This window comes from Vibrio sp. 9-16B-A1 (genome assembly GCF_056726165.1).
On the sequence record NZ_JBSDZD010000003.1, the window covers coordinates 97151 to 154821 of the forward strand.

Consider the following 57671-nt stretch of genomic DNA (forward strand, 5'->3'; position numbering starts at 1 on the left):
ACAACGATTCCGCCACCATCCAGGGCATGACTGACGCCAGTGACCCGGTTATCCGTGAGTTCACCGTAAGCTCAGTCGACGGCACCGAGCACAAAGTCACTGTGACCATCAAAGGCACTGACGACGGCGCGAAAATTACCCCGCACACTGCCGATGCCGACAAAGGCCTGGTGAAAGAAGACGAGATCAAAGAGACCAGCGGCAAGCTGGATGTCACTGACCCGGACGCAGGTGAAGCACACTTCAACGCCTCTAGCATTGATGACGGCGAGTACGGCAAGTTCACCATGGACACCGACGGCAACTGGAAGTACGAGCTGAACAACGACTCCGCCACCATCCAGGGCATGACCGACGCCAGTGACCCGGTTATCCGTGAGTTCACCGTCAGCTCAGTCGACGGCACCGAGCACAAAGTCACCGTGACCATCAAAGGCACCGATGACGGCGCGAAGATCACTCCGCATACTCCTGATGCGGATAAAGGCAGCGTGACGGAAGACGTGACCCTGACCACCGGTGGGAAGCTGGATGTGACAGACGTGGATGCTGGTGAAGCGGTATTCCGACCTCAGACGGATGTGAAGGATGGCGACTGGGGCACATTCTCAATCGACGCTGACGGCAACTGGAGTTATAAGCTGAATAATAGCCACCCTGACGTTCAGGGACTGAGTGAAAACAGCACGCCGGTTGAGCGTACTATTGAAGTGCAGAGTGCCGATGGCACTAAGCACAACGTAGTAGTATCGATTTCCGGCACTAACGATGCACCAGAGTTCATCAGCGGCAGTAACGATGCCCACGGCCTGGATGCGCAGGGTAAAGCCGATGCAGACCGCTATCAGCTCAGTGTTGACGAGAACAGCACTCCGGGCGTGATTGGCACAGTGAAAGCTTTCGATGCAGATAACGACAGTACTCTGACTTACAAACTGTCGGGTCATACTGACCTGTTTGAAATCGACAGCAAAACCGGTGAGATCAGCGTCAAGCCAGGCGTAAGCTTTGATTATGAAAAGCTGAGCAGCTATGAACTTGATGTGGAAGTGACCGACCAGACCGGCGCTAAAGACACCGGCAAAGTGCAAGTATCGGTGAACGATATTAACGAAGCTCCGATCGCTGAAGATGACAAGGGTATTGAAAAAACGACCAGGACACTGGATCAGACTAACTGGGATGACAGTGCCGATATCAATGTCGATTACTATGTGATTGATACTGCGACAGGAAACAAGGTTGCTGACGCGTCGAAAGCCGATTATACCGGTGACGGAGACCACAAATATGGCGTCAGCTCTGCTCTGGATGGCGGCTCAGACCGGGTTCAGGACGGGCAAATAGGGTATAACGACGCAACCGGGAATAGTGAAGCTATGCGCTTCTCGTTTGCTAACGGTCAGGTTGCCGATCACGCTGAAGTAGAAGTGAAAAACCTATGGACAGACACTAAGCATGGTAGCTGGGAACCTGGCATCGAACGAGGTGTCTGGAAGGCATACTACAAAGGTGAAGTGGTTGCGAGTGGCGTATTCGAAGGTACCCGAGGTGGCACTCAGGTGGTAAACATAGATGCAGATGGCCGCTTCTTCGATAGTATCGAAATGTCCGCAATCAGCTACAAAGACGGTGTCGTTGATCCTAAAGGCTCAGAGTACTTTATTACCCAGGTATCAGCGGATCTGACGACCTTTGATGATGCCTACCAGACCAACGGTTCAGGCACACTGGAGCTGGATGTTCTTGCGAATGACAGCGACCCGGATGGTGATGACCTGACCATCATTGATTATCCGAAAGAAGATTTTCTGAGTCTTCAGGACGGTAAACTGGTCTTTGACGCGGCTAAGTATCTGGAATCTCTGCCTGCAGACAAGCGGACCCTTGAGACGGGTGAAGTTAAAGAGTACACCTTTGAATACACCATCCGTGATGAAGATGGCCTGACTGATAAAGCAGAAGTTACCGTAAGTGTCATGGGTGAGCCAATGTCACTCAATGATGCTCACGCTGCACTGAGCGATGATCAGGCAGGTACTGATGCTGGTTCACACGCCGAAGGCGACCTGGTTGCAGATACCGGTTCGGCAACAGACGGCGAATACCACTTCGATACCGATCAGCAGCTTGATGGTTTCACCAGCGATGGTAAGCCAGTGGTATTTGAGGTGAGTGCAGACCAGAGCACGCTGACAGGCTATACCGGTACTGGAGCAGACCGCGTTAAAGTGCTTGAAGCCACTATCGACAGCAAAACCGGCCATTACACTGCTGATCAACATGCGCCATTGGATCACAAAGAACAGGGTGCGGATACGCTGGATATCGCTGCTAAAATCCAGGTTGAGGCTGGCGGGCAAACGGAAAATGCAACGCTGCACCTTGATGTAACCGACTCACTGCCAACGGCAAGCTCTGCGCATCATGAAATCAATGATGTGGATCCGCAGAAGAACACTATTGTGATCGCTCTGGATGCTTCAGGCTCTATGGGCTGGGAAGTACCTGACGGGAAAGGCAACATGGTTACCCGCTGGCAACTGGCGCGGGAATCGGTTAAAGCCATGTTCGAAAAGTATCAGGAGATGGGTGAAGTACATCTGAAGATAGCGACCCACAGTGGTGTGCCATCTGGCCAGATCTCTGGCTGGCTTGAGTCGACCGGTGATATCGATCATTTCTTCTTCAGCGTTGAACCAAATGCCTGGACGCCATACAGTCAGGCGATCGATCAGGTACATGAAATCCTGACCGACCCGGCCAGTCAGGAACTGCTCAGCAGTACTAACAGTCAGCTTTACTTTATTTCAGATGGTATAACCACCGACTTTGATAACTGGACCAGTTCCGGCTCGTTTGAGGTGAAAGCCCGTGAAAGCCTCATGAAGTGGAGCAGCGAAGAAGACTTTTCAAGTCCGCAGCGTTACCAGCAGGTGCGTGATGGGTTGGCTGAACCAACGCCAGATGAAGAGAAGATGATTCTGGAAAACGCGATGGAGCAAAGCATCGCGACCAGTGGTCAGGAACTCGACAATATCTGGTCTCTCGGTATGGGCGCAGGTTCTGACCTGAAATACCTGGAGCCGATCGCGACAGACAAGGGCTCAGCCCTAGTGGTAACCGATGATTCCCAGATAACGGATCTTCTGATTAAAACTGTATCTGGCCAGCTTCAGAGCAACCTGCTGGATGACAGCAGCGGCGATGCTCAGTGGGTCGATCATATCACTGTCGATGGTGAGACATACCAGTACAACAAAGCAAACGGCAGTGTAACCACCAGCGACGGTACGAAGATCTCTGACCACTCTCTGGCGCAGATCGACACTGATCACGGTAAGCTGACCATCAACTTTGAAAATGGTCATTATGACTACAAGGCGACGAACGTTGCCGGTCACCAGCAGGAGAAGTTTGAGGTAACGGTAATCGACGCCGATGGGGATACCGCAAATGGCGAAGTGACAATCGATATCCGTGACCGCGCACCTGAGTTTATCAGTGCCGGCGACGCAGATCAGACTCACGGCACAGATGCTAATGGCATGGCTACCGCAGATACTGCGAGCTTTAACGTTGCGGAGCAGGAAGCTGGCGTGCTGGTTGGTCAGGTGAAAGCGTTTGATCCGGATGGCAGCGACACCATTAAGTACGAGCTGAGTGGTGGTGATGCTGATCTGTTCCGTGTGGACCCGAATAGTGGTGAGATTTGGCTGAAAGACGGTGTGAAGCTGGATCATTCAGCTCAGCAGACGTATCAGCTGGAAGTTACCGCGAACGATGGTACGGATAAAGATACCACTCAGGTTACCCTGAATGTAACAGAGAACCACGCACCGACTTCATCTCCGGTTCAGGGCTTTGCTCAGATGGAAGATCTGCCGATCAACAAAGTAACGGTAGTATTCGATCAGTCCAACAGTATGACCCGTACTTTTGACGGTCAGAACACGGTTGGCAGTGAAGCCACTGCCCCGAAAACGGAATCGAGGGTTTACAAAGCTGCTGAGGCACTGCATACCATGGTGGAAAATATGATTGCAGAAGGTGGTGAATCGAATACCTTTATCCGTTTGGTTCGCTTTGACGGTGATGCCGATGCTGCGGGCTGGTATACGCTCAGTGATATCGAAGCCATGACGCGCCCACCAGAACTTAATGGCCGTGACCCGGAAGACCTTAGTTACAAAAATGATGTTGCAGACTACATACGCGATTGGTGTGATGTGGACTACGGCACCAATACTGACTACAGCAAGGCGCTGGAAGAGGTGATGGATCCGGGAGAGGAGTATCACTTCAGTTATCCGTGGCAGGATGGCTTTGCTTATTTTGGTCCAGAGGAGCCGGTAGAAAGTAAGGACACCATCTTCTTTATCTCGGATGGTGAACCAAACCCGAAAGAGGGTGAGGCAGCAGCTCCTGATTTGGACCAGCGCTGGGAAGAGTACAAGCAGGCTCATGATGCAAAAGTATACGGTATTGGTATTGCCCTTTCTGATAACGCCAAAGCTGCAGAGGCTCTGGATGAGCTTAGCGATAAAGTGGTATTTATCGACTCAGGTGAAGACCTGGGCCAGTATCTGAATCATTTCTCTCCAGAGCCGATTGCGGGTGAGTTGCTGGCAGGAAGTCAGGATGCTGACGGCGACAGCATGACAGTGTCTCTGGCTGACGGTGACTTCACGCTGCTTGGTGCGGACCTTCATGGCATTACCGTAAATCAGCCGCTGGTTACTTCGACTAAGGAAGAAGACGGTAATCTGCATATCGAAACTGCATTCGGTACCCTGGAAGTGTCTTCAAACGGCAGTTACAGCTTTACTCAGAGTGATGACCTGACCCTGCAGGGTGACCAGCAGGCAGATCTGAACTTCCTGTTTAAAGTGTCAGACGGTAAAGGTGGCGTAAGCGACAATGTGTTTACTCTGACCCTGAGCGAGTCGGGCACTGATATCGCGGCAACTGAACGTCACGCTGTACTGGGCGATGATCAGGCAAACACCCTGACCGGTGGAGACGGTATCGATATTCTGCTGGGTCAGGGGGGTGCCGATACCCTGGATGGTGGTTCTGGCGATGATATTCTGGTTGGCGGTCTGGGTGACGATATCCTGACTGGCGGTCTGGGTAACGACATCCTGACCGGCGGTGCAGGCAGTGATACGTTCGTTTATAACAACGCTTCACTGAGCACGACGCCATCGCAGGATGTGATCAAAGACTTCCATCTGGGTGAAGACAAGCTGGATCTGACCGATATTATGGCGCCGACCGGCGATGACGCTAAGGACATGGATAACCTGTTGGATCACGTTCGGGCAGACTTTGATGCTACGAACGACATCCTGAATCTGACTATCACAGATGGTGACAAGTCCACCTCGGTGGCACTGGAGCACTTTGATATGTCAGGGCTTGAGCTGGGCGCTTCGGCGACTTCCCACGAGATTGTGGACCAGCTGTTCCAGCATCAGGCATTTAAGATGGATTAATACTTTCCTGATCCGGGAGAAAAGCGTTGTCAGAAGGAACTGACAACGCTTTTTTTTACTTTAAGCCAGCTGCTTAAAGTGCTTTTGTCGCCGCCTGAGCAGGGCTTCCAGTGTGCAGAGCAGCAGCCCCAGCCAGATACAGCTGAAACTGATGACTTTTACCTGTGACAGCGGCTCTCCAAAGAGCATCACCGCGAGTAAAAACTGGATACTGGGCTCAATATACTGAGCCAGGCCGACCATGATCAGACTTGTTCTCTCGACCGCCATGGCAAACAGAACCAGCGGGATCAGGGTGACCGGAGCGGCTCCGGCGTACCACAGAAGAGTGCTCCAGTCCTGTTGGTACAGGGCTGAATCCTGGTTATGCCAGCCTGTGCCAATCAAAACGGCTGCGAGGGGGAGCAGGGCAAGCAGTTCAATCAGCATGGCTGAGAGTGAATCCAGCGGGATAAACTTCTTGATCAGCCCGTACAGGGCAAATGCGCCCCCCATTACCAGTGACAGCCACGGCAGTTCGCCGTAGTAGAGTACCTGACATCCTATCCCCAACACCGACAGCACCACGGCTGCCCGCTGGGCCATCGTTAATCTGTCTTTTAAAAACAGCACCCCAAACACAACAGAAAACACGGGGTTAATAAAATAACCCAGGCTGGCAGCCAGCACCTGGCCATTGGTGAGCGCCCAGGTAAAGCTGTAAAGAGAAACGCAGTTAAACAACCCGGCCAGCAGGCAGAGCAGCCAGACTTTTTTACTTCGCAGGGCGGGTAAAAACTGCCGCCAGGAGGTGGGCACCACGCGAACCAGTATCCACATCAGGGGAATGGATACAATCAACCTGACAGCAAGCAGCTCAAAAACATCTGCCTGAGGAATAAACTGAAAATACAGGGGCAGCAGTCCCCACAGCACGAATGCCAACGCAGCGATCAGGCTGCCATTCGAAGATCTGGTCATCGTTCACCTCTTTTGGGATCCAACAAAATAAGCCGCCCCAAAAAAGGGACGACTTATTGCCGGTAACAGATTGGATTTACCCGGAATATCCGGGATTTTGGTATAAGGCCGGGATTACTTAGGCAGTTGCTGTTCCACCAGTGTCTGCCAGTACTTCACGCCTTTGTGCAGGATATTGTCGTTAAAGTCATAGAGCGGATTGTGCAGTGCGGTGCCACCACACTCGCCGGTACCGTTGCCAACCAGAATGTAGCAACCAGGGACTTCGCGGAGCATAAACGAAAAGTCTTCGCTGATGGTAAACGGTTCGCAGCTGCCGTTTACGTTCTCCTCGCCCACAACAGCTTTGGCTGCGCGAACTGCATGTCCGGTCTCTTCCGGGGTGTTGATAGTCGACAGGAAGCTGTTGTTAAAGCGGTACTGGTAATCAACTCCGGCAGACATACACTGGCCGGCAACAACCCGTTCGATGGCTTTTTCTATCTTATGCAGCGCCTGATCGGTAAAGCTGCGGGTATCGCCGGTAATAGTGACCTGAGAAGGGATCACGTTCACGGTCCCGTTGGTGACGAAATTGGTTACTGAGATAACGGCAGCTTCGTCAATTGCGCTCAGGTTACGTGAGACGATGGTTTGCAGAGCCGTTACCACCTGCGCGCCGACAACGATCGGGTCGGTGCCCATATGCGGCAGAGCGGCGTGACCACCGGTCGCGTTGATGACGATTTCAAAGCTGCTTTCACTGGCCATCAGTGAGGCTGGGCGGGTCAGGAAGTGACCTTCCGGGATCCCCGGCAGGTTATGCATGGCATAGACTGAATCGATCTTCCATTTGGTGAACAGGCCGTCTTCGATCATCGCTTTAGCGCCGACGCCGTGCTCTTCTCCCGGCTGGAAAATAAAATAGACAGTGCCATCAAAGTCGCGGTTTTTTGCCAGCTCATGGGCGGCGCCGAGCAGCATAGCGGTATGGCCGTCATGCCCACAGGCGTGCATAACCCCTTCGTTGACAGAGACGTGGGAGAAAGTGTTCTGCTCGTGAATATGCAGGGCATCCATATCAGCACGCAGGCCGATTGAGCGGTCACTGTCGCCACATTTCAGAATGCCGACCACGCCGGTACGGCCGATATTACGGTGAACCTCAATACCGAACTCTTCCAGTTTGTCCGCAACCATTTTTGAGGTCTGCACTTCTTCGAAGCCAAACTCAGGGTGCTTATGGATGTGGCGGCGCCACTCAATCACTTTCTGTTCAATAGACATCTTTTACATACTCCAGCCCGGCAGTGGGGGCTGCCGGGTGTTATCAGGTTAATAGTTATGCTTTTTGAGCGGTCAGCTCAGTTTCTTCTTTAGTCTCTGACTTGGTTTCGTACTTAGTGAACACGTAAAGAGCCACAACAATCAGAGAGACAACAATGGTTTTACCGAGAGCCATCTGCTCACCCAGAGTCAGAACAGCAACCAGGTAGCCAACCAGTGGCATCAGGTTCAGTGCCATGGTTGATTTTTCAACGCCGATGCGTTTGAAAGAGTAAAGCTGGATAAGGTAGCTGCCGCCGGAGATACCGGTACCCAGGAAGATCAGCAGTGCAATCAGCAGCGGGCTTGAGAAGATAATGCCAATTTGCGACAGGTCCAGGTCCATGCCGATCACGACAAACACACCCATTACTGCAACAGAGATGTACTGGTATAGCATAGAAACAACAGAGCCGTACTTTTCAGCCAGGCTGGCGCGAAGGTGAGCAGTCCAGGCAAGAGCCAGCATAGAACCAGTCACGTAGGCGTATCCCAGCAGCGGTGTGCCGCCTTCAATTTTGTTAGTCGGGCCGACGCTCATCGCGTAAATACATACTGCTGAAGCAATAAAGGCACCCCACTGGATTTTGTTCATGCGGAAGTTCATAAACATCATGCCAAAGAAAACGGTAGCGAATGGCTGCATACCCTGGATCACGCCGTTTTCTGTAGCACCAATATGAGCGAGGGAAAGGAAGTTAAACAGTGAAAATACCCCCTGGCCAACGATGCCACATAACGCGATACGGCCGATATCCTTGATATCGATTTTCAGTGAACCACCGAGATCTTCACTCAGACTTTTGCTGCGGGATGTGAAGAAGAAGATGATGGAAAGGCCGATCACCGCGGTTACATAGCGGAAGAAAACCAGCGTCATAGGGTCGACGGCCATAGAGAGAGGCTTGGAGACCACACCGGTCACCCCCCAGATAACGGCAACAGCGATCGCTGCTACCCAGCCGAAAAAGGTATCTTTGTTTGAAGTGTTCATTTGTTCATTCCTTGTATTATTTTTCTCCAGCTGAACCTGATGGAACAGCTGGTTTGCAGGGTCTTTTGAGGTTGTGTTGTTATCAGATGATGATCAGCTCAGGCTCAGCACGTTCACTCAGCCACTCGGCACCATCTTCGGTGATCACAATGTTCTCTTCGTGAACCATGGACTTGCCAGGTGCGTAAACCATGCCCGGCTCCAGGGTCATCACCATGCCAGGTTTCAGTACGGTATTGTCGGTTGCGGTATTCGACGGACGCTCGGTAAGCTCCATACCCAGGCCGTGGCCCAGGCGGCCCACGTCATTACCCAGTGCGCCGTTGGCTTCCAGTACTTTCCACATCGCGTTGTAGATGTCGGTTGTGGTCGCTCCCGGGCGGGCAGCTTCAAAACCTTTGGTGGTTGCTTCATAGGTGGCACGGTAGGCGGCTTTGGTTTCGTCGCTGGCGTAACCAAAGGCCCAGTTGCGGTCGAAGTCGGAGAAATAGCCATCGCGTACCGCGCCGGTATCGATGATCAGAACGTCGCCAGGTTCAATAATGCGGTTGGTCGGACCCATGATAATGCTGTCGTATCCGTCCGGGCCTGAGCCTGCGATGATGTAAGGACATTCATCAGCGCCTTCCAGCAGCATATCGATGCGGAACTGCTTACAGATTTCACGCTCTGTCATACCTGCGCGGGCGTATTCCGGGATCTTGTTAAAGCCGACATTAGTGATGCGGCAGATCTTGCGGGTCTTTTCGATCTCCGCCTGAGACTTGATTTGACGCAGTTCATGAACAGAAAGTGATACGTCAACAAACTCCTTTTTCACCAGTGTAGTTAACTTTAGGTAATTATTGACCGGCATACGCAGGTGCGACTCAATACCTAAAGTGGCACCCACACGACCATAGCGGCAAGGCAGTGAGTTCAGTGTGCTGGCCACCAGGCTGATGCCGTCATCTTCAGGGCGGGGTGACGGCCAGGTAATGATGTTGTCGACCCAGGTTCCTGCCATACCACTGGCACCAATTTCCGGAATAATTGCAATAGGTTTGCCCTCAGCCGGAACCACGACAAACCAAGGCCGTGTTGGGCTGTGCCAGAACTGGGTGTGAAAGCCAGTGAAGTAACGTACGTTCGGCTCAGTCGTAAAGATCATGGCGTCCAGTTTCAGGTCATGCATCATTTTCTGTGCGCGCATGGTCCTGTTTTCAAACTCTGACTGTTCAAAACCTCTGTTCAGGAAATTAGTCATGGGAACCTCTTGTTTTGTTTCTTGTTAAAGGGCTAAGACGTGGAGCGGGCTCAACCGTATAGTTAAAAATTGTTTACTTTACGGTGTGAATCTTACTGATATTTCAGTTAAATAATGTGACCTGGATCTTGCGGTTAACTATTGTGACCTGTAAGAGGCGTAAATCGCTCAAAAAAGTGACCTCTGTCAAATTTTAGTTCCATATATGTAACTTTGGGATTGTCTATTACCTCTGATTAGGGTTTTATAGTTACACAAAGTTAATTGGCGGCTTGCTTTTTAATCGCTGAGTAAAGACAATAGTCAACATTAGAGTTAACAGAAGTGGTCTGGAATGAACGCATCAGCATATAAGTCATTTAACGTAGAGTTCACTGATAAAGACAGAGAGCATTTAGAAACCAATTTCCGCCTGGCGGAAACCATCGCAGACTTTATTGGGCCGCATTGTGAGGTTGTTATTCACTCGTTTGAGAGCTTCGAGAAATCGGTAGTCAAAATCGTGAATGGTCACCACACCGGACGTAAAGTGGGTTCACCGATCACGGATATGGGTTTGAAGATGCTCAGCGTTTTTGAAAGTACTGGCGAGGTAACCCCAAAAAGTTACTTCACCACCAGTAAAGAGGGATCTCTGCTTAAATCGACAACGTGCGTTCTGGCGGGAGAGAACGGCAAACCAATCGGTTTGTTCTGTATCAATATGAATCTGTCTCACCCGTTCCCCGAGATCATTAAGACTCTGATGCCAGATGTCGCGCACGCTCCGGTAGGTGTGAATGAGAACTTCAGCTCTTCAGTGAACGAAGTTGTCGAGCAGGCGCTGGAACATGCGATCACAGAAGTTGAAAACGATGCCTCAGTTAACTTAAAAGGTCGGAATAAGGCCATTACCAGGATTTTGCTTGAGAATGGCATTTTCGAGTTAAAAGAGGCGACAGCACTTGTGGCTGAACACCTCGGGATTACTCGCCACGCTATATATAAGTACATACGCGAGTTTAGATCGTAGAAACAACACTAAAGAGAAAGACAATGAAGACAAAGATCCATACAGACCTGGCACCAGCAGCAATCGGCCCATACTCACAGGGACTGGCATTTAAAGATCTGGTATTTACTTCTGGTCAGCTGCCTCTGGACCCTCAAACCATGGCATTTGCCGAGGGCGGCATTAAAGAGCAGGCCCGTCAGTCACTGGAAAACCTGAAAGCCGTTCTGGAGCAGAGCGGTGCATCACTGGACACGGTACTTAAGACAACCTGTTTCCTGTCTGATATGGAAAACTTTGTTGCCTTTAACGAGGTTTACACCGAAGTATTTGGTACTGAAGACGCGCCTGCCCGCTCATGTGTCGAAGCCGCTCGTCTGCCAAAAGATGCATTGGTGGAAGTAGAAGCGATCGCTTATATCAAGTAATCCTTTCAGGGCTGCTGGTTACAGTAGCCCATTTCTGAATTCAGCCCGTATTGAAGTGTACCCTATGCTAAAACTGTCAAAAAACTCATTCTACACAGGAACCACGTGCGAACTGTTCACCGCTGTTCAGGCAGAGCAGGCCCGTGATTTTCACCGTCAGATAGACGGCTATCAACCAACTCCGCTGGTTTCCCTGCCTGCACTTGCCAGTAAGCTGGGTGTGAAAGCGATTCTGGTAAAAGACGAGTCCAAACGATTTGGTCTTAACGCATTTAAAGTGCTGGGCGGCTCCTATGCGCTCGGCCAGCAGCTTGCCAAACACCTTGGCATTGATATCTCAGAAATCAACCTGAAAACCGTTGCTTCCAAACTGGAAAAACCGCTGGTATTTACCACTGCGACCGCAGGCAACCACGGTACCGGTGTAGCCTGGGCTGCCCGTGAAATGGGACAGAAAGCGGTAGTGTACATGCCAAAAGGTTCAGCGCAGGCCAGCGTTAACCGTATTCAGGCATTAGGGGCTGAGTGTATCGTGACCGACGTGAACTACGATGACACGGTACGTCTTGCTAACAAGACCGCACAAGACAACGGATGGATGCTGGTCCAGGATACGGCGTGGGACGGCTACGAGGAAATCCCGACCTGGATTTCCCAGGGCTATATGACCATGGCCTGTGAAGCGGCAGAGCAGGCGGCTGAGCTTGAGTTTGGTATGCCGACTCATGTCTTCCTTCAGGCCGGTGTTGGTGCAATGGCCGGTGGTGTATTGGGCTATCTGGCTGACAAACTGGGTGCAGATAACTTTACAACCGTTATCGCCGAGCCTGCAGCAGCTGACTGTATCTTCCGTTCGGGTACCAGCGAAAACGGTGGCATGGTTAATGTGACTGGTGATCTGAACTCAATCATGGCAGGCCTGGCCTGTGGTGAGCCGAACCCGGTAACCTGGCCGATCCTGAAAGACTGCAGTAATTACTTCGTGTCTGCTGAAGATACGGTTACGGCAACCGGTATGCGCGTATTGGGTAATCCACTGGCTGGTGATCCGGCAGTAACCAGCGGAGAGTCCGGTGCGATTACTGCAGGCGTTCTGTACCAGCTGGCTCAGCAGAGCGATCCACAACTGTCGATGGAACAGCTGGGGCTGGACAAAGACTCGGTGGTGATGCTGTTCAGTACTGAAGGCGATACCAATCCGGATCGCTATCGTAAGATTGTCTGGGAAGGTCACCTTCCACAGTAAACTTCAGCAAAAAAGGCAGGTTTTTACCTGCCTTTTGTCTTTATTGCATCTCATTGTTTTTACAATCCCTTACTTGTATTCCTGTTTAGCATGGGCCAGATTAACAGCAGACCGGCCTGGTTTGTTTCCGGAACATCTGTCAGAAGAGAATACTCCTCATGCTTACCGCACTCTCAATTAATAACTACCGCTCAATACTCAATCTGACCCTGCCGCTCGGGCCGCTGAATATCATTACCGGTGAGAATGGAGTGGGGAAGTCTAACCTGTATAAAGCATTGCGGCTTCTGGCGGAAACCGCACAGGGAGGGGTGGTGCCTGCGCTGGCAGGCGAAGGCGGGCTTGAGTCCACTTTCTGGGCGGGGCCGGAGAAGATTTCTGGCGCGATGAAGCGCGGAGAGCAGCCGGTAGAATACACGGTCCGTCAGGAAGTGAAGCGGCTTAAACTCGGGTTCTCGACCGAAGAGTTCAGCTACGCGATTTCGCTCGGACTGCCCACTCCCTCGATGTCGATGTTTGGTCATGACCCGGAAGTAAAGCATGAGTGTATCTGGAACGGAGAAGTGTACCGCCCGGCAAGCGCTATGGTGGAGCGAAAAGGCAGTGTGATCCGTGCCAGAGAAGGGCGAAGCTGGCAGGTGGTTTCTCAGCATATCGCCACTTATCACAGCATGTTTGACCAGATTTCAGACCCGGTCGCGACACCGGAAGCGTTTGTGATGCGCGAGAAGATCCGCGGCTGGCGTTTCTATGACCATTTTCGCACCGACAGGGATGCACCGGCAAGACAGGCTCAGCTCGCCACCCGGACTCCGGTACTGCACCATGATGGCCGGGATCTGGCAGCGGCACTGCAGACGATTATCGAAGTGGGAGACAAAGAGACTCTGTTTAAAGCCATCGACTATGCGTTTCCCGGAGCCCGGGTCTCTGTGGTTCAGCACAGTGATGGCCGCTTTACCCTGGAGTTTGTCCAGCCGGGGCTTTTAAGGCCGCTGAGTGGTGCCGAGCTCTCTGACGGAACCCTGCGATTTCTGCTCTGGGTGGCCGCTCTGTTAACGCCGCGGCCACCAGGCTTAATGGTTCTGAACGAACCGGAAACCAGTCTGCACCCGGATCTTCTTCCTGCGCTGGCGCGGCTAATCCTGTACGCCGCTGAGCGCAGTCAGGTCTGGGTGGTTTCTCACTCTCCAAGGCTGATTGAAGCGCTGCGGGCACACCCTGAATGTAATGAACTCAGGCTGGAGAAACAGCTTGGCCAGACAGTGTTGCCTGGGCAGGATATCCTTTCGACCCCGGCCTGGCACTGGCCGGATAAGGGCCAGTGAGACAGGGGTGTTACCCCCGGAACATCCTGTCCTGGTCCAGCATCTCTGCCTTAACGGCCTGCCACGCTTTATGTTCAGGAGTGGTCAGGCGGATTGGTCCGAAACTCTTCTCTGCTGTGAGTTTGTCGCTCAGTTTTTCCACCTCCCGGGCGACAAAGCTGCTGAACCAGGCCTGATCAGGCATGCCAGGCCACTGCTCGCTGAGTTGCTGATACAGATTATCCAGCTCGTTCAGGCGGCCTTTGAACTCATTCAGTGCCTGGTGCTGAGGTTTAAACAGCAGCCGGTTAAATAAGCCTGATGAAGTCTGCTCCATACTTGTAACCCTGCCTTTTATTTCTGCCAGAGCCAGCCTTACAGGAAGTCTCGTAACCGGCAGTCCTCTTTCCGTGACTTCTGTGCGGGTCGGCAACTGCTCCAGGTTGAGCTCAAGTTCACCGGCGAGACCGCGGTTCTCTTCAGTTACCGCTTTAGCCATATCCCGCAGCTGTGCCAGTGATTCATTGCCGTGCAGCGGGGCACTGGTCATTCGGGTGGCCGGAATGGAGCGGAACTCCAGTTCCGGCCAGTTTGCCCTTGCGTGCACCTGAAGGTGACGGGCCAGTTTTACCCGCGTCATCAGGGCTGGCTGCTGATCCCGGGCAGCTTTGATCTCTTTGGTCAGCGCTGCCTTTTCTTTGTTTTCCAGCGCCAGGCGTTTTTGTTGCTCTGCCAGTTCGGCAGCTTTAATTGCTTCATCGTCTGGCGCTCGGGTGGTCAGCCGGTTGCTGCTTTCCCATTTCAGGTAGTGGTGCAGAGCACCGTTTTCACTCTGTACTGCTTTTTTCACCAGACTGACCAGGCTGCTCGTACCGACGGCAAAGCGGGTATCAAAGCCCCGGTGACCGCTGAGCAGGGCGTCGAGAAAATCTTTCAGCTCCTGACGGTCAGCAGGGCAGGTCAGTTTCATTTCGCCGTTTGCGACGTTCAGGAACCGGTTGAGTCCAGGGGCGCCGCCTTCCAGCTGAGTTTTCAGTTTCTGTTGGTGCGATGCGGCCTTTTTACCTGTAAGCAGATAGTCTGAGAGGATTTGGTTGAGTCCGTCAGAGATCATATTTCGTTCACCCCGGGTAAACCTGATTTCCGGTTTTGGTGTTTCCGGAGCCGCGGCCACGGGTTCACGGGCTGCTTCAGTTTTGGTTTCCTGAGGTGGTATTTGGCCTGTTTGCTCATTGGCTGTCACGGCCCCGGCAGGCGGTGTTTTGGCCGGTTTGACTGTGCCGTGAGAAAGGCGCAGATACGAGCCCAGAATATTATCCCCGCCATCGAGAGGCCGGGTTAAGGCTTTATACAAAGAGCCGAACCTTGAGTGGCCTTTCAGCAGCAGGTTAAACATGTCAGCCAGCTTTTGTGGTGAACGGGGCAGCCGGACTACCCGCACTTTGTCCTGGTCATCTATGGTGACCCGTCCCCTGAGCTCTTCCATCTCACAATAGCCGCGCATGTAGTCACCGTGCTTTTCCGGTTTATTGTCTACATATTGCTGCAGCGCGCTGGTAAAGGCTTTGGCAAGCGGTGTGAGATCTTCATCATGGATACGTGGTGCGCTCTGCAGGCCTGCGGGATTTTGTCTGAGCGGCTCACTCATGCTCTGCGCTGAGCCCGCAGCTCCTGGAAGTTCTGCTCTGGACTTTTCCAGTTTCGGAGCCTGTTTCGCGACGCTTTGTTGTACCTGAGAGACGCCTTTAAACAGGGTGTTGAGAAGTTTGGTTACCGGCATAGTGACTCCTTAACCTTTTAGCAGGTGTGCATCGCAAAACAGAGAGGGGGATTCTGCATGTGCTTCCAGTGGGGCCTGGAGCGCGTTTCTGGCATCTGTCGCTGTGGTAATGAAATTGCCGACCAGGTTTGCGAGCAGCTCAAGCTCCAGATCCTCAATCGGGTGCTGGTAGCGAAGAAGAACCTGATCTCCCTGAGGGCTCAGTGCATAGTGCGCCTGACGCAAAACGGGGCTGGTAAAGTTGTACTGCAGCAGCCGGGTCAGGTGCTGTTCCCGCTGGGCCTCAGGCAGTGCGCCCAGTTCAGCAATAAACTGAATGTGAGAGCTTCCTGCCGAAAGATCTATCGCCAGCTCTATGCCCTCTTCAGTCAGAAGCGCGCAGCGTCCTGAGCTGTCCAGCCCCAGGCAGTCCAGTTGCCAGGCGTTGCCCAGCCCGAGAAGAAGGTGGTTAAGAAAGGTTTGGTCGGCCGTCATCAGCGCCTCCTGATACAACAAGGGAAGTGTGTTCAGATTAGCGCCTGAGCCGGGCGATTTCTTTCACTGGTGGGCAGGGATTTTTAGGTTTTCTCTCCCCGGGATGACCGGGGAGAGTGGGAGTTATCGCGCCGCAGGGAGTCCGCAGGATTTTGGGGCAAGATCATTAAGGATCAGCAGCACACACGGCACCACAATGGAGGCCAGCAGGGTAGCACTGACCAGGCCAAAAGCGATGGCGGCGATCAGCGGGATCAGGAACTGCGCCTGGGTGCTGGTTTCGGTCAGCAGTGGCAGCAGACCGGCAAAGGTGGTCAGGGAGGTGATCATGATGGCGCGAAAGCGATCATGGACCGCCTGGCAGCAGGCCTGCACCAGTTCCTGCCCTTCAGCCACCTTCTCTTTGATAAAGGTGATCAGCAGAATATTGTCGTTGACCACGATACCCGCCAGGGTGGCAAATCCCACCAGACTTGGGATAGTGAGATCCAGTCCGAGCGCAAGGTGCCCCCAGATTACGCCTACTGCGCCCATCGGGATTGCGAGCAGAACGGCGATGGGTTGGGTAAAGCTCTGGAACAGGAAAGCCAGGATAAGGTAGACCCCAATCACCCCAAGGGTGAAGTAGTGGGCCAGTGAAGAGCCGGTATCGGCGCTCTCTTTATCCTGCCCCTGGGAGGCAAAGCGGATATCGGGGAATTTTTCCGCCATGTCAGGTACAAATACCTGGTAAAACTGCTGCATGATCTCCCGGGCATTGGCGACCTGGGTGTTGATGTTGCCCTGAACAGTGACAGTATTGGTACCATTGACCCGGTTAAGGCGTGAGAAAGCCTGCTGCTGGTGGAAATTGGCAACGGCAGAGAGCGGGATCAGCTCACCGTTACCGGCGGTGATGACCAGATCTCTCAGGCTCTGCAGAGAAGCGCCGGCAGTAAAGTCACTCTGGCGGATGCGGATATCGACGATTTCGCCCTGCTGGAATACGGTCAGTTCGTTATCGCCTTTTACTGCGCTGCGCAGGGTTTGTGCCACCTGAGCTGCAGTCACGCCCATCATGCCGGCCTGATCTTTGAGCGAAATCTGAATTTCACTGCGCCCATAACGCAGGTCGGAAGAGAGGTTGAACACGCCATCGAACTGTTTCAGCCATTTGGTCAGTATGCGGCTGACCTGGTAAAGCTGTTCCGGCTCGCCGCCCTGAATCCGGATATCAATACCGTTACCTGCCACGCCGCGTTCTTTGTCGGTAAATTTGAGTGACAGTACATCGGCGGTCGGGCCGGTTTTCTTCTTCCAGTTCTGGATCAGGTATTTGATGCTTTGCTCGCGGAACTGAGCGGCGAGCAGATCGGCACTCACGGTCGCAAGGTGCGGGCCAGACTCATTGGCATCCACATTGGTGTTATACATTACGGTGGTGCTGTGGATCAGAGGCTCGCCAAACTCTGCCTGATACTCCTTATCTATCTCATCAAGCGCACTGACGACTTTGCTGACCACCACATCCGTCTGAGACAACAGGCTTCCCTGGGGAAGCAGGACCCGGGCCTGCAGGGTGTCGCTTTCCAGTGATGGCATGGCGCGGAATTTCAGCCACCCGGCAGAAAACGTCGCCAGGGAGACCATCACCAGCATCAGCAGCAGGCCGAGGGTCAGATACGGCATTTTCATTGCGCGGCGGGTCAGCGGAACAAATCCGCGGTCACGCAGCGTTTCAAATCCCTGGATGATTTTGCCCCGGATGGGATTATGATCCGCGCTCAGACGGCTGTGCGCCAGGTGAGAAGGCAGGATAAGAAAGGCTTCCACCAGGCTGACCAGCAGGGTCAGCAGCAAAATGATGGGAATATAGCGCAGCACATCCCCGAGTTTTCCGGTCAGAAACATCAGTGGCCCTACCACCATCAGGGTCGTGGCAAAAGACGCCAGCACCCCGGGCAGTACCTGGCGGGTACCCTCAACGGCAGCCTGTACCGCAGGCATGCCCGCTTCACGTTTGGCGGCAATGTTTTCTGCGATGATCAGTGAGTCATCCATCAGCAGACCGATCGCGACAATCAGCCCGGTCATGGTCATCATGTTGATGGTGTAGCCCAGAGTGTGCATGACAAATACTGCGCCGAGAAAAGAGACCGGCAGCCCCATGGTCACCCAGAAGCTGAAACGCAGGTTGAAGAAAGCCCACAGGGCGAGAAAAGCCAGAGCTAAGCCCTGTACGCCATTGCTGCCAAGAATGCGCAGGCGCTCGCGAATATTGACGCTGACATCCTGGGTCAGGGTCAGCTCAACGCCGGCAGGGGCCAGTGCCTGCTCGTTTTTCAGCAGGCTTTCCACCGCTTCGCGCACTCTGAGCGTATCCTGGTGCTCGTTCTTGGATACCTGCAACAGGGCGGCCCGCTGGCCGTTGAACAGCAGTTTGTCTTCCTCAATGCTGAAACGCTGGTCAACGCTGGCAATGTCACCGAGGCGAAGCTGGGCTTCCCCGTTGATGACCAGATTTTTCAGCTGAGCGGCCCGGGTCGCCTGCTGATCAAACCGGACACTTTGCTGATCCAGATCGCCGGTGATAACACCTGCGGGTGTGGTGATGTTTTCCTGTTGAATACGATTAGCGAGGTCGGACACACTCAGCCCGTACTGACGCAGTTTCCAGCCAGAAACCAGCACTTCGATCTCCTGTTCTGAGAAACCACTGATGCCGACCTGGGCGATGAGCGGGCTGGCTTTCAGCTTCTGCTTCAGCTCTGTGGCGTAAAGATAGAGATCCTGATCGGACATCGGGCCGGTGACGGCAATACTGACCACTGAAGCCACCCGGTCCAGTTTGGTTACCACCGCCCGTTCCGCGCGGTCCGGAAAGTCGCTGATGGCATTGACCTGTTGCTGAATATCGCTGGTCAGAATATCGATGTTTTCTCCGTCCTGAATCTCGGCGTTGCCGATGGCGATGTTCTCTCTTGCGTCACAGGCAAACTCTTTAATCCCGCTCAGGCGGTCAATCGCATCTTCCAGCGGGACACAGATCTCCGCCGAGACTTCCGCCGGAGAGGCTCCCGGATAGCTGACCCGGACTTCCACGTTTTTGGTCGGGGTGAGCGGGAAGGTATCTTTTTGCAGCTGGGGCAGGGCAAACCCGCCCAGCAGCAAAATGGCGACCATCAGCACGTTGGCTGCGGTCTTATGCCGGGCAAAGTAGGTGATCATAGTTCACCTCCGGCTTGCTGTTTCAGCCACTGGCTCAGGGCTTTATCCGGCTGAGGCTTTAATGCCATGCCTTCGGCTGCAGGTTGCAGCTGGCTGACCACCACCAGGTCACCGGCGCTGATCCCTTTGCGGATCACCGCCGTCTGACCCTGAACAAAATCCACTTCCACCGGGGTGATGGCGAGTTTGCCATCTTTGACCAGGTAAACATTATCGCCATGCAGGGCATTCACTGGCAGCAGTAACTGTTTTTTAAGCGCCGGAGCTTTAAGCGTGACTTTGACAAAGGTATCGCGGATCAGCGGAGGCTTTTGGCCCGGAGAGGCTTTCTGATAAGGGTTGGGTACACTCACCACGATGGTCTGACTCTGGGTTTGCGCATTGATCTGGCCGCCACTGCGGTCAACGCTGCCCTGCCAGCGGATGATTTTGTCCCCGGCGTTCAGCTCAATCAGCGCAGTAAGGTTACTGTGCAGGTTCTGAGCCAGTGGCTGACTCTGGCTGTCCCGTCTGAGCGGGCGCATTTTTCCGAGCGGGAATTGAGCCAGCACTTCAACGGTGTCGATGCCATCGGCGGTCAGCAGCGTTTCGCCTTTGGAAACCCACGAAGCCAGGTCCACCTGTTTAGCGGTAATGCGGATATCAAACGGTGCTTCAATGCTGGTGTGGCGTAAATCGCGTTTTGCCATTTCCAGTTCGGTCTGAAGGACCCGCTGTTCGGCAAGATTGATCGCCTGCTCGTTTTTAAGGCTCTGGAGCTGTTGTTCGTTGGTCAGTAGTTCGCGCACCGCCTTATCCCGGTCGGTTTGCGAGACGTGGCCGGTTTTCACCAGCCGCTCGGTGCGTTCATATTCTTTTTTCTGGATCTGATAGTTTTTTGTAGCAATGGCCAGTGACTCGCCAAGGGTCTGATTTTTAAGCTTTGATACATCCAGGCTGGCAGTCAGTTTGGTGATGGCCAGTTGATAGGCTGAAGGATCCAGTTTCAGCAGGGGCTCTCCCCCGCGCAGGAGGTTACCTTCTTTGAGTCGATCTGAAATCCAGATGACCCGCCCTTCGACCTCTGCCTGAGCCTGCCACCCTCTGGCGGGCTGGGTGTGTCCGTACCCTGTCGCGGTTGGCTGAATATCCATGGGGGTCACTTTCAGTACCCTGACGACTTTTTTGCCAGCGCTGTCTGATGCTTTTGGCGGGTCGGCCTTCATTGCCGGAGCAATCGCAAGCAGAATGCCGCCAAGCAAAACAGGGGGGAGGATAAGCAGTCGTTTCTTCCAGCTGAATCTGGCCATCATAACGTCCTTTAACGATGAGAATTGTATATAAGCATAATCTAAATTAAATCTAACCCAAGGGGAGATAACGTAAATTTAGGTAAAGAATGCGAAATGAGCCACTTGCTGGCCGCAATAAAAGAGGTGATTTTATGTCAATGCACGTCAACCAAAGTAAAGCAACGTAAATTCACTTCTTATTCATTCCCCTCTCTTTATCATGGTTATCAATACTTCAGGGAGGCATTATGCTGAGACTTACTTTTTTCCTTACCCTGCTTTGGCTGCCGACCGCATTGTTCGGGCTGGTGGATGGCAGTGGTGACTTTTTCTATTGGCGGCACCAGTTCATTATGCTGACCGGGCTGCTGGCGCTGGGCTATATGGCATCAGCGGTGTTACTGGCCGGGCGTTTTCGCTGGCTGGAAGACAAGCTGGGCGGGCTGGATAAGGGCTACGCACTGCACAAACAGCTGGGGATCGCCTCTTTGCTGGCGCTGGTTTCTCACTGGCTGATGGTGAAAAGCGCCAGGTGGTTGATTGAAGCGGACCTTCTGGTTCGAAGCGGCGGAAAGCCTCACGGAACGGATGATGGTTTCAGCTGGGTTCATCTTGCCAAAGAACTGGGCGATCCCGCTTTCAAGCTGTTTGTTATTTTTGCGGTGATAAGCCTTGTACAGGCGATCAGCTATAAGAAATTCCGTTTCACCCATAAGCTGGGCGGCATCATTATGCTGGTCGGTGTGTTCCATACCCTGTTTCTGCTTGACTGGTCATGGGCTTCCCTGCCGATGAATAGTGCTGCGATTGCGATGTGTATCGCTGCGACCGCCTGTTCCCTGTTTTCGCTGTGTGGCCGTATTGGTCGCCGCAACAAAGTCAGCGGAGAGGTGAGTAATGTGGAACGTCATGTTGCTGAGGACACCAGGGTTGTACGTGTTACCGCAAAGCTGGACGGCGAGCTGGATTACCGGGAAGGTCAGTTCTGTTTTGTAAACTTCCATGATGGTGAAGCCCCGCATCCGTTCTCGGTGGTTGATTACCATCAGGGTGAAATTGTCTTTGGTATCAAGGCTCTGGGAGATTACACCTCTGAGCTGATCAGTAAGCTGGAGGCCGGACAGAAAGTGACGGTGGAAGGCGGTTATGGACGCTTCCAGGTTTCCGGTAATGACAGACAGGTATGGGTTGGCGCTGGCATCGGTATTGTGCCTTTCCTTTCGCGCCTGTACTGGCTGCAGCGCACCGCACCGGACAAACTGCCGAAAAAGCTCCATCTGTTTTACACTGTAAACCGGGCGAAGGAAGCCTTCTTCCATAAAGAGCTTCAGGCGCTGGTGGATAAGCTGCCAGGCACAGAGCTGCACCTGCTGGTGGCCGAAGAAGGGCAAGTCCTCAAAGCAGATGAGATCGAAGCGCTGATGAAGTCAGACCCGTACGAAGTCAGCTTCTGTGGTCCGGAAGGGTTCAGGGAAGCCCTGAAGAAAGGGCTTGGCCTGCCGAAGGATCGCTTTCATTATGAGTGTTTTAACATGCGCTGATACGCTGCAGACGAAAACATAACAACAGCCCCGGAAGTTCTCCGGGGCTGTTTCTTTATCACGAGAGGTTACTTCGCGCTGAGTATCATTCGGGCGTTAAGCTTTTGAACAGGGCGGTTGTTTGTGCCCATCGCTGTGTGCAGCTCCTCAGCCTGACTGTCGGTCAGAGTCTGTGGCTGCTTCAGCACAAACCAGCGAACCCCTTCGCTGCATGGCGGAGTAGTCAGAGAACCGTTGAAGCGGTAATAACCGGCATCTTCAGGCAGCATAGTGTTCATGGCAAACGTGTGGTTTAGCGCAACAGTCTGCTTCTCCTGTGGAAGGATTTCAGCCAGCGAAGCCAGCTGGGCGTTTTTCTCTCCCGGCTGATACATAATCGCGACCACAGCCAGGTTGCCATTTGCGTCGGCGTGGACCAGGTGGGCTTCAAGCGGGTACTGGCGGTTTTTGATCAGGTTCTCCGACGGCGTATGGAAATGGAACTGCTTCAGCTCAAAGACTTTCCCATCGACCGACAGGGTGTTTTTCCCCTCAATACCTGCCTGCAGCGTGTGACCATTGTTAGTCAGGCTGGTCACGGTGCCCTGGTAATCCAGCCTGGGTGCTTTCATTTCTGCTGACGTTGTCCGGGTGATGTTCACCGGACTCTGGTTTTGCCCCTTCGCACATTCGCCGGCGATCTTTCCCCAGTTATCAGGTCCGTTGTGTTCTCCGTATCCCCACTCTGATGCTACCGCGCCGCCAGCTACCAAAGCGCTTAAAGTCATTGCTATTGTTTGTTTTATCATACCCAGCTCCTTATGTTGTGTGCGGCTCAATGTATCTTCATGCGTCTCAATGAACAAACCTTTGACCGGGCTAAGCAATGGAAACTGAATGCATATATCATTTTTATGGGTCGAGGTGTGGTTATTGCGCGTAGTTGATTGAAGTTCTGTATGTGTGCTTTTTTATAAAATCTTATTGTTCCACTCAGATTTAGGGCCTCTTGTGGGGTAATCTTGCCAAAAAAAAAGGATTTCCCATGAAAGCACTCACCCGATTATTGTTACTTACCCTGCCGTTTTCCGCATCTGCGGCTGATGGCGACATTGACCTTAATGCGCTGTCTGCGGATAAACTGGGCAGCTATGTCAGCGCCTTTGAGCAGAAGCAGCAGGATCTGTGGATTGAGATTTCCCACCAGCGTTATCCGATCAGACTCGCGACCATCAAAGAAGGTGCACTGGTTGCAACTTATGAGAAAGGGGTGGTGCTGATAGCGTTTGATTTTGAAAGTGACAGCGGTCCCGGCAAAGAGGTGACAGTCGCAGAAGGCAAGTTTGAAGGAAACCTGGCCCGGCCGGACACTCTGGACCAGGCGGAGCGCATCTGGACTTCATCTGCAGTCGTAATTGACAGCAGAGGTGAAGAGTTCCGGTATAGCGGAACCCTTAACAGTGAAGGCAAACCGCACACCCCGTTTCAGCTAAATATCAACGATTCCCTCCTGAACAGTGGTACCAGTCAGTTAGTCTTTAACGGTAATGAGGCGGTATTGACCGGCCTGCTGGGCAGCAATACTTATGTTCAGTTGCGTGACATGGTTAAAGCTCACCCGGAGGTTGATACTGTTGTGATCAAAGCCGTCCGGGGCTCGCTGAATGATGATATCAACATGCATACCGGCAACCTGCTGCGCAATGCAGGCCTGAACACCAGGATCCCGGCAGATGGTTTTGCCTATTCTGGTGGCGTGGATCTGTTTACTGCAGGGGTAAAGCGTACTGTTGAGCCCGGTGGTAAGGTTGGTGTCCATTCATGGTGCTGCTCGGCTGATGGAAAAACGGCAGAACAGCTTCCTGAAGACAGCCCGGCTCACCATGACCAGCTCGTTTATTTCAGTAAAATGCTGGGCGCAAAAGACGGCCCTGAATTTTACTTTTACACCATCCATGCCGCGCCATTTAACGGCATGCATAAGATGACTGACAGTGAACTTGAACAGTATTCTGTAGTCACCAAATAGCAAAAAGCAGCGTCCGGTACGCTGCTTTTTTTAGTTCATTTTTTGGGGAGCGGTTAGCTGTTCGCTTTACTCAAAACAAACTTACTGTAAGTACTCACTTTGCCGTTGATGTACTCCACGCCGCAGTGGACGTTTTGTTTGGCGTTGCCGACGATCTGATACTCAACGATAAACTCACCGCTGATCACCTTGATAAACAGAAAGCCGTCGACCACTTTCCAGAGGCCCTGAAGGGTCTTTTCGCTGAACAGGTCCTGTTCGGTCAGGGTTCCGTTTGGCTTGAGGTTGAGAAGCGAAGAGAAACCATCGACGTTTACTTTTACCCATGGCTGCTGGTGGACTTCATAGCTGAGGATTTTACGCCGGCCTTTGGCCCACTCTTTCAGCTCTTTTTCCTGTGCCGGGGTGAGGGCCGGCAAATCTTCCATCTCAAGCAGAGTATGGTGTTTCTCGTACCAGAAGAGTTGCAGGTGAAGTAATTTCATTGGCGTCAGGGGCTTAAGCGGGTTCAAAAAAGAAGCACACTTTGCGTCACGGTGCCCGGGATGTCAAGGAAAGAGCGCAGTGCTCACGGGGGCGGAACACTGCGCTATCCCAATCAGGGGATAAAGACCTGCTATTGCAGGGTCGGAGCATGACAACACCGGTGCCCATTCTCGCCCGGCACCGGTGAGATCAGGTTTTCTATGCGGCAAATAGCCGGGGCAGCTGGGCGAAATCACACGCCTGGTTGAGGCGTTTCTGGGCGGTCAGGATATGCTCGCGCCAGTTGTCGTCCTGGGCCCACATCTCGATGACCAGCGGTACGACACAGTCAGTACGTTTGAGGGTTTCGAAGATGGCGTTGAAGTTCACTTCTCCGTCACCAATCACAAGATCACGGAACTGGCCTTTGTACTCCGGGGTAACCCGGTAAGTGTCTTTGAGGTGGATCTGGGTGATATGCGGACGGCTCAGTGCCAGCTCGGTGCAGACGTCGTAGTTCCAGCCGGAGATATTGCCTACATCCGGATAGGCGGTGAAGTACGGTGAGTCGACTTCCCGGTTTAAGATCTCAAACTTACTCAGTGAGTTGAGGTAGTCGGTATCCATGATTTCCACTGCCAGCATGACTCCGGCGCGCTCGGCCATTTTGGCGCTGGCCCGCATGCCTTCAATAAAGCGCTGGTGGGTTGCCGCGTTGGCTGGCTCGTAGTAAACGTCATAACCGGCAAGCTGGATGGTGCGAACGCCGAGCTTATAGGCGAGTGAAATGGCTTTTTGCATGTGCAGAACTGCCTGTTCACGGATCTCAGGATCAGCAGAGCCAAACGGGAACTTGCGGTGAGCGCTCAGACACATGGACTGAAGCGGGATCTGGTGCTGCTCGCACAGGCGGCGCAGGCCGTAGATGGTCTCATCATCCCAGTCCAGACGGCTGCGGCGCTCATCGGATTCATCGACCGAGATCTCCAGAAAATCAAAACCCAGCTCTTTGGTGGTACTCAGTTTCTCTTCCCAGCTCATCTCGTTGGGCAGGGCTTTCTCATACAGGCCGACCCGGTGGCGCTCCAGGTTCTGGTACATAGTGGTGTCCTCTAAAATTCGGGACTTACCCGGCCGGGGCCGGATATGTCGGGCAGGGGATAAGTGCTCTTCGGTAGCTTGTTGCTATTTCCAGTAGCGGTCGATCTGTGCGCGCAGCGCTTCTGCGGTTTCCTGACCTTTTTCACCCGCCAGTGCGCGGCCTGCGATAAAGGTTTTGGCTTTGATGCCTTCGAACAGGTAAAGGTCTTCAGGAACGATGCCGCCGGTGATCGAAAGCTCAAGGCCGATTTCAGAAAGCTGACGCATCTTATTGATGTCTTCGTCTGTCCAGCCCACACCGGCAAGCTCTGCGTCACGCGAGCGGTGGTAGATGGCCTGGGTGATCCCAAGGTTAACCCAGGCTTTGGCGTCTTCCATCGTCCAGTTGCCGTAGATCTCGATCTGGATCTCGCCGTTAAACTCATCGGCGACTTTCTTACACGCGCCTACGGTTGCGATATGCGCGGCGGCAGAAACCGTCAGCCAGTCTGCACCGGCTTCAAATGCCATCCGGGCCAGGATCGCGCCGCCGTCGGTGGTTTTCAGGTCACACACCAGGATATGGTCCGGGTGATTTTTACGCAGGGTGCTGACCGCATTCATGCCGTCTGCGAAGGCCAAAATGGTGCCAACTTCGATAACATCGACGAATTTCTCTACATTTTGGGCGACGTTAACCGCCGCGGCCAGACTGGTTTGGTCCAGCGCGATTTGAATCATAGGTTTGGTCATGGGAATTATCCTTGAATTTTGTCTCGTATCAGGCGGGCGAGGCCGCCCTGGTTGTTGTCTGTCGGGCAGACCATCCGGGCTGAGGATTTCACCGTGTCGTCGGCGTTGTGCATCGCGACGCCAAGACCGGCGTAGCTGAGCATGGAGATATCGTTATGGTTATCCCCCACGGCAATTACGTGGTTAGGGTGATAACCGAGTTCGCTGACGAACTCAGCCAGGCGCTTGCCCTTGTTGTTGCCTTTGGCGGCGAAATCAATGCGGTTGGACCAGGAGCGCTCACCGCTGAAGCGCTCGGCAACCCAGGTGTGGCTCTGCAGCCGTTCGACCGAACTTGGCTGGCCCTCTACCACAAACTTCCATACATAGTCAGTCTGCTCGGCTTCGGTGCGGAAGCTGTCCACCCTGTAGATCTTTGGCCGGTGCGCTTCGGGCGCCTGCTCGGCCCAGCTTTCCAGCGCCTGCATATAGTGGATTGGGTTGTGGTTGGAGTAGGTCATGGCGTCGGTCACATACATCACCATCTTGACCTGAAATTCCTTCGCCAGGTCGATAAAGGTCAGGGCGTCCTGTTTCTCTATCGAGTTGTGGATCACTACCTGGTTGTTTTGGTAGTCGTATACATAAGTGCCGTTGCAGCAGATGATTGGGGTGGTCAGCCCCAGCTCTTCGTAATATGGCCGCGCGGCGGTGTGGTGACGACCGGTGACGATCACCACATGACAATGTTCCCGTGCATCACGGATAGCCTGTTTTACTTCCGGATGAATGGTGTGATCGTCGCTCAGTACGGTTCCGTCCAAATCTAATGCCAGCACTTTATACATAGCGGTTACCTCTGGCCGTAGTAGGCGTTTTCGCCGTGTTTACGCAGGTAGTGTTTGTCTGACAGCTCCGGCTGGATCTTAATGCCGCTGTTGAGCGAGCGGGTTGCCAGCGCCATAGCGGAGATCTCTTCCAGTACCACCGAGTTGTGTACTGCATCATCGGCATCCTTACCCCAGGAGAAAGGCGCATGTCCGGCGACGATAACGCTCGGTACTGCCATCGGGTCTGTTTTGCGCTGAGCGAACTCTTCGACGATCACAAGGCCGGTGTTCTTTTCATACTCTCCGGCTATTTCATTCTGAGAGAGCTTGCGGGTACACGGAATATCGCCGTAGAAATAATCCGCATGAGTGGTGCCGAGCGCAGGAATATCGATACCGGCCTGGGCCCAGATAGTGGCGCTGCGCGAGTGGGTATGCACTACGCCGCCGATCTCCGGGAAAGCTTTATACAGCTCGATATGGGTATCAGTATCACTCGATGGATTCAGGCGGCCTTCGACCACATTGCCCTCCAGATCGACCACCACGATATCGTCGGCAGTCATGGCGTCGTACTCGACGCCGGAAGGTTTGATAGCCAGAACGCCAAGCTCACGGTCGATTTCCGATACGTTGCCCCAGGTAAAAGTCACCAGGCCGTATTTGGGCAGCTTGAGGTTAGCCTCAAGCACGCGCTGTTTCAGTTGTGAGTACATATTGGGTCTCCTAAGCTGCTTCTTGCGCCAGTGCTTCGTCGATCACTCGGTAGACGTCTTCTTTGCTCTGGCAGTTGCGAAGTTTGTCCAGATCCACGCCGGTTTCGCTCTCTTCGTCATCAAGAACCTGAGTGACTTCCATCAGGCCTTCCATGTGTTCGTCAGAAGAGCTGCCGGCCAGGGTGATCAGTACGTCTACCGGCTCATCTTCGCCTTCGAAGTAAACCGGGGTGTCCAGGGTGACCAGCGCGAATGCGGTTTTCAGCACACCGTCTTCCGGGCGGGCATGAGGCAGGGCCAGGTTTGGAGCAATCACGATATAAGGACCAAGTTTTTCAATGCTGCCGATGATGGCTTCGTGATAAGAAGGGGCGATAGCGCCGGACTCAATCAGCATATCGGTACCGATTTTGATAGCACTGCGCCAGTCAGCCGCGCTCTGGTGAAGCTTAATTGAGTTGTTATCGATCAGTGATTGTTTCAATCCCATGGCTTTTGTCTCCGTTATAGATTCTGTTTATCAGTTCTTCCTTCCGCCATTGGAGGGCATTGCTGCCGCTCCAATGGCTTCCGGTTATTTTTGTTTTTGCTTTTATTTTTGGGTGGCGAAGTTTTTGTCGATCAGGTCGAGCAGTTCATCGCCAAAGGAGTTCGGGTTGAGCATGTTTTGTACCCCCAGGACAAACTTGCCTTCACCCGGGTCCATCTCTGCAGAGAGATGTTTGGATGACACGATAATGTCTGTGCTGGCCAGCTTGGACTTGTAGTCCGACACCGCGCATGAGTCCATTACGTGTGGAATGCCTTTCTTCTCAAGATATTTACCTATCTTCATTTTCATCATCATTGATGAGCCCTGGCCGTTACCGCACACCGCAAGGATGCTTACCGGACGCACGCCGTCGCTCGCTTCAATCGCTTTTTCTACCGCTTCGATGACTTCAGGCTCTTCGGTAACCGATACCGCGCCCTGTGCATCTTCTTCAGCACGCAGCTGTTTGGAGGCGAAGTACATGTACACACCAGCCAGAGCAACCAGTACCCAGAAGAAAGCTTTCGACATAGAGATACCGGCAAAGATTGGCGGGAACACCAGTGCCCAGTCAGCCATACCCATCCAGCCGCTGAACTCAACGCCGTGGTTACTGATAAGCTGGATAGCCCATGCAGAGCCGACAACTTCGATGATGCCCATCACGAAACAGATCTTCATGACCGCTTTCCAGCCGCCGAAGTGGTTGGCAAACACACCGATAGTGGCGTTAGAGAAGAACATCGGAATAAAGCCCGGGATGATCATGATTGGCGAGTCAGCCAGCAGCAGTGCGCCCACAGCCAGGAACTGACCAATTGCGCCCCACATAAAGCCAAATACCATCGCGTTTGGAGAGAATGCGTAGATAGCCGCACAGTCAATCGCCAGAACCGCATTAGGGATAACGCGCTCAGAGATGCCTTTAAACGCTTCAGACAGCTCTGCAACGAACATACGTACACCGGCAACGATCACCTGAATCGCTACTGCGAACTTCAGACCGGTTTCGATGATGTAGATAGTCCAGTGCGTTTTTCCTGCCATTGCCTGAAGGTTATCCAGGCCGAATGAAAGCAGGATGATGCCGAAGAACACAGTCATCACAATGGCCGTCGCTGCGATGCTGTCGTGGAAGATGTGCAGCCATTTAGGCAGTTCGATATGGTCTACGCTGTCGTTCTTGTCACCCAGTTTTGGTGCCACTTTGGTGGCAATCCAGGAAGCAACCTGCTGCTGGTGACCGATAGAGAAGCCTGCGCCACCGGTGACTTCTTCGGTTGGCTTGAACATGATGTTGGAAGAGATACCCCAGTACAGCGCCATCAGAACCGCTGAGTAAAGGATGGTTTCCCACATCGACGCGCCAAGAATGAAGTAGAACACCGCAACCAGACCGGCCTGCTGGAACATGATGTGGCCAGTCAGCATGATGGTGCGGATACCGGTAATACGGCGGAACAGCACTAAAAGGATGTTAATACCCAGCGCCAGCAGCACCGCGTAACCAACCCAGGAGTACATGTCGCCCATGTTTTCCATGGTCGCCATCATAGTGGTGTAAGGGTCGATAACTGAGCCGGTCAGGCCGTGGTATTCAGAAAGTTTTTCGATGACTGGTTTAAATCCTTTAACCAGTGTGCCAGCACCAACCTGTACAAGCATGAAACCAACGATGGTTTTGATTGTACCTTTGATGATGGTTGTAGGATCGCGTCTCAACAGCCAGTACCCGATTAGGGTGACCAAACCCAGCAGCAGCGGAGCTTTGGTCATAACCTGGCTGTAAAAAATATAGAAGATGTCGTAGAGGAACTCCATATCTTTACCCCTTGGTGAATGTAGTTGTAATTGTGTGTAGGACAGAGCTTATTAATTGCTCATTTTGCTCACAGAACAGACTTTAACAATCACAAGTAATCATTCAATGCTCATTTATGATTATTTTGATATTTATCAATTTTGCTCAAAGAAAAACCAGTTAAATGGGCTGTGGATCACATGTGAAAACAACAAGGCCTATAAAATCAATGGGTTAGGCGTTTTTGTGATCCGGTGCAAAAATCGAAGTGGTCAAAATTTGACATTCACAGGGGTGACAAATAGAATCATAACAAATCAAAAATAATCACCAAGTAATCACTTGATGAAAAGAAGGGTGATAACCATGAATGAAGTACAGAGACATCACCAGATCCTGTCTTTGTTAGACGATATGCACACGATCAACGTGGCGCATATCATCGACAAATTCCAGGTCTCTCCGGCTACCGCACGCCGCGATATCTCTAAGTTAGATGAGCTGGGAAAACTGAAAAAGATCCGTAACGGTGCCCAGCGCATTGAAGTTAAGAAGAAAAACTGGACACCGCTGAACATCAACAGCACTGACCATTACCACGAGAAGTCCAAAATCGCGGTAAAAGCGGCAGAGCTGTGTCAGCCGGGTGACAGTGTAGTGATCAACTGTGGTTCGACCGCTTTCCTGCTGGGGCAGGAGCTGTGTGGTCAGGACGTGCAGATAGTCACCAACTACTTCCCGCTGGCGAGCTACCTGATCAACGAAGACCACGATGACGTGATCATTATCGGTGGTCAGTACAACCGTGCGCAGAATATCTTCCTTAATCCGGCTCCGGATGCCCTTGGCGGCTACGCCGGTCACTGGATGTTTACCAGTGGCAAGGGCCTGACAGAGCAGGGGCTGTACAAAGCCGATATGCTGACTGCTGTCGCTGAGCAGCAGATGCTGGAGCAGATAGACAAGCTTGTGGTCGTGGTCGACAGCTCCAAAATCGGTCAGCGAACCGGCATGCTGTTCTGCCCTTCGGCCAAGATAGATATTTTGATCACCGGTAAAGATGCCAGACCTGAAGTTATCGAAGCAATTCGGGCTCAGGGTACGGACGTAATCCTGGTCTAAAACAGGCTTAACCTCTTACAAAAATTTCCAGGTGTCAGAGCTTTACGCTCCGGCGCCCGGCTCCCTGCATCCAAAATTTAATGAAACTACGTGAAAGAAAAGGTGTTGCTATGAGTAATGTAAACGAAATCACCCGCGAATCCTGGATCCTGAATACCTTCCCTGAGTGGGGAACCTGGCTGAACGAAGAGATTGAGAAAACCGTTGTTGAGCCAAATACGTTTTCCATGTGGTGGCTGGGCTGTACCGGGATCTGGCTGAAATCAGAAGGCAACACCAATATCTCCATCGACTTCTGGTGTGGTACCGGTAAAAAGACCCAGAAAAATGCCCTGATGAAGAACCAGCACCAGATGATGCGTATGGGCGGCGTACGTGAACTGCAGCCAAACCTGCGTACCGCTATCTTCCCGCTTGACCCGTTTGCCATCAAAGAGATCGATGCGGTACTGGCATCTCACGATCACGCGGATCATATTGATGTGAATGTGGCGGCAGCGGTTCTGCAAAACTGCGGCGAGCACGTGAAATTTATCGGCCCTCAGGCGTGTGTGGATCTCTGGACTGGCTGGGGCGTGCCTGAAGAGCGCTGCGTGGTGGCAAAAGTGGGCGATGTGCTGGAAATCGGCGATATGAAGATCCGCGTACTGGACTCTTTCGACCGTACCGCTCTGGTAACCCTGCCGGAAGGCACTTCATCATACGATAAAGAGATTCTGGATGGTATGGACGCCCGTGCGGTGAACTATCTTGTCGAAACCAGCGGTGGCTCTGTTTATCACTCAGGTGACTCACACTACTCAAACTACTACGCGATGCACGGTAACGAGTACCAGATCGACGTAGCGCTGCTTTCATACGGTGAAAACCCACGCGGCGTAACCGATAAGATGACGGCTTCAGACATCCTGCGTGCCGGTGAAACTCTGGACTGTGAAGTTGTTGTGCCGTTCCACCACGATATCTGGGCCAACTTCCAGAACGACCCGCGTGAAATCGAAGTACTGTGGAATATGAAGAAAGAGCGCCTGCAATACGGTTTTGCCCCGTTCTTCTGGCAGGTAGGCGGCAAGTACACCTACCCAACGGATAAAGGCCGCATGCACTACCAGCACTTCCGTGGCTTCCGCGATATCTTTACTGATGAGCCGGAGCTGCCATATAAGGCATTCCTGTAACCTGAACTTATAAATAACAAGCCCCCGGGACTTCCCCGGGGGTTTTGTTTTGCCTTCTGACTTACTTACGTTTTGCCATTTCATCGAAGATAGGGAAGATGATTTCATTCAGGTAGATCTGAACATAGCGTTGGCCGGTTGGCTCGCGGAAGGCACCAAATGTTGCCATGGAGTATCCGGTGTCGTGATCGTATGCTGACCACTGGCCGTTTACGCCGATCATGACTGAAACGGTGCGGCCGGTTTCCGGGTTGGTGACGGTGCGCCACTGATTTTTGTAGAATGCAGTTGGTGCCAGCAGGTGCTCATAGGAGATTTTATCCCATGCTTCCCTGACGCCGTCATCACCATTGTTAACCTGGTCGATGTAGAATTTTGGAATAATCTGCTCGCCTTTCCAGTTCTTACCGCCATTTGCCATCAGGTATGAACCAATCGCGAAGTCACGGTTAGTTGCATTCATGGAGCCAGCAGCCAGAGATTCTCGCTTTTGGTTAATGTAAAGTGTCATATCTGAAGTGAAGCCACCTTTGCTCCACAGGAATTTTTCGCTCAGCTCAGCCAGGTTCATGCCAGTCGCAGCCTCGACCGCGCGGGCAAGAATTTCAGTGTTTAGTCCGCGGTATTGGTAGACGGTACCTGGTTTCCATTCTGGCTTGGCTTTCAGGGCAAAAGCACGCAGGTAATCACCAAATGATTCAATTTTACCCAGAGCATCTTCTGGTGGCAGCAGTTTACCGTCACGCATTTCAAGGCCGTTGTAGCCGGTTACGGTAGACATGGCGCTGTCCCAGCACGATACGCCTTCCGGCATACCCCAGTTGTGATAGCCTTTACGGGTGAAGTACATGTCATTAATGCCGGAAGCCATGTCTGCAAAGTTTTGCAGTGGAATATCTGCCCATGGTGTGCCTTCGAACTCTTTAATGTACTTTCCAGCCGGGTCATCTGCTTTCATGTAGCCTTTATCAATAGCAATGGCCCATAGCATCGAAGAGAAAGACTTATGTGCAGACATCAGGTGGTGTTTAGTGTCTTTATCTGTATTGGACCAGTAATCTTCCGCGACAATGTTCCCTTTTGGATCCAGTATTACATAGCTCTGCACAGAAGCGCGGTCACGCATTACGTTGTACAGGCTGATTTTCTTGCCCGGGATAACATCATCCATCATGACAGTAGATGGGTCGAAGTCATTTAACACCTTAAGTGGCATTGCTTCGCCGTGCTTTACAAGTGCGTAGTAGTGGTTCAGGTAGGAATCAGCCATGGTATAACGCATGTTTTTGGCTTCTTCCCAGTTTGCCACGCTGACCCCGTATTTTGCTAAGTTTTGATCAAACTGAGGGTTGGGATCCTTGTATTCAACGGCCAGACCATTGAATGAAGCAGAAGCAAGAAGAGTCGCGACTAGAGCCTTTTTCATACTGTGTTCTCCGGTTTTTTCTTTTGATTGTATCGGTGTGTATCAAAAGAAGTTCATTAACTATTTGTTGAGTTCAAAACAGTAAACGGGGTAAATCTTTGATGATTATGAGTGGCGCAATACATGTCGCTCATAATTTAATGTCAAACTACTCCGGTTTTTAAAAGAGTTCAATAGCTCTTGTTTATCTTCGAATGAAAAGTGATTTTGCAAAAAAGAAGGGGTGGGTGCTTTGCTTTTATGGCAACAAAAATGAATAACTCGCTGATTCCTCGGTCAGACAGGAAGTTGTATCCTTGATTGGTGTGATAAAAGTGGCGCACACTGCCCACTTCGGATCATTTTGACACTAACCTGACACGGCTTTGCGGCCCAATTCACAGTTTTTTTGTACGGCAAAATTAGACTTCAATTGAACTTCCAATAAACAGATATAAAACAATGAGAAAAACTGTAATTGCCCTCGCTCTGGGTACCCTTCTGAGTGTTCCTTTTACTTCTGTCGCCGCTGATAACACCGCCGTTGCCTCTGGCGCGGAGTACAGCCAGTTTGTTACCAAACGTCAGGTGGTCGATCAGCTTCTGGCTGACGCCCTGAAGGCGTTTAAATCTCCGGCGCGGGTATCGCATGCGGGCTTTACCGCCAAGATGCCAAGCAACATGGAGATCGTCACCAGCCGCCTGATGGAAGCGTACCAGCTGGAGCCTTACCGTACCGACCTGCTGATCTCCGCTGCCAACGCGCAGATCTACAACAAAAATGTGGACCGGGCGATCGAGCTGTTTGAAAAGGCGCTCTCTGTAGCACCGGACGATGTGGATTTGCATTCCTACCTGGCGGTATGGCAGAACTTCAAAGGCAACAAAGCAGAATCAGTCGAGCACATGAAAGCTGTTGCCAGGCTGAACGCAGGCCGTGAAGCCGATCTGGTGCGCCTGTTTGATACGGTTGAGCGGGTACTGGAAACACCGCTGAAAGAGAAATCCACCGAGAAGCTGGGCAAAGACGGCGCTATCGTGACTCTGGGTTACGCGCTGAATCCGGACGGCTCGATGCACGATATTCTGATTGCCCGCCTGGAAACCACGCTGGCGATGGCAAAAGCGAACCCGAATGCGTTTATCGTTCTGACCGGTGGTGTGCCGCAGAACAACAAAACCGAAGGTAAGCTGATGGCAGACTGGCTCATCGAACGCGGCGTGAGCAAAGACCGCATCATCGAAGAGAACTACGCCACCAGTACGGTAGATAACGCCCTGTACAGTGCGTACGCGCTGGCGCGTCATGATATTAAGCACGCGACCATCATCAGCTCAGCCAGCCATGTACGCCGTGGTCAGACCCTGTTTGAAGTCGCGACCTGGCAGACCGGCCCGCATGGCATCACGTTTGATACGGTTTCCTACCCGGATAAACCGCTGAAAGAGCTGGCGAAAGCCAGTGACGGCGAGCTGCTGGGTATTTACCGCGACGCACTGCGTACTTACGGTATGTGGAGTTACCGCTCATATCCGCTTCAGTCCCGCTAGTTTCGGGCTGATTAAACCGGATACACCGAACCCCGGTCGGTCAGTGCCTGACAATAGTTATCTCCATCCAGGATACCTGTTTGTTCCCCCGGCACTGGCTGACCGGCTTTAACGTTAGTACTTTTCATCGAATTAGATGAAAAGTAAGGAAAAAGGCCACAAGTGTGGCCTTTTTGCCGTTAACAGCCGTGAAAACTCTGAACGAAAAATCACTTACCGCTGACATCCTGTTTGCCTCAGTTGACAAAATTTGCGCCACAAAAAGACAACAAGAGAGCAAACGCAGTGGATTTTACTCAGCAAGACAGGGATGCCCTGTATCATATCTGGATGTCGCAAAAGGCCAAAATGCGCCTGACTCAAATGGAAGTGGCCAAACGCCTTGGCGTCAGCCAGCTTGAATTTTCAAACCTTCTTCGTGGCACTGCGCCGCTTAACATGCCGTTTGTCAGCCAGTTCTGCCGGATGCTGCATGTTGACCCCCAAATGCTGCTGCCATCCCTGATGCGCACCGGCGGCCAGGAACCTAAAGTCGTTTTTCTGCAAAACCGTATCAGCGTAGACGGAGAGATCCAGCACGTGTACGTGGATGGTAAGCAGGTGGTGATCGAGTACGCGCATACTGTTCAGTGACACTGGCCATACGGCGCGTGGCTAACACCTGCGGGGAGACTTCGGGTATAGTTCCTCCGTTATTGTAAGTGGAATCCGAATTTATGAAAAAGCTGGTAATGCTGGCACTGGCCGCAACAGCGCTGACAGCATGTACTGATGAAGTTGGTACAGAATCCTGGTGTGATGGCATGCGCGATAAGCCAAAGACAGAGTGGACGGCAGACAATGCGGTCGATTTCGCCAAGCACTGCGTACTCCAGGACAGCATTGGCAGTGAACAGTGGTGTGAAGACCTGAAAGAGAAGCCGAAAGGCGAGTGGACTGCGAATGAAGCGGCGGATTTTGCTAAGCACTGTATTTTCTGATTTGTACTGATTGAAATGCGGTTTGAAAGAGGAAGCCCTGGCTGATGTGCCGGGGCTTTTGTCGTTTTGGGGCATGCACTGAAATAAAGAGGGTCAGAGTCAAATTATTTAAAATGACTCTGACCCTCTTTATTTCGAAACAGTGCCTCAGGAGATGACTTTTCATACTAACGTTACTGTTTTTTTATACAGTGATCACGGAATTTAATATCACACAGGATTATGCTACGTCCCGTCTCAATTGATTTAGAGGAACATGAGCATGTCAGGTATCAAGCGTGGTGACGTAAATGAGGAATGGGCACATTCAGGCTATGTTGTTGCCGGGGATACTGTGTACCTTGGTTACTGTGTCGGAAATGTTGGTGATACGGTGGAAGGGCAGATAAACGGGGCATTTGATGATATGGAAAGGAAGCTGCAAATGGAGGGGCTTACACTTGACCACGTCGTTAAAATAGATGTGCTTTTCAGGGATGTTTGGGAAATTCCACTGCTGGAGAAAGTGATCAAAGAGCGGTTTAAAAATGGTTATCCCGCAAGAAAAACCATCTCAACAGATTTCGCTCATAAAGGCGGAGAAGGTGGGCTGCATGTGCAGATTGATGGTATAGCGTATATAGGCAAATAAGTACTAATTTTCTTTTGCCTGGAAGCGATTCAGCAACCCATTGACGGCTGTGAGTGAGCTTTCATTTTAACTGGATCTGCTGTGTTATGGCGTTACACCTTCAATCCTTCTGGCTTGTGGGATTGAAAACAAAATGGAGAACAATCATGAAGTGCGAACCAAGACTGGCAGAGTGCCTCTGCGGAAAAGTCAGCTTGCAGGTACAAAACCCATCCAACAAGTTTATCGTTTGTCACTGCCATACGTGCACGAAATGGAATGGTGGCCCTCAGTTTGCTATGCCGTGCGGGACAGAGGTGGCTGTACGGGGGGAGGAAAATCTTTCAGAGTTCACCTCGTCTCCCTGGGCGAAGAGAGGTTTCTGTAAGCATTGTGGTACACACCTCTACGCCAGGCTGAACCATTCCGGTGAGTACAATATCCTGCTGGGTGCCTTGGGCTTCCCTAAAGATGCAAAACTGGACATTGCTATGCAGTACTTTATCGATTTGAAGCCGGACTATTACACTCTGGACAGTGACAGCCCGGTAATGACGGAAGCTGAAGTGATGGAGAAGTTTGGCCCTGCGTAGCAGGTACGCATTAAGCCGGTATTGGGGGACGCAGGTGCCCCTGTGCTGTACTTAGGTTTAAGCGCAGGCTCTGTTGTTCTTCCACAAAAATGCCCCACGAGTTAATCCAGTGCACGCTTCAACCCCGATACATAGCCAGGGTAGTCTGAAATATCATTGTGGCCTGCGCGGGTAATGACAAACACCTCCGCTAACTGATCGCCAAATTCAGCGATCAGCTGGTCGGTTCTCGCCCGTGGGATCACCCGGTCCTTTTCGGCAACGAAGATATAGGTTTGAGCCGTAATATCTTTTACCCGGTCTGATGACAGGTATCTGTCTTTGATCAACCAGGAAACCGGAAACATCCAGTAAGCGTCTTTTGCGACGTTTTCAACGCTGTCAAATGGGGTGACCAGGATAAGCTTGTCCACCTGCCGGTTAGCCGCCACGTATGTGGCGATACCTGAACCAAGGCTCCGGCCCATCAGGGAGACTGAATCATGTCTGTTTTTGACGGACTCAAATATCTGCAGAGCATCGGTGTATAAAGCTTTTTCAGTCGGAGAACCTGAATTATTGCCATAACCCCGGTAAGGGATCAGGTAGACAGTGTAGTGTGGGATCACCGTTTTGAAGAACGGGATATTGGCTTCGATACTTTCTGCGTTCCCGCCGTAATAGATTAACGCCCTGGGCTGCCCTTCATTCAGCGTCCAGCCTGAAAGCTGTGTGCCATCAACAATGAAGGTGGTGTTCATCCCGCCATAGACATCACTCGCCGACCGGGGGAAGTACATCAACTGGCGCTGAAAGGCATACATAGCAAGAGCGAGAAGTGCGTAAAATACTATGAAGGTAACGAACATATTTTTCATTCCCGCCTCCCGTCCGGCCTGAACTTATACCAATAGCAGACGAACGCATAAATAGCGATGTTGATCCCCAAAGCTGCAATGCCGAGTAAAACCTGCACCTCAAAGTGCAGCTCAGCCGGATAAATGACAGGAATGATATAGTGCTCGACAAAGCCACCCGGATAACCTTCGCTGCCTGCCGCCTGTCTTAACTGGTTTTCCAGTGGTGTTAAAGGGCAGATCCAGCCTTTGAAACTGAGCACCGTAACCCATAGTGCGGCAGGGATATGGACAAACAGCATCCAGGCACGCCATCGTACCAGCGCGCCTCCGAGCAGGGCGAAGATGATAAACAGAAGGTGGAGCAATACGACAAAATCTGCCAGTACCCGATAAACCATAAGCCATGCCTCCTTCCTCAAATCAAACATAGCTTATTCAGGCGATATCTGTTCTTCACCCGGAGGCTAAAATGATCACCTGAATGTTTTATTAGTTCATATTCGCAATGGTAATATTCCCCGGTAGCGAACATTGAGGGATAACAATTTGAATAATAAGAACGTACGTTGGGGTATTGCAGGGCTGGGTAAAATTGCACATCGCTTTGTTACAGACCTGACAATGCAAGTTGGAAACGCTGAACTTCATGCTGTCGCAGCGCGGGATAAACAGCGAGCCGACAGTTTTGCTGAACAACATGGCTGCCACAGAAGCTATGGTTCGTACACAGAACTGGCAAATGACGCTGATGTGGACATTGTCTATATTGCTACTATTCATCCATTCCACAAAAGTCTGGTTGAGCTGTTTTTAAATCATGGAAAGCATGTCCTGGTTGAAAAACCAGCCTTCACCAATCTAAAAGACTGGGATGCTATGTCGACGCTGGCTGAGGAAAAAGGATTACTTTTAGCTGAAGCAATGAAGACTGTCGCATTTCCTGCATACCAGGAAATGAAGCAGTTTATTAAAGACAAAAATGTGGAAATTAACGCTATTGAGGCATCATTTGGCAACTGGCATGAGTTCGATAGTGACTGGCACCTGTTTAATCCAAAGCTATGTGGCGGTGCGACTTTAGATGTAGGTGTATACGGTCTTTGGCTTTACGCTGACTTGTGTCAGCTAACCAATACCCCTGTAACGAAACCAACCGTTGAGTACGCTAAGGATAATCTCCAAAGTGAAGTAGATGAAAATGTAGTGTTTACATTTGATGGTCAGATAAAAGGTGAAATCTGCGCATCGATCACGCGTGATCTCAAACGGGAAGCAATCATTCGGGGGCCTGACCTGGAAATCGTTATCCATGGTAAATGGTGGAACCCAAAAACAATCGACATATCATTTAAAGGTGAGCAGACGCAGATTTCAACACCTGTTCGCGGTGGTGGGTTTGGATACGAGATTGAGCATATTTCATCATTGATTCTTAACAGGAAAAATGAATCGGATGTGATGAGTAAAGAAACCAGCAGACAGGTTATTTCTGTAATGGAAGAGTCTCTGATCGAGAATGGCTTTGACTATTTAGCCTGTCCGGCATCTGCAAGCCGGTAACGAACTGTAAGGATAAGTTACACTCAGGAGGGAGCGCTTTCGTCTATCGAAAACGGTGCTCCTCCTGGCATTCATAGGAGCCCATCTCAAACTCCCGACATATCCAGGGGCGGTTCTCATAAATACTGCACATGAACGTTTCCCGGTCTAAAGCTGAGCACCAGCCATCTGCCAGCCTGAGCATTGTCTCTCCGCCCCAGGCATCCCGGCTTATATACTCCTCTGGAACAGAGGTATCTGAAATAATCATAACCTCAAGGCGACAACAGCATGCCTTGCAGTTAGAACAACTGATTTCTGGCTCGATTTCGACTTTGATGGGGATACTCATGGGTGTTTACAGACCAAATGATTTTTCTTCTTGTTGATTTTGCTTTTTTGCGATTACTTTCATGTGAGTATTCCTTAGCTTAGCATGGTCATCAATAAACTTTGAAAGTACCCAGTTTAATTCCCGTGCCTGACAGAATTTCTCCCATCATATTTGACTCGGAAAATGTAAAGTCTAGTTCATGCTGCCAGGAATGAAGCTTTGGAAAGACGTGACGTCTCAGGATATCACTATTGAGTTGATGTATTCTTGCTGACCAGGTTAGCTGTTCATTTTCTAAGTAAAACTCTATCTTGAACATACTCTGCCTGGATGTATGTTTTTGTTACTTGATTTTTTATACCAGTATCGCTGGCGACTTGTTCTTCGGGACAATAAAACTCCTGAATTTTAGGTGTATTGATAATTAGATAGGGAAGCAGGTGTAATGCAAGGTGCATTACACCCAACGCTACTACAGAGCGACTACATTTGATGCCTGAGGGCCTTTTTGACCCTGCTCTACATCAAAGCTTACTTTTTGGCCTTCAGAAAGGGTTTTAAAGCCTTCAGATGCGATTGCGCGGAAGTGTACAAACACATCAGCACCGCCGTTGTCTTGTGAAATAAAGCCGAAGCCTTTAGTTTCGTTAAACCATTTTACTGAGCCAGTTGTTTTAGTAGACATAGATACCTCTGAAAAAAATAATGATATTGAAGCTGCGGGCAAATGCTATTTTAAAAAACTATGATGAGAAGCAATCGCAGGAGCTAAACGAGGGTATCGAAAGGAAACTGGGAGAAGGCTTGTACTAAATTTTCACTAATAGCTCGTTTGCAAGAGCTACGGGCACTATACAGGTTGTCTGGCAAATGAACAGCTTTATTTTTCGGATTCTGCAATCTATTTTTCCGGGCTTCAGATGAACCGGCACAGAAGGAGTGCGCTGTGCCGGTTCAAATGCAGTCAGTACATTTTAAGGCAGGTCAAACACCAGTGCCGTAACTGTTTCCTCTCCAGGATTAGCAAAGCTCAGCTCAGACTGAGCTTCAACCTTAGCTCCGTCACCAGGCATCACCTGCTGCCCGTCCAGTGAGAGCTGGCCGCTGACCTGCTGCACATACACGCTGCGTCCGGTGCCAATCACAAAACTCATGCTCTCTCCCGGCTCAAGGATAAGCTGGTGGAGTGTTGCGTCCTGTTTTATATGCAGCGTGCCGCCACGGCCATCCGGGGTGGCGATGGTTGTCAGGCCCGGTTCTCTGCCGAAGGGTTTCTGCTGATAGCCCGGGCTGGTGCCAAAGGTATTGGGCTGAATCCAGATCTGCAGCAGGTGCAGGTCTTCAGTTTGAGAGGCGTTGTATTCGCTGTGGTAGATCCCTTTGCCGGCAGACATTAACTGAACTTCGCCAACCGGCAGAACCTCGGTATTTCCCGTGCTGTCTTTGTGCTCGATCGCGCCTTTCAGAATGTAGGTGATGATCTCCATATCCCGGTGGCCATGGGTATCAAAACCGGCTCCGGGGCTGATCACGTCTTCATTGATTACCCGCAGGGCAGAAAAGCCCATGTGCCTGGGGTCATAGTAATCGCCGAATGAGAAGCTGTGTTTAGTATCCAGCCAGCCAAAGTTTGCCCGGCCGCGGTCTTGTGCGTGTCTCAGAGTGATCATGCTCGTCTCTCCCTGTGATTGCTTTGATGAGACCATAGTAGGCGCGCCAGCACGGGAAGATAACGGGAATGATTTGACGGGTTAGTTCAGAAAATTTGAATAAGGAGTGAGCAGGGAGTGAGCAATCAAAAGGGGCGGAGGGCCCCTTGCTGCGTATCTGACAGAGAGGTTATGCCGCCGGTTCAGCGGTGCATGTTGTATCTTCTTCCGGAGTCTCTGTTCGGTCGGCCTGGCTCAGCCACTCCAGCACAATCTGGTTAAACTCATCCGGTTTCTCAGTCATCACCCAGTGATGGGTTGGCATTTCAACCACTCTGTTTCCGTCAATAGTCGCCATTTTGTCCTGCCAGGGTTTTGAGTGGAAGTTGCCGACTTTATTGCCACCAAAGATAAACAGAAACGGCACCTGAATATCGAGCGGCTTGGTGCCCAGCGGACGGCGCTTAAATACCGAGCTCCAGCGCCAGTGGTAAGCGTAGGTCATGCCTGAGTGGATAAGATCTGCCGGGGCAGGGGCGTTAAAGAACGCGGCGACTTTTCGTGTCATCCAGTCACCGATGCCACCACCGATGTTCCATGCAGCCATCAGCCAGAGCTGATAGCTCACCAGCACCAGCTTTGCTTTGGTGGAGAGCACCATATCAGGCGAGCCCGCATCGCCCACATCCACCCCGATAATACGTCTGACTTTCTCCGGGTGATTCATGTAGTACTGGTAACCATACACGCAGCCCCAGTCGTGCAGCAGCAGAGTCACCGGCTTACCGTTACTGACAGCTTCGACTATGTCATCAATAAAGCTCAGCATAGCGGCAAGGTCGTAGTATTTTCGCTGATGGGTCTTCTCATACCCGGGAAGGGAAAAACGTACGCAGCGGTAGTGACCTTTCAGGTACTCAGCCTGTGGTTTCCACAGCCGGTAAGTATCCGGCCAGCCATGCAGCATGATGATGGTCTCTTCACCCCTTCCGTCGATGAAAACGTCGTGCCCGTTTACCTGTATTGTCTGACTCATGTTTTACTCCCTTTCAGTATCTTTATTGTACAGCCACTACGCTGCTGAGCTGATCAGCCAGATTACTCAGTTCACTGACCTGTTTTCTGAGCTGTCCGTCCTGCTGTGAAACCCGGTCTGCAACATCACTGATGCTGATGACATTGCTGGCCACGTCTTTGCTGGCGCTGCTTAGTTCGGTGAGCGTGGTGACCTGCTGCTTCATCACTTCTGATAACTGCTCAACCGCCGTCATAGCGGTGCTGACTTCGCTGATGATCCCGGTGATCTCCTGGCTGGTTTTGTTCATTACCTGCTGGCCTGCTTCTACTTCTGTCCGGCTGGTATTGAGTAGCTGACGAATCTCATCGGCAGACTGATTACTCCTGGCGGAGAGCTCCCGTACCTGGTCTGCGACTACCGCAAACCCGCGCCCGTGTTCGCCAGCCCTGGCAGCTTCAATCGCGGCATTGAGCGCCAGCAGGTTGGTCTGCTCGGCAATATTGGTGATAAGGTCGGCCACCACGGTGATCTTCTGGTTAGCCGCATGGATCTTATCGATAGCGCGGGTGGAGTCGTTGAGGCTGGTGATACTGCTGGAAGCCTGCTGGTTGATGGCATCACTGCGCTGTTTAAGCTGAGAAACAGACTGGTCTGATACATGGATATCCTGGGTCATCTGTTTCAGCTGCTGCGAAAGCTGATCGGCGGCTACCGTCTGAGAATCGCAGGTCTGGTTGAGTACGCCGACTTCCGACCTGAGCTGTTCAGACTGGCTGCCGAGGCTGTGGGCGACAGAAGTCAGTTGTTCTGCATTAGTGGTGGCCTGTTTGAGTACCTGACCAAGGTGTTGCTCGCCTTTTTTAGCACTTTCGGTCGCCTGCTCCATCTGTTGCTGGGCAACCATACTGGAGTGCTGGTAGCTCTGCCGTCTTCTCGCGCTGTAGCTCTGAGCGATAACAATGATCGCCAGCGGTACAATCAGCCCGGACCAGGAATCAACAAACTGTTCTGATTCAGAGAGCTGCAGGCTGGGTATCTGGATGCCTTTTAGCTGCAGATAAACCATCACGCAGGAAGCTGCGATAACAACCATACTCCAAAGCCAGGCCAGGCTCAGTTTAGCCGTAAGGAAGAAGGCCACCAGAAGTACCGCAACCCAGAAGCTCTGGGTGGATTCAAGTACACCGCCGCTCTGATAGATAAGGTTGAGCGCGTGAAGCACCATCCCTGAAAAACCGATGTTGGTAGCGAGTGAGCTCTGCCTGAACCTGCCGATCGCCATGGCGGCGATTACCTCTGCAACAATGCAGTAGACTGAGGTGGCAATAAGCGGATTGTGCCCGGCGGCATACCATTTGATCAGACTGTAAACGCCGGTCAGAAAGGAGAGCATAGTGAAGTAGAGAAGGATCTCCACCTGCCAGCGTTGTTGTTCTGACCAGTCATTTGGCTGATAACCAAATAACCGGCCCCATATCACGAAAGGTCTCACGGTAGCAGGCTCCTTATTGCAAAGCGACAGTAGGTCAACGGGTGTTCCTGATAAAATAATTAGAGCTATAACTCTATTGTAGAGTAAATGATCTAATCGAGGTGTTCCGTATCCCTGTTCACATTTTGGCCAACACCTTTATGGCGTGGTGACGGGAGCCGCAGGAGCCAGCAAAGCAGGGCGTTAACTGCCGGATATCCATAAGGCATTTGTGGTTGAATAAAGTGGGCGTGAGCGGGATAGTACGGGTAGTGGCAAATTACACAGTAACCAGCTGTAAGGAATTACTATGATCAACATTGCCTTCTTCAGTACCAAGTCTTACGACCAGGATGCGTTTGAGCAGGCTAAAGCTCAGCACCAGGTCAACTACAACTTCTACGATTTCCTGCTTACCGAGAAAACCGCCAAGATGGCCAAAGGCTGCGAAGTGGTGTGTGCTTTCGTGAATGACGATCTCTCGCGTCCTGTTCTGGAACAGCTCGCGTATCGCGGCGTTAAAATGATCGCCATGCGCTGCGCAGGCTTCAACAACGTTGACCTTGAAGCCGCAAAAGAGCTGGGTATCGCCGTTGCCCGCGTTCCGGCTTATTCTCCGGAAGCTATTGCAGAGCACGCGGTCGGCCTGATGATGACGCTTAACCGCCGTTTCCATAAAGCGTATCAGCGCACCCGGGATGCTAACTTTTCTCTTGAGGGCCTGGTGGGCTTTAACTTCCATGGCTCGACGGCGGGCATTATCGGAACGGGCAAAATTGGTCTGGCGACCATGCGGATCCTGAAAGGCCTCGGAATGAAGGTGCTTTGTTACGACCCTTACCCGACAGACGTGGCAACAGAGATGGGAGCGACCTACTGCGACCTGGATACGCTTATCAGCCAGTCAGATGTTATCTCGCTTCACTGCCCGATGACCAAAGAGAATCACCATCTGCTCAATGCCGATGCGTTCGACAGGATGAAAGACGGCGTAATGATCATCAACACCAGCCGGGGCGAGCTGCTTGATTCTGCCGCAGCGATTGAAGCGCTTAAGCGTGGCCGTATCGGCGCGCTGGGCCTGGATGTGTACGAAAGTGAGAAAGAGCTGTTCTTCCAGGACAAGTCTAACGACGTTATCGTCGATGATGTGTTCCGCCGGCTGTCAGCCTGCCACAACGTGATTTTCACCGGGCACCAGGCATTCCTGACCGTAGATGCGCTGGAGAACATTGCGGTGACCACGCTTGAAAATATTGAAGCGTTCGGTTCTGAGACGAACAACGCGAACTTCCTCTGATAATCAGAAGTTTAAAACGCCCAGGTCAGTGACTTTGGGCGTTTTTTTTGTCCGGATACCCGGACGGATAGTATTGATTTCATTAGCACTTCACTCTGTAATTCTCGTTAATTCAGGGATTTCATCCATATCTTTGTTCTGTTTCAAAAATCACTACACAGTGTGACCCGGATCAGGGTAGTGTATAAATATTGACCTGACTGATGCCCGGTCAGTCAAAAATTCATGCCGGAACTCCCGTACCAGCCAAAGCAGCAATCAGATCTGTGCAACGCAGGCACCTGAAATGGCCGGGGGGATAAGGCTTCTCAGACAGTTGGCAACAGCCTGGCTACTCAAACTCATAAAACGGAACTTGCCAGGCATAAGGAGATGCGATGGAAAAACAGGAAAGTCTTTTTCAGTTTCAAAGAATTACCCGCTTTAATTTCTCAGTCTGGACCGTACTCAGCGGCACACTTCTCGCGCGTACCAGTTACTTTATGGCGTGGCCGTTTCTTATTGTGTTCCTCTACCAGGATTATCAGGCCAGCGCGACCGAGATCGGTGCCATGCTGGCAGGTTCGGCGCTGATTGGCTCGGTCACCGGGCTCTACAGTGGTTATCTCTCCGATAAGTTTGGACGTAAATGGGTGATGGTGGCGGGCAGCCTGATCGCTGCGTTGGCTTATGCGGGGATCGGCGCGGCAGATCAGTTATGGCAGTTTTACGTTCTGGTTCTGATCACCGGCCTGATGCGTCCGATGATTGAAGCGCCGGCCAAAGCCGTGATCAGTGACAACCTGCCGGACAGCAAAGACCGGGAATTGGCGCTGAATATCCGTTACTTCCTGCTGAACCTGGGCGGTGCCATCGGGCCGCTGATTGGGGTGACTATTGGGCTGTCCAGCCCGCAGGATCTGTTCTTAATTACCGGTGCGACTTACCTGGTTTATACCGTGTGGCTGTTTACCGGTATCGAGCGCAGGCCCGCTGCCAACAAACCGGATACCGGTGCGCTGCCAAACTTTCGTCAGACGATGAAAGTGATCAGCCGTGACAACATCTTCGTCAAACTGTTAATTGCCAACTTTCTGATGATGTTTGTCTACGCTCAGCTCGAATCATCCATTCCTCAGGTAATTGTCCGCTCGGGCGCGGCAGAGGCAGCGCAGATTGTGGCCGGGCTGGTACTGGTCAACACGGTGACCATTATCGTCTTCCAGTTCCCTATGCTGAAATGGCTGGAGCACATTCCGCTGTTTACCCGTACCCGGATTGGCATGGCACTGATGGCCGTGGCGCAGCTTGGCTTTATCGCCACACCAGCGGATATGCCAATAGGCTGGGGCATTGCCTGTTTCGTTATGAGTATGGGCGAGGTCATCGCGTTCCCGACCCTGAACGTGCAAATTGACCGTCTGGCACCGCCGCATCTGCGTGGTTCTTACTTTGGCGCAGCGGCCCTGTGTGCGATGGGCTTTGCTGTTGCCCCACTGGCAGGCGGCTTTGTGATTGACGCGCTCAGCGCCAACTGGCTGTTCGGGCTTTGCTTTGTGCTGTGTCTGGTAATGATGTGGCTGTACCGCCGGGCAGAGCAGAGTGAAGATAACGTGGAGCGGGAAGTGGTTACAGAGGGGGGGATGTAGTCTGCCACCACCACGATTTCAGGAGGAACTGTTCACCGTTCCCTCCTGAAATGAGCGTTTACAGATTGGCCACAGATTGAGACCAGTGTCGTTGAAATTGCAATAAATTCAATGTGTTTATTGTTGTATCAGTAGTGCAGTGCTACGGTGATATAAGTGGCAATAAAATTATAAATAACAAAGGAATGATGATGAGCTTGTGGAAAACGGCGCTGTTTTGGGCCGGTATGATGTATTCACTCCTGAGCTTTTCTGCAGAGCAGGAAGCAAAGCTCATTGTGACCAACTCGGCGCAGTGGCCGCCGTTTTCATTTGTGAATGATGAAGGGCAACCCGACGGCATACTGGTAGATTTGTGGGAAGAGTTTGGAAAGCAGACAGGAACGGAGATAGAGTTTGTCTTAACAGACTGGCAGTCCAGCCTGGATCTGATTCGCAACAGGAAAGCCCATGTGCATGCCGGTCTGTATGAGTCTGCCGAGCGCAATGAATACATGGACTTTTCTTCTACCATCAACGTCCCTCTGGCAACCCGGTTGTTTGTCTCTCAAAGGTTCAAGGTTCACAGCATAGAAGAGCTGGCTATTCCTGTTGCAGTAACAAAAGGAGGCTTTGCCGAAGCCTTTATTCGCGAGCATTACCCGTCTGTAGAACTATTACCTTTCAGTAATGGCGTTGAAGCAATCCAGGCAGCGGTTGATGACAAAGTGTTTGCGTTTGTCAGTGATTATCCTGCCGCGATGTATTACCTGCATAAACTGGGAACGCCAGAGCAGTTTTACGTCGCTGAGACTTTGTACCGTGAGAACCTTAAAGCGGCAGTTCCGAAGGGGAGTGTTGCTCTGCTCAGTCAGGTGAATGATGGCCTGGATGCTATTCCCGCTGAGGAGTTTAACCGCGTTATTCAGAAATGGATGTACTCCGAGTCACGCCTGCCCCGCTGGCTGATCCCCGCCCTTGTGGTTGCTGGCCTGTGTATCACTCTGCTGTTTGCATTGTTCTACATCGTGACACTGAAGAGGCAGGTTGAAAACAGAACCAGAGAGCTGGAACTGTTGTCGATTACTGATGGGCTGACTGGCATCTACAACCGAAAGAAGATCGAAAATGTACTGAGCTCCGAGCTGGCTCGCAGCCGTCGCTACGATAAACCGTTGTGTGTAGTACTCATCGATATTGATAACTTTAAACAGGTTAATGACAGATACGGGCATGCCGCAGGAGACGATGTTCTGAAGGACGTTGTTTTGCTGTTAAAGAGCCATATCCGCAAGGTTGACAGTATTGGCCGGTGGGGAGGAGAAGAGTTTTTGATTGTATGCCCGGAATCCCCCCTTTCCGCAGGATTGACAATAGCTGAGAAGCTTCGCTTACTTATTGATAAAGGAAACTTCTGTGTTGAGGAGGGCTGCTCCGGCAGCTTTGGAGTAGCAGAAGTTGAACCAGGCGATTCAGTCAGCAGGATTGTGAAGCGGGCAGATAAAGCTTTGTATGATGCCAAGCGCAATGGCCGTAACAGAGTATGCAGTTATCAGGGAGAGTTGATCCGAGAGGAACAACCCGCTCTGGCAGAGGGCTGAAACGGCCGGTTACTTTGATGGTATTGTGGCGCGAACTTCAGGCGATATTTCGCGCCAGGTACCGGGACAGCAGTTGTTTAGCCTGTGGCTGAACTTGCGATAAAGGCTGAATCGCCATCAGGGCGATGTCTTCGGATCACCACCACCAGGCGGAGCAGCATTGCAACAGCAGCGGCTGTCAGGCCGGTGATAATACCAATCCAGAACCCTTCCTCGGCCATAGCCGGTACGATCTTATCCGTCAGGCCAAGCACCATGCCCAGCGGCAGCGCCAGTCCCCAGTAGGCGATTACCGCCAGAATCATCGGGATCTTGGTATCCTTGTATCCGCGCAGCGCTCCGTTTGCTGAGGTCTGCAGGGCATCACTGAACTGGTAAACAGCAGTAAGTACCAGCAAACCTGCAGCGGTCGCTGATACTGCAGGGTCGGTGGTGTACATCCGGATAATCAGCTCCGGGAACAGCAGGAAGAAACTGACCGAGATAAGCGACAGCAGACCCGCAGTCACAATACCCACCAGGCTGCGGTGAGAAGCGGTCTCTGTTTCTTGCTCACCAAGTGCGTGTCCGACACGAATCGTAATACCGAATGACAGGCTCATCGGGATCATATACGTCATGCTGGAGATGTTTAGCGCAATCTGAGCGGCTGCCACGTTCTCGGCACCAATACGCCCGATCAGAAGGGCAATCACAGCAAAGATGCTGCCACATACGGCGATGTTAAGGCCGATTGGCAGGCCCAGTTTCAGCAGTTGTTTCACTTCCCGCCAAACGGGTTTCAGCTCCCTGAAGTGCAGAATACTTTTGTAGTGATGATGGGTTTTGATATAGCTGAGCAGCAGCGCAGACATCAGCCAGTAAACAAAGCTGGTGGCCCAGCCACAACCTACCGCGCCAAGCGCAGGCATACCGAACTTACCGTAGATCAGAATGTAGTTAACCGGAATGTTGATAAGCAGGCCAATCACAGAGATCAGCATTGGCGCACGGGTATTGTTCATCCCCTCACAGAAACCGTTCAGGGTATAGAAAAACGCAATACCAGGTACACCGACCGCCAGCGCAGTTACATAATCACTGGCAATAGGGATGATCTCAGGCGCCACGGCAAGGCCAAGCAGGATCGCTTCACCCTGCAGCAGGTAGGCAGCAATCAGGGCACTGACAAACGCAGACAGCCACAGCATCTGAATAAACGCGACCCGGATTTTATCCAGTTCCCGCGCACCGCGGTGAAAAGCCACCACGGGCGTCAGCGCCATAATGATACCGCGCAGCAGCAGCGACGCAGGTACCCACAAACTGGCACCCAGCGCGATAGCCGCCAGATCCTCAGCACTGACCTGACCGGCCATAGTGGTATCGACAAAGCTCATAGACTGAGTAGCAAGCTGCATCAGAATGATAGGGATCGACAGGTGTAGCAAAGCGCCCGATTCTTTAAAAAAGCGAAAAAAACGAGAAGATGTGTTTTGCATGGAGTGTTTAAACACCAATATCAATGCACCAGTGGAAGCAGGATAGCGTTGTGCATCGTAGGGTGTGCCGCACAGGCGGGGGTAATATACGGAATTATGTACTGGGGTTCAAGGTGTGAGTTTAGTCACAGGTAAACGATTGGTTTGAGGTCTGTTGGTTGTTTACTGTACTCACTCACCACCCGCCCCCTCAGATATGCATTACCACGCTCCAGCGTGGTAATGCATATCTGAGGGGGCGGGTAGAAAGAAAAGTAGTATAGACCTGATTTGACAAGCACCGTCTCATAAAGTGGGTAACTGTCAGTTCTGAATTAGTTTTTTGCTTTTCTTAGCCAGAAAGGGCACATCATTTTGTGTTACCCAGAATGGTTTCATGTTCTTTTACGATTCGGTCTTCATAGTCTCGATAGCTTTCTAGTAGCTGTATATCAATATGAGAGCTTGTAGGTTGCGAGTACTTTATTGCTGCGCCATCTTTTTTGCGTTCTCGGCTATTCATAAAGAAGGTTTGATATCTTCTCGGGGCAACTCCTTCAAACAATTGAAATTTTACTTTGTCATCTTGGTCTTGCTCAGTTATAGCATCATCATGAAGGTCAACTGCAAGGCTTTTGTCATAGGGTTCTATATATATAACTTTCTTTATACCTGCCGCTACAATGTGGCGTGCACAGTTATGGCAAGGGTAAGTGGTTGAGAATAGGATTTTGTCCGAGCTAGACTTATTATTGTGTCTAGCTAAAGAAACGATTGCATCCATTTCTGCATGAATTGCTCGGGAATACTCAATGAGAGAGCCGATAGGTGTTTTTTCGTTGAACTGTTCTACAGTATCGCTTAACCAAGCTTCATTATTTAATAGCTTATCACCCAAAATGTACTCGAGAGCTGAACGCGTTTCACTTTCTTCAAGGCTTAGTTCCTTAGATATTGCACCTATCGTTTCTGGTGATGAAGTGGTATCTTTCAGTAGCTGACTAACGGCTTTAGAAAGAACGCTTTTTAGCTTCTTAGAGTTCTTCTGTTTGTGGTAATCGTTATAGCATTTTCCACCTTTGTGAATACAACGGTAATCTTTTTTATCGTCTTCAAAGAGATACAGCCCACCACCAGCTTTGGGTACATCATTTCGACCAGTAGCGAGAACTGTACCATCGTCATTTAAAATGGAAGCGCCCACCTGTCTAGATAAGCAACTTGACTGAAGGGAGGCGGAAAAGGCAGAAAACATTCCCTTCTCCTCAATGGTCGGACTTACGCCATTTTTTCCATGTACAAGACCGATGAACCTTTCAATTTTATGTTTCAACTCGCTCAAATGGCTGTGATTATTGCGAATGAAGAAGTCTGCATCTAGTATGGTTTTCGCTGAATGCTGCCCTGCCTTGCTGTTTGACTTTCTATCTCGGTGTATTAAGTCATCGATACCCTTTGGGTTAATACCTTCGTCTCGTAAGTTTCGTTTCCTTTGATTTAAATCTCTTAATGATCCAATAAAATAAAAATTGTTTTGATAGACTAGGCGAAGCAACTCGACTTCGGCAGGATTTTTTAGTTGGTCTATTAAGAAAGCGGTTCTAGGGTTTTCTTTCTCTTCTAACGGAGTACTTTTTGATTTGTTTTTTTCTCTGTACTTGGATATTTCTTTGATAGCAGCTTCAGCTAAGACAGTTTGTCTATACTTTGTCCTTAAGTTATCTCCATAATCTTGTAACTTCACATACCTATCATATGGGTCTGCTGGTTTTTCTTCAGAGCTTAAATCTAAGATCAGATCACTGATAAGGATGTGCTTACAATCGTACCCATATTCTTCTAATGACTCCTCTAGAGCTAGGCGAAGAGACTTTACTCCAGAACCAATTGCACCACAGAAACCAATGATCAGATCATTGGCTTGACGATTCATTATCAGGTCTCTTGGATCTCCTGAACCATTAGTGTTGTTTTTGTTATTAATAGCTAAGGTGTTAATAGGGGAAGGTTTTTTCTGTGGGTGTGCCATTCGTAGAGCTCATCCTTGATAAAGTAATAGGCAATGGAGAGCATATTAATGTATGACACACGTTATTAATGTGAGGTATTACCAAGTTTGCTTGTTTGCACGAGCTAAGATGCGCTCGAGAGCTGACTCATCTTCTTTTTTAGAAGAAAAGCTAGTTAGACTGACGACGTTATCTTTTACGTTGCTGCCTTGAGTGTTTTTTTGCTTGTAACTTTTTGATTTTTCAGGCTTATTCTTTGATATGTCTACAATCATTTCTTCAGTCCTATTCTGAGGAGGGCACATTTTACTTGAAACACAGCTAGAATCAATTGTTCTGTGCACTAGTGAGATTTTCCATTCACTTGCTGTCATTATTGTACAAAAATGATGTTTGGACCACTGAAGAACACCAATTTGAGAGTATGAACACAGTGCATCACTATGAGAGACGAATGATATCGCTCCTTGCTTTTTTATGGATTTGATATTGCGAGCACGTTTTACCGCCTGCTCGTACGATACAAGCCCTGACCAAACCCACCCCAATCAAAGAAAACTCCCTGCACTTCCTCATGAAACAGCGAAACCCGGCTAAGCACACTCTGCAGGCCATTCTGCCCCAGAGGCGTTAGATCACTGATAGGTAAAACGCTATTCACTTTCCGTAATTCAGTGTACTTAACAATCTGTCTTACAAAGCCGCACCCATTTATCTCGACATCCCCCTTTACCTGGCACCCAACCCAACCAAACCACTCCAATTTACAATTTCGTAAGGTTTCGTAAAGGTCGCCGCGCTGGCAATGGTTCTCATTATACTGCTGATATCACCCTGAAAAGTCAGTCAGAACACCATGCAAAAGAACTCTGTACTAATTGCTGCACTAGCAGGTGCGGCCATGTTTTCGTCAGCGGTTATCGCGAGGCCAACGATTGTTCCCGATGCTCCGTCGCTGGGCGCTAAGGGCTATGTATTGATGGATTATCACACCGGGCAGGTGTTGGTTGAGAGTAATGCCCACGAGCAGCTGAACCCGGCAAGCCTGACAAAGCTGATGACCAGTTATGTTGCCGGCCAGGAGATGAAAAGCGGTAATATCAGCGAAGATGACCTTGTCGTGATCAGCCGAAATGCCTGGGCCAAAAACTTCCCCGATTCATCGAAAATGTTTATCGAGGTAAACACTGAAGTGAACATGATGGATTTATATCGTGGCCTGATCATCCAATCGGGTAATGATGCCAGTGTGGCGATCGCGGAACACGTCGCTGGTTCTGAGCGGGCATTTGTGGACCTGATGAACTCATGGGCCAGACAGCTGAATATGGACAACAGTTCTTTTTCCAACCCGCACGGCCTGGACAGCGATGCGCTTTATTCTACGCCTTATGATATCGCCCTGTTGGGGCGGGCTCTGATCAGGGATTTGCCAGAGATCTATTCACTCTATAGCGAACGCTCGTTTACCTATAACGACATCACGCAACGCAACCGCAATGGCCTGCTGGCTGACAGAAGCCTGAATGTGGACGGGTTAAAAACGGGCTATACCAGCGGGGCTGGCTACAGTCTGGCGAGCTCTGCCACTAACGGTAACATGCGGCTGATCTCGGTGGCTATGGGCGCGAAAAGTGCAAGAGTCCGTGAGGCTGAAAGCAAACAGCTTCTTAACTATGGATTCCGGTTTTACGAGACGGTGTCACCACACAAGAAGGGTGACGAAGTACTGAACGAGCAGGTCTGGATGGGCAATGCCGACACCATATCCCTGGGAACGATGAGTGACTCTTATGTGACTTTGCTGCGTAATGAAGCCAAAAAGCTTACCGCCAGCGTGGAGCTGGATGGTGACCTGGTTGCGCCAATCAGCAAAGGGGATATCGTCGGCAAGATTTTCTATCAGGTTGATGGAGAAGATGTCTCTGAAGTGCCTCTCTATGCGCTGGAAAGCGTAGAGCAAGGCAGTTTTTTCAGCCGATTGCTGGACTACATTAAGCTGTTCTTTATTGGATTGTTTAAGTAAGGACTTGTGAAGAGCGGGGTCGTGTTTCTCCCTTTTGCTGGCCAGCAGCAGGGCCTGACCCCAGGCTTTTCCATTTGCTCTTGACTGCTTGTGTCAGCCAGGAGCAAAGTTCTGTGAGTTGATGAAGAGCTACTGTTTTGGCTTAGTCTGCTTAATCTTCATTAATGCAGCCCAAAGAAAGTCTTTACCAAAAAGGGCCGACTCCGGGGAAACTTCTTTCATCCGGCGCAACGAAATGATCTCGAACTCGTGAGAGAAGATATCCCGAAGCTGGCTTTCGGTATAACCCAGCCCACCGCCCATTATACGCTGTTCGTAAACCTCTTTGTCACTCAAGCCAGAGCCGCCTTCTGGTGCAAAGCAGACTAAAGCAAACATTCCGCATGGCTTCAGGCTTTTCGTTACGATATCGACATAAGCCTTGCGTCTGTGTGGTGGGATATGATGAAAACAACCACTGTCGTATACCAGGTCGTATTTCTGGTTTTCAACATCCAGGTCAAAAATGGATTTTGAGATGAACTGTATATCCAGCTTGTCAGTATCAACGCGCTCTTTTGCCCACATAATTGCTTCGTTGGAGAAGTCGACAGCATCAACGGAACATCCCTGCTCAGCCAGGAATGAAGCATTTCGGCCATGACCGCAGCCCAGTTCAAGAGCTTTGCCGGGCCTCAACTCACCCTGTTCAAAACAGGTGACGAGGTTTTCATCTGGCCAATCAACGAAAAAGGGGATTTTCTTATCCCGTTCTGAAAAGAAGTTATTCCACCACTGTTCCTGAGGAGCTTGCAGTAACTCATCAAGCATGAGCAACACATCGTTACTGGAGTAGATAGGAGTAGTTGTCATTTTATTGTCCCATACCGTGTTTTATAGAGCGGAGGTGTGCATGTGACCTTTGCATAAGGTCAATGTATATCCGGTTATGCAGGTGAGAAATTTCAGATGTATAAACAGCAGTAATCTGATTTTTCAGGGGCAGAATCAGGCGTTTTCTCGTAGTCTCTATTTTATCAAAAACGGCATCAGGACACTTGGTTGAACTGACTGGATTAGGGTGTAATGCGTTGTAAAATAGGGTTTTATGCCATGTTTTGGTCGATAGTGTTGTTACTGGATGATGCTCCCTGGCCATGGGTTTTTAGCCTATCTAAGGCGAGCTGTTGCTTCCATTTTGGTAAAAACTGAAAGAAAGACAGGGGATGCATTTTGCCCTTTGTGGACCCTATGTCATGTGCGATTAATTCCTTATGGCGCTTAACCCTTAAGCGCCATTTAAATTACCTTAATCAAAGAAAATCCCGCTGCACCTTCTCATGAAACAGCGATACCCGGCTTAGTACATTCTGCAGGTTCTTCTGCTCCAGCGGCGTCAGGTCATTGATCGGCAGAACGTCATTCACTTTGCGCAGGTCAGTGTATTCAACAATCTGGTTTACAAAGCGCAGATGCCAGATATGGTCGAAGATATACACCATCTCCCTGTATGTCCTGGCGTCAATCTCTTCCCTTGCAAGCAGGCCCTTCAGGCGGGCCATGGTGTTGCTCTCTCGGATATCGTGCTTAAGCGCGTAAATCCGGCAGAAGATCTCCATTGGGCGCAGGCACTCTTTCAGGTTGATGGAAGCGCGGCCTTCGTAGTTTTCGGTCTGGATCTCATCTGCTGCATTCAGTGGGATCCGGTGAGAAAGACAGTTCTCCGCGTAGATAGGCAGGAACTCGGGCTGCTTTTTCAAAAGCTTCTGAATGTGGGACTGAATGCCATACACCAGCGCCGCTTCACCATAAGTAGAACGGATATCAAAGAACACGTTCAGCTCCAGAATTGAATCCGGGGAGGCTTCGTCTATCCAGCGGCCAAAGTTCTCTTCCCACTCTTTCTGGCTCAGGCACCACTGGTGGTTGGAAGCCATGATCAGGCCTTCACAGTAGCTGTACCCTGCCTGGTTGAGCATGGCACATACTTTCTCTGCCAGATGCAGGAAGTAGCGCCGGATTGATTTCAGGTCTGCGTCATCCGGGGTTTTAAATACAATCGCGTTGTCCTGATCTGAGAACAGGGTCATATCATGACGGGCATTACTGCCAAACGAGATGAAGGAGAAGGGCACTGGTGGCTCGCCAATATCCTCGATAGTGAGCTCGATAAACCGGCAGATAGCCGCATCGTAGGTGCTGCCAATCAGTCTGCGCAGGTAGTCCGGACGGGTTCCGGTTTCGATCATTTCACGAATCAGATCCGGCAGCTGGTTGAGGGATTCAACAACCTGACCGTGGTTCTCTCCCTGTTCAATTTCGGTTACAAGGGTGCCGCTCAGAGCCTGGTAGTTAGTGATTTGATTCACCGGGCCAAAGCTGCCGCCGTATATCTTACGGACAATCGGACGGAAAGAGATAACATGCCCCAGCTTCTCAGACAGGAAGATCCTGGAGGTACTCAAAATAATATCAATTTTCTTTCCGCCTTTGGTCTGCAGCTGGGCTTCAAATTCACCCGGTTCACTTTCGTGATTAAACAGCTGCAGAAGGTGGTGCAGTACTTCGGTATTTTGTGGGTTATCCGAGAAAAGTTTTTTCCAGATAGAGTGAGATTTCAGCTCGGTATCGGTATAGCCGAGCAGCTGATGCAGGCGGCTGTTAGAGAAGATGATCTTGCCGTCAGCCTCAAGGATGTAACCTTCATTGGAGGACTCAACCAGAGCACGATAACGATCTTTTGCTTCATGCAGTGCAAGCTCTGCGCGCTTTTTACGATTTTCGATTACTTTGGATTGTGAGATGACATAGGCCATCAACAGTGCCAGCCCAAGGGTGATAGCAAAAAATACCCGGTAAAGAATTCCTTCCAGGCGGTCAATGCCTTCCTGAACATCTTTAAAGTAGACGCCGGTACCGATAATCCATTGCCACTCTTCAATGCCTTCGACATAAGTCATTTTAGGCGCGGTGATCGTCGGGTCATCT

At 51.1% G+C, this 57671-nt stretch carries 48 protein-coding genes (1 of these 48 cut by a window edge); 19 read left to right on the top strand and 29 right to left on the bottom strand.

What is annotated here, in order from left to right; all coding sequences use genetic code 11:
• The first annotated feature begins 17 nt into the window (after positions 1 to 17).
• Complete coding sequence (locus ACVB80_RS06520; RefSeq protein ID WP_481080770.1) at positions 18 to 5498, top strand: VCBS domain-containing protein; 5481 nt, start codon at positions 18 to 20, stop codon at positions 5496 to 5498.
• 60 nt (positions 5499 to 5558) lie between these two features.
• On the opposite strand, the gene rarD is transcribed toward ACVB80_RS06520, so the two are convergent.
• From rarD to ACVB80_RS06540, 4 genes are all read right to left on the bottom strand, one after another.
• Positions 5559 to 6458 carry an EamA family transporter RarD gene (gene rarD, locus ACVB80_RS06525; RefSeq protein ID WP_481080470.1) on the bottom strand — a complete coding sequence of 300 codons (900 nt, stop codon included), beginning with the start codon at positions 6456 to 6458 and terminating at the stop codon, positions 5559 to 5561.
• A 114-nt stretch (positions 6459 to 6572) separates the two neighbouring features.
• Positions 6573 to 7724, bottom strand: coding sequence for a M20 aminoacylase family protein (locus ACVB80_RS06530; protein ID WP_481080471.1), 1152 nt, complete (start codon positions 7722 to 7724; stop codon positions 6573 to 6575).
• Positions 7725 to 7779: 55 nt separating this feature from the next.
• Positions 7780 to 8757 (bottom strand): DMT family transporter, encoded by a 978-nt coding sequence (locus tag ACVB80_RS06535; protein WP_481080472.1) that lies wholly within the window; start codon positions 8755 to 8757, stop codon positions 7780 to 7782.
• 82 nt (positions 8758 to 8839) lie between these two features.
• Positions 8840 to 10003 carry a M24 family metallopeptidase gene (locus ACVB80_RS06540; protein ID WP_481080473.1) on the bottom strand — a complete coding sequence of 388 codons (1164 nt, stop codon included), beginning with the start codon at positions 10001 to 10003 and terminating at the stop codon, positions 8840 to 8842.
• A 334-nt stretch (positions 10004 to 10337) separates the two neighbouring features.
• On the opposite strand from ACVB80_RS06540, the gene ACVB80_RS06545 reads away from it, so the two are divergent.
• From ACVB80_RS06545 to ACVB80_RS06560, 4 genes are all read left to right on the top strand, one after another.
• The gene (locus tag ACVB80_RS06545; RefSeq protein ID WP_481080474.1) at positions 10338 to 11015 is read left to right on the top strand and encodes a helix-turn-helix transcriptional regulator; all 678 of its coding nucleotides are present in this window, start codon (positions 10338 to 10340) and stop codon (positions 11013 to 11015) included.
• 23 nt (positions 11016 to 11038) lie between these two features.
• Positions 11039 to 11422, top strand: coding sequence for a RidA family protein (locus tag ACVB80_RS06550; protein ID WP_481080475.1), 384 nt, complete (start codon positions 11039 to 11041; stop codon positions 11420 to 11422).
• Between the two features lie 64 nt (positions 11423 to 11486).
• On the top strand, positions 11487 to 12668 hold the full coding sequence (dpaL, locus tag ACVB80_RS06555; RefSeq protein ID WP_481080476.1) for a diaminopropionate ammonia-lyase: 1182 nt from the start codon (positions 11487 to 11489) through the stop codon (positions 12666 to 12668).
• A gap of 158 nt (positions 12669 to 12826) precedes the next feature.
• Positions 12827 to 13996 carry an AAA family ATPase gene (locus ACVB80_RS06560; RefSeq protein ID WP_481080477.1) on the top strand — a complete coding sequence of 390 codons (1170 nt, stop codon included), beginning with the start codon at positions 12827 to 12829 and terminating at the stop codon, positions 13994 to 13996.
• 10 nt (positions 13997 to 14006) lie between these two features.
• Here the strand turns inward: ACVB80_RS06560 and ACVB80_RS06565 are convergent, their stop codons facing one another.
• From ACVB80_RS06565 to ACVB80_RS06580, 4 genes are all read right to left on the bottom strand, one after another.
• Positions 14007 to 15755 carry a hypothetical protein gene (locus tag ACVB80_RS06565; protein WP_481080478.1) on the bottom strand — a complete coding sequence of 583 codons (1749 nt, stop codon included), beginning with the start codon at positions 15753 to 15755 and terminating at the stop codon, positions 14007 to 14009.
• A 9-nt stretch (positions 15756 to 15764) separates the two neighbouring features.
• Complete coding sequence (locus ACVB80_RS06570) at positions 15765 to 16229, bottom strand: CesT family type III secretion system chaperone (protein WP_481080479.1); 465 nt, start codon at positions 16227 to 16229, stop codon at positions 15765 to 15767.
• A 123-nt stretch (positions 16230 to 16352) separates the two neighbouring features.
• Entirely contained in the window at positions 16353 to 19436 is a 3084-nt protein-coding gene (locus tag ACVB80_RS06575) for an efflux RND transporter permease subunit (RefSeq protein WP_481080480.1), read from the bottom strand.
• On the bottom strand, positions 19433 to 20725 hold the full coding sequence (locus ACVB80_RS06580; protein WP_481080481.1) for an efflux RND transporter periplasmic adaptor subunit: 1293 nt from the start codon (positions 20723 to 20725) through the stop codon (positions 19433 to 19435). Before ACVB80_RS06580 ends, ACVB80_RS06575 begins: the two co-directional genes overlap by 4 nt.
• A 230-nt stretch (positions 20726 to 20955) precedes the next feature.
• Here ACVB80_RS06580 and ACVB80_RS06585 point away from each other — a divergent pair, with 230 nt between their 5' ends.
• Positions 20956 to 22248 (top strand): ferredoxin reductase family protein, encoded by a 1293-nt coding sequence (locus ACVB80_RS06585; RefSeq protein WP_481080482.1) that lies wholly within the window; start codon positions 20956 to 20958, stop codon positions 22246 to 22248.
• Positions 22249 to 22316: 68 nt separating this feature from the next.
• Here ACVB80_RS06585 and ACVB80_RS06590 read toward each other — a convergent pair whose 3' ends face one another.
• The gene (locus ACVB80_RS06590) at positions 22317 to 23036 is read right to left on the bottom strand and encodes a carbonic anhydrase (protein ID WP_481080483.1); all 720 of its coding nucleotides are present in this window, start codon (positions 23034 to 23036) and stop codon (positions 22317 to 22319) included.
• Between the two features lie 236 nt (positions 23037 to 23272).
• On the opposite strand from ACVB80_RS06590, the gene ACVB80_RS06595 reads away from it, so the two are divergent.
• Positions 23273 to 24256 carry a hypothetical protein gene (locus ACVB80_RS06595; RefSeq protein WP_481080484.1) on the top strand — a complete coding sequence of 328 codons (984 nt, stop codon included), beginning with the start codon at positions 23273 to 23275 and terminating at the stop codon, positions 24254 to 24256.
• Between the two features lie 53 nt (positions 24257 to 24309).
• Here ACVB80_RS06595 and ACVB80_RS06600 read toward each other — a convergent pair whose 3' ends face one another.
• The 7 genes from ACVB80_RS06600 to ACVB80_RS06630 all read right to left on the bottom strand — a co-directional run bounded on the left by ACVB80_RS06600 (position 24310) and on the right by ACVB80_RS06630 (position 30432).
• On the bottom strand, positions 24310 to 24741 hold the full coding sequence (locus tag ACVB80_RS06600; protein WP_481080485.1) for a hypothetical protein: 432 nt from the start codon (positions 24739 to 24741) through the stop codon (positions 24310 to 24312).
• A gap of 199 nt (positions 24742 to 24940) precedes the next feature.
• Complete coding sequence (locus ACVB80_RS06605; RefSeq protein ID WP_481080486.1) at positions 24941 to 25822, bottom strand: L-ribulose-5-phosphate 3-epimerase; 882 nt, start codon at positions 25820 to 25822, stop codon at positions 24941 to 24943.
• 84 nt (positions 25823 to 25906) lie between these two features.
• A complete protein-coding gene (locus ACVB80_RS06610; protein WP_481080487.1) occupies positions 25907 to 26554 on the bottom strand; it encodes a 3-keto-L-gulonate-6-phosphate decarboxylase UlaD in 648 nt (215 codons plus the stop codon).
• 5 nt (positions 26555 to 26559) lie between these two features.
• On the bottom strand, positions 26560 to 27381 hold the full coding sequence (locus ACVB80_RS06615) for a Cof-type HAD-IIB family hydrolase (protein ID WP_481080488.1): 822 nt from the start codon (positions 27379 to 27381) through the stop codon (positions 26560 to 26562).
• Between the two features lie 5 nt (positions 27382 to 27386).
• Entirely contained in the window at positions 27387 to 28079 is a 693-nt protein-coding gene (locus ACVB80_RS06620; RefSeq protein ID WP_481080489.1) for an L-ribulose-5-phosphate 4-epimerase, read from the bottom strand.
• A gap of 10 nt (positions 28080 to 28089) precedes the next feature.
• Positions 28090 to 28569: a PTS sugar transporter subunit IIA gene (locus ACVB80_RS06625; RefSeq protein ID WP_481080490.1), complete on the bottom strand. Its 480-nt coding sequence runs from the start codon at positions 28567 to 28569 to the stop codon at positions 28090 to 28092.
• A 102-nt stretch (positions 28570 to 28671) separates the two neighbouring features.
• The gene (locus ACVB80_RS06630) at positions 28672 to 30432 is read right to left on the bottom strand and encodes a PTS ascorbate-specific subunit IIBC (RefSeq protein WP_481080491.1); all 1761 of its coding nucleotides are present in this window, start codon (positions 30430 to 30432) and stop codon (positions 28672 to 28674) included.
• A gap of 346 nt (positions 30433 to 30778) precedes the next feature.
• Between ACVB80_RS06630 and ulaR the strand changes: the two genes are divergently transcribed.
• Complete coding sequence (ulaR, locus tag ACVB80_RS06635) at positions 30779 to 31534, top strand: HTH-type transcriptional regulator UlaR (RefSeq protein ID WP_481080492.1); 756 nt, start codon at positions 30779 to 30781, stop codon at positions 31532 to 31534.
• Between the two features lie 110 nt (positions 31535 to 31644).
• Positions 31645 to 32712: an L-ascorbate 6-phosphate lactonase gene (gene ulaG / locus ACVB80_RS06640; RefSeq protein ID WP_481080493.1), complete on the top strand. Its 1068-nt coding sequence runs from the start codon at positions 31645 to 31647 to the stop codon at positions 32710 to 32712.
• 61 nt (positions 32713 to 32773) lie between these two features.
• On the opposite strand, the gene ACVB80_RS06645 is transcribed toward ulaG, so the two are convergent.
• Positions 32774 to 34138 (bottom strand): serine hydrolase domain-containing protein, encoded by a 1365-nt coding sequence (locus ACVB80_RS06645; protein WP_481080494.1) that lies wholly within the window; start codon positions 34136 to 34138, stop codon positions 32774 to 32776.
• 441 nt (positions 34139 to 34579) lie between these two features.
• On the opposite strand from ACVB80_RS06645, the gene ACVB80_RS06650 reads away from it, so the two are divergent.
• The 5 genes from ACVB80_RS06650 (at position 34580) to ACVB80_RS06670 (ending at position 37851) form a co-directional block, all read left to right on the top strand.
• Complete coding sequence (locus ACVB80_RS06650) at positions 34580 to 35668, top strand: ElyC/SanA/YdcF family protein (RefSeq protein ID WP_481080495.1); 1089 nt, start codon at positions 34580 to 34582, stop codon at positions 35666 to 35668.
• 285 nt (positions 35669 to 35953) lie between these two features.
• Complete coding sequence (locus tag ACVB80_RS06655; RefSeq protein ID WP_481080496.1) at positions 35954 to 36301, top strand: helix-turn-helix domain-containing protein; 348 nt, start codon at positions 35954 to 35956, stop codon at positions 36299 to 36301.
• Between the two features lie 83 nt (positions 36302 to 36384).
• Positions 36385 to 36648: a DUF3012 domain-containing protein gene (locus ACVB80_RS06660; protein WP_481080497.1), complete on the top strand. Its 264-nt coding sequence runs from the start codon at positions 36385 to 36387 to the stop codon at positions 36646 to 36648.
• 262 nt (positions 36649 to 36910) lie between these two features.
• Entirely contained in the window at positions 36911 to 37279 is a 369-nt protein-coding gene (locus tag ACVB80_RS06665) for a RidA family protein (RefSeq protein WP_481080498.1), read from the top strand.
• A 146-nt stretch (positions 37280 to 37425) separates the two neighbouring features.
• Positions 37426 to 37851: a GFA family protein gene (locus ACVB80_RS06670; RefSeq protein ID WP_481080499.1), complete on the top strand. Its 426-nt coding sequence runs from the start codon at positions 37426 to 37428 to the stop codon at positions 37849 to 37851.
• A gap of 101 nt (positions 37852 to 37952) precedes the next feature.
• Here ACVB80_RS06670 and ACVB80_RS06675 read toward each other — a convergent pair whose 3' ends face one another.
• Together ACVB80_RS06675 and ACVB80_RS06680 are read right to left on the bottom strand one after the other, a co-directional pair.
• Positions 37953 to 38708, bottom strand: coding sequence for an alpha/beta hydrolase (locus ACVB80_RS06675; protein ID WP_481080500.1), 756 nt, complete (start codon positions 38706 to 38708; stop codon positions 37953 to 37955).
• Positions 38705 to 39088 (bottom strand): DUF2784 domain-containing protein, encoded by a 384-nt coding sequence (locus ACVB80_RS06680; RefSeq protein ID WP_481080501.1) that lies wholly within the window; start codon positions 39086 to 39088, stop codon positions 38705 to 38707. The genes ACVB80_RS06675 and ACVB80_RS06680 overlap by 4 nt, the downstream gene beginning before the upstream one ends.
• A 148-nt stretch (positions 39089 to 39236) precedes the next feature.
• Between ACVB80_RS06680 and ACVB80_RS06685 the strand changes: the two genes are divergently transcribed.
• Complete coding sequence (locus ACVB80_RS06685) at positions 39237 to 40250, top strand: Gfo/Idh/MocA family protein (protein ID WP_481080502.1); 1014 nt, start codon at positions 39237 to 39239, stop codon at positions 40248 to 40250.
• A 43-nt stretch (positions 40251 to 40293) separates the two neighbouring features.
• On the opposite strand, the gene ACVB80_RS06690 is transcribed toward ACVB80_RS06685, so the two are convergent.
• The 5 genes from ACVB80_RS06690 to ACVB80_RS06710 all read right to left on the bottom strand — a co-directional run bounded on the left by ACVB80_RS06690 (position 40294) and on the right by ACVB80_RS06710 (position 44722).
• Positions 40294 to 40581 (bottom strand): YkgJ family cysteine cluster protein, encoded by a 288-nt coding sequence (locus ACVB80_RS06690; protein WP_481080503.1) that lies wholly within the window; start codon positions 40579 to 40581, stop codon positions 40294 to 40296.
• Between the two features lie 454 nt (positions 40582 to 41035).
• A complete protein-coding gene (cspE, locus tag ACVB80_RS06695; RefSeq protein WP_481080504.1) occupies positions 41036 to 41248 on the bottom strand; it encodes a transcription antiterminator/RNA stability regulator CspE in 213 nt (70 codons plus the stop codon).
• A gap of 289 nt (positions 41249 to 41537) precedes the next feature.
• A complete protein-coding gene (locus ACVB80_RS06700; RefSeq protein ID WP_481080505.1) occupies positions 41538 to 42233 on the bottom strand; it encodes a pirin family protein in 696 nt (231 codons plus the stop codon).
• Positions 42234 to 42402: 169 nt separating this feature from the next.
• Positions 42403 to 43248, bottom strand: coding sequence for an alpha/beta fold hydrolase (locus ACVB80_RS06705; protein WP_481080506.1), 846 nt, complete (start codon positions 43246 to 43248; stop codon positions 42403 to 42405).
• Between the two features lie 22 nt (positions 43249 to 43270).
• The gene (locus ACVB80_RS06710; RefSeq protein WP_481080507.1) at positions 43271 to 44722 is read right to left on the bottom strand and encodes a methyl-accepting chemotaxis protein; all 1452 of its coding nucleotides are present in this window, start codon (positions 44720 to 44722) and stop codon (positions 43271 to 43273) included.
• Between the two features lie 289 nt (positions 44723 to 45011).
• Between ACVB80_RS06710 and ACVB80_RS06715 the strand changes: the two genes are divergently transcribed.
• The 3 genes from ACVB80_RS06715 (at position 45012) to ACVB80_RS06725 (ending at position 49209) form a co-directional block, all read left to right on the top strand.
• Positions 45012 to 46001, top strand: a complete 990-nt coding sequence (locus tag ACVB80_RS06715; RefSeq protein WP_481080508.1) for a 2-hydroxyacid dehydrogenase — start codon at positions 45012 to 45014, stop codon at positions 45999 to 46001.
• Between the two features lie 377 nt (positions 46002 to 46378).
• A complete protein-coding gene (locus tag ACVB80_RS06720; protein WP_481080509.1) occupies positions 46379 to 47629 on the top strand; it encodes an MDR family MFS transporter in 1251 nt (416 codons plus the stop codon).
• Between the two features lie 191 nt (positions 47630 to 47820).
• Positions 47821 to 49209, top strand: coding sequence for a transporter substrate-binding domain-containing diguanylate cyclase (locus ACVB80_RS06725; RefSeq protein WP_481080510.1), 1389 nt, complete (start codon positions 47821 to 47823; stop codon positions 49207 to 49209).
• Positions 49210 to 49286: 77 nt separating this feature from the next.
• Here ACVB80_RS06725 and ACVB80_RS06730 read toward each other — a convergent pair whose 3' ends face one another.
• The 3 genes from ACVB80_RS06730 to ACVB80_RS06740 all read right to left on the bottom strand — a co-directional run bounded on the left by ACVB80_RS06730 (position 49287) and on the right by ACVB80_RS06740 (position 52953).
• The gene (locus ACVB80_RS06730; protein ID WP_481080511.1) at positions 49287 to 50690 is read right to left on the bottom strand and encodes an MATE family efflux transporter; all 1404 of its coding nucleotides are present in this window, start codon (positions 50688 to 50690) and stop codon (positions 49287 to 49289) included.
• 349 nt (positions 50691 to 51039) lie between these two features.
• Complete coding sequence (locus ACVB80_RS06735) at positions 51040 to 52698, bottom strand: anti-phage dCTP deaminase (protein ID WP_481080512.1); 1659 nt, start codon at positions 52696 to 52698, stop codon at positions 51040 to 51042.
• 78 nt (positions 52699 to 52776) lie between these two features.
• On the bottom strand, positions 52777 to 52953 hold the full coding sequence (locus ACVB80_RS06740; RefSeq protein ID WP_481080513.1) for a hypothetical protein: 177 nt from the start codon (positions 52951 to 52953) through the stop codon (positions 52777 to 52779).
• A gap of 581 nt (positions 52954 to 53534) precedes the next feature.
• Between ACVB80_RS06740 and ACVB80_RS06745 the strand changes: the two genes are divergently transcribed.
• Positions 53535 to 54704: a serine hydrolase gene (locus ACVB80_RS06745; RefSeq protein WP_481080514.1), complete on the top strand. Its 1170-nt coding sequence runs from the start codon at positions 53535 to 53537 to the stop codon at positions 54702 to 54704.
• 129 nt (positions 54705 to 54833) lie between these two features.
• Here the strand turns inward: ACVB80_RS06745 and ACVB80_RS06750 are convergent, their stop codons facing one another.
• Positions 54834 to 55556: a class I SAM-dependent methyltransferase gene (locus ACVB80_RS06750; protein ID WP_481080515.1), complete on the bottom strand. Its 723-nt coding sequence runs from the start codon at positions 55554 to 55556 to the stop codon at positions 54834 to 54836.
• A 440-nt stretch (positions 55557 to 55996) separates the two neighbouring features.
• On the bottom strand, positions 55997 to 57671 hold the 3' portion of the coding sequence (locus ACVB80_RS06755; RefSeq protein ID WP_481080516.1) for a DUF294 nucleotidyltransferase-like domain-containing protein. 884 nt of this gene lie beyond the right edge of the window; 1675 of the gene's 2559 nt are visible here — the last part of the coding sequence; the start codon falls outside the window, past its right edge — the gene reads right to left on this strand; the stop codon is at positions 55997 to 55999.

Bases quoted from the DNA above. Each gene is read 5' to 3' on its own strand.
- ACVB80_RS06740 (WP_481080513.1), bottom strand. From the start codon at position 52,953: ATGATTGTAGACATATCAAAGAATAAGCCTGAAAAATCAAAAAGTTAC.
- ACVB80_RS06590 (WP_481080483.1), bottom strand. From the start codon at position 23,036: ATGATAAAACAAACAATAGCAATGACTTTAAGCGCTTTGGTAGCTGGC.
- ACVB80_RS06575 (WP_481080480.1), bottom strand. From the start codon at position 19,436: ATGATCACCTACTTTGCCCGGCATAAGACCGCAGCCAACGTGCTGATG.
- ACVB80_RS06595 (WP_481080484.1), top strand. From the start codon at position 23,273: ATGAAAGCACTCACCCGATTATTGTTACTTACCCTGCCGTTTTCCGCA.
- ACVB80_RS06700 (WP_481080505.1), bottom strand. From the start codon at position 42,233: ATGATCACTCTGAGACACGCACAAGACCGCGGCCGGGCAAACTTTGGC.
- ACVB80_RS06680 (WP_481080501.1), bottom strand. From the start codon at position 39,088: ATGGTTTATCGGGTACTGGCAGATTTTGTCGTATTGCTCCACCTTCTG.
- ACVB80_RS06675 (WP_481080500.1), bottom strand. From the start codon at position 38,708: ATGAAAAATATGTTCGTTACCTTCATAGTATTTTACGCACTTCTCGCT.
- dpaL (WP_481080476.1), top strand. From the start codon at position 11,487: ATGCTAAAACTGTCAAAAAACTCATTCTACACAGGAACCACGTGCGAA.
- ACVB80_RS06530 (WP_481080471.1), bottom strand. From the start codon at position 7,724: ATGTCTATTGAACAGAAAGTGATTGAGTGGCGCCGCCACATCCATAAG.
- ACVB80_RS06620 (WP_481080489.1), bottom strand. From the start codon at position 28,079: ATGTACTCACAACTGAAACAGCGCGTGCTTGAGGCTAACCTCAAGCTG.
- ACVB80_RS06720 (WP_481080509.1), top strand. From the start codon at position 46,379: ATGGAAAAACAGGAAAGTCTTTTTCAGTTTCAAAGAATTACCCGCTTT.
- ACVB80_RS06615 (WP_481080488.1), bottom strand. From the start codon at position 27,381: ATGTATAAAGTGCTGGCATTAGATTTGGACGGAACCGTACTGAGCGAC.
- ACVB80_RS06550 (WP_481080475.1), top strand. From the start codon at position 11,039: ATGAAGACAAAGATCCATACAGACCTGGCACCAGCAGCAATCGGCCCA.
- ACVB80_RS06585 (WP_481080482.1), top strand. From the start codon at position 20,956: ATGCTGAGACTTACTTTTTTCCTTACCCTGCTTTGGCTGCCGACCGCA.
- ACVB80_RS06630 (WP_481080491.1), bottom strand. From the start codon at position 30,432: ATGGAGTTCCTCTACGACATCTTCTATATTTTTTACAGCCAGGTTATG.
- ACVB80_RS06670 (WP_481080499.1), top strand. From the start codon at position 37,426: ATGAAGTGCGAACCAAGACTGGCAGAGTGCCTCTGCGGAAAAGTCAGC.
- ulaR (WP_481080492.1), top strand. From the start codon at position 30,779: ATGAATGAAGTACAGAGACATCACCAGATCCTGTCTTTGTTAGACGAT.
- ACVB80_RS06535 (WP_481080472.1), bottom strand. From the start codon at position 8,757: ATGAACACTTCAAACAAAGATACCTTTTTCGGCTGGGTAGCAGCGATC.
- ACVB80_RS06715 (WP_481080508.1), top strand. From the start codon at position 45,012: ATGATCAACATTGCCTTCTTCAGTACCAAGTCTTACGACCAGGATGCG.
- ACVB80_RS06735 (WP_481080512.1), bottom strand. From the start codon at position 52,698: ATGGCACACCCACAGAAAAAACCTTCCCCTATTAACACCTTAGCTATT.
- ACVB80_RS06605 (WP_481080486.1), bottom strand. From the start codon at position 25,822: ATGTACCAGAACCTGGAGCGCCACCGGGTCGGCCTGTATGAGAAAGCC.
- ACVB80_RS06650 (WP_481080495.1), top strand. From the start codon at position 34,580: ATGAGAAAAACTGTAATTGCCCTCGCTCTGGGTACCCTTCTGAGTGTT.
- ACVB80_RS06665 (WP_481080498.1), top strand. From the start codon at position 36,911: ATGTCAGGTATCAAGCGTGGTGACGTAAATGAGGAATGGGCACATTCA.
- cspE (WP_481080504.1), bottom strand. From the start codon at position 41,248: ATGTCTACTAAAACAACTGGCTCAGTAAAATGGTTTAACGAAACTAAA.
- ACVB80_RS06725 (WP_481080510.1), top strand. From the start codon at position 47,821: ATGAGCTTGTGGAAAACGGCGCTGTTTTGGGCCGGTATGATGTATTCA.
- ACVB80_RS06560 (WP_481080477.1), top strand. From the start codon at position 12,827: ATGCTTACCGCACTCTCAATTAATAACTACCGCTCAATACTCAATCTG.
- ACVB80_RS06580 (WP_481080481.1), bottom strand. From the start codon at position 20,725: ATGGCCAGATTCAGCTGGAAGAAACGACTGCTTATCCTCCCCCCTGTT.
- ACVB80_RS06745 (WP_481080514.1), top strand. From the start codon at position 53,535: ATGCAAAAGAACTCTGTACTAATTGCTGCACTAGCAGGTGCGGCCATG.
- ACVB80_RS06750 (WP_481080515.1), bottom strand. From the start codon at position 55,556: ATGACAACTACTCCTATCTACTCCAGTAACGATGTGTTGCTCATGCTT.
- ACVB80_RS06610 (WP_481080487.1), bottom strand. From the start codon at position 26,554: ATGACCAAACCTATGATTCAAATCGCGCTGGACCAAACCAGTCTGGCC.
- ACVB80_RS06690 (WP_481080503.1), bottom strand. From the start codon at position 40,581: ATGAGTATCCCCATCAAAGTCGAAATCGAGCCAGAAATCAGTTGTTCT.
- ACVB80_RS06660 (WP_481080497.1), top strand. From the start codon at position 36,385: ATGAAAAAGCTGGTAATGCTGGCACTGGCCGCAACAGCGCTGACAGCA.
- ACVB80_RS06645 (WP_481080494.1), bottom strand. From the start codon at position 34,138: ATGAAAAAGGCTCTAGTCGCGACTCTTCTTGCTTCTGCTTCATTCAAT.
- ACVB80_RS06540 (WP_481080473.1), bottom strand. From the start codon at position 10,003: ATGACTAATTTCCTGAACAGAGGTTTTGAACAGTCAGAGTTTGAAAAC.
- ACVB80_RS06705 (WP_481080506.1), bottom strand. From the start codon at position 43,248: ATGAGTCAGACAATACAGGTAAACGGGCACGACGTTTTCATCGACGGA.
- ACVB80_RS06545 (WP_481080474.1), top strand. From the start codon at position 10,338: ATGAACGCATCAGCATATAAGTCATTTAACGTAGAGTTCACTGATAAA.
- rarD (WP_481080470.1), bottom strand. From the start codon at position 6,458: ATGACCAGATCTTCGAATGGCAGCCTGATCGCTGCGTTGGCATTCGTG.
- ACVB80_RS06730 (WP_481080511.1), bottom strand. From the start codon at position 50,690: ATGCAAAACACATCTTCTCGTTTTTTTCGCTTTTTTAAAGAATCGGGC.
- ACVB80_RS06570 (WP_481080479.1), bottom strand. From the start codon at position 16,229: ATGACGGCCGACCAAACCTTTCTTAACCACCTTCTTCTCGGGCTGGGC.
- ulaG (WP_481080493.1), top strand. From the start codon at position 31,645: ATGAGTAATGTAAACGAAATCACCCGCGAATCCTGGATCCTGAATACC.
- ACVB80_RS06625 (WP_481080490.1), bottom strand. From the start codon at position 28,569: ATGGGATTGAAACAATCACTGATCGATAACAACTCAATTAAGCTTCAC.
- ACVB80_RS06600 (WP_481080485.1), bottom strand. From the start codon at position 24,741: ATGAAATTACTTCACCTGCAACTCTTCTGGTACGAGAAACACCATACT.
- ACVB80_RS06565 (WP_481080478.1), bottom strand. From the start codon at position 15,755: ATGCCGGTAACCAAACTTCTCAACACCCTGTTTAAAGGCGTCTCTCAG.